The organism is Pseudonocardia sp. DxW (assembly GCF_058448985.1).
Map to the genome: position 1 here is coordinate 1 of NZ_JBZFLK010000012.1, position 53,233 is coordinate 53,233.

Annotated in this window: 59 protein-coding genes and 3 pseudogenes (1 of these 62 cut by a window edge); 30 read left to right on the plus strand and 32 right to left on the minus strand. The window is 74.3% G+C overall.

What is annotated here, in order from left to right; all coding sequences use genetic code 11:
• Positions 1 to 91, minus strand: a pseudogene (locus ACVJO7_RS19200) (transposase family protein); the annotation flags it as partial.
• Positions 92 to 155: 64 nt separating this feature from the next.
• On the opposite strand from ACVJO7_RS19200, the pseudogene ACVJO7_RS19205 reads away from it, so the two are divergent.
• Both ACVJO7_RS19205 and ACVJO7_RS19210 read left to right on the plus strand, forming a co-directional pair.
• Positions 156 to 230: pseudogene (locus tag ACVJO7_RS19205) on the plus strand (hypothetical protein); the annotation flags it as partial.
• Positions 231 to 272: 42 nt separating this feature from the next.
• Positions 273 to 497: an IS3 family transposase gene (locus ACVJO7_RS19210; protein WP_491674185.1), complete on the plus strand. Its 225-nt coding sequence runs from the start codon at positions 273 to 275 to the stop codon at positions 495 to 497.
• 191 nt (positions 498 to 688) lie between these two features.
• On the opposite strand, the gene ACVJO7_RS19215 is transcribed toward ACVJO7_RS19210, so the two are convergent.
• The 4 genes from ACVJO7_RS19215 to ACVJO7_RS19230 form a co-directional block, all read right to left on the minus strand.
• Positions 689 to 880, minus strand: coding sequence for a three-helix bundle dimerization domain-containing protein (locus tag ACVJO7_RS19215; RefSeq protein WP_344022153.1), 192 nt, complete (start codon positions 878 to 880; stop codon positions 689 to 691).
• Positions 881 to 1,039: 159 nt separating this feature from the next.
• Positions 1,040 to 2,188, minus strand: a complete 1,149-nt coding sequence (locus ACVJO7_RS19220) for a DUF418 domain-containing protein (RefSeq protein ID WP_491674027.1) — start codon at positions 2,186 to 2,188, stop codon at positions 1,040 to 1,042.
• Positions 2,185 to 2,859 carry a response regulator gene (locus tag ACVJO7_RS19225; RefSeq protein ID WP_491674028.1) on the minus strand — a complete coding sequence of 225 codons (675 nt, stop codon included), beginning with the start codon at positions 2,857 to 2,859 and terminating at the stop codon, positions 2,185 to 2,187. Before ACVJO7_RS19225 ends, ACVJO7_RS19220 begins: the two co-directional genes overlap by 4 nt.
• Positions 2,856 to 3,986 (minus strand): sensor histidine kinase, encoded by a 1,131-nt coding sequence (locus ACVJO7_RS19230; protein WP_491674029.1) that lies wholly within the window; start codon positions 3,984 to 3,986, stop codon positions 2,856 to 2,858. The genes ACVJO7_RS19225 and ACVJO7_RS19230 overlap by 4 nt, the downstream gene beginning before the upstream one ends.
• A gap of 113 nt (positions 3,987 to 4,099) precedes the next feature.
• Here ACVJO7_RS19230 and ACVJO7_RS19235 point away from each other — a divergent pair, with 113 nt between their 5' ends.
• From ACVJO7_RS19235 to ACVJO7_RS19255, 5 genes are all read left to right on the plus strand, one after another.
• A complete protein-coding gene (locus tag ACVJO7_RS19235) occupies positions 4,100 to 5,032 on the plus strand; it encodes an ABC transporter ATP-binding protein (RefSeq protein WP_491674030.1) in 933 nt (310 codons plus the stop codon).
• Entirely contained in the window at positions 5,029 to 5,817 is a 789-nt protein-coding gene (locus tag ACVJO7_RS19240) for an ABC transporter permease (protein WP_491674031.1), read from the plus strand. Before ACVJO7_RS19235 ends, ACVJO7_RS19240 begins: the two co-directional genes overlap by 4 nt.
• 164 nt (positions 5,818 to 5,981) lie before the next feature.
• Positions 5,982 to 7,394 carry a fatty acid desaturase gene (locus ACVJO7_RS19245; RefSeq protein ID WP_491674032.1) on the plus strand — a complete coding sequence of 471 codons (1,413 nt, stop codon included), beginning with the start codon at positions 5,982 to 5,984 and terminating at the stop codon, positions 7,392 to 7,394.
• A 1-nt stretch (position 7,395) separates the two neighbouring features.
• Entirely contained in the window at positions 7,396 to 7,587 is a 192-nt protein-coding gene (locus ACVJO7_RS19250; RefSeq protein WP_491674033.1) for a ferredoxin, read from the plus strand.
• 43 nt (positions 7,588 to 7,630) lie between these two features.
• A complete protein-coding gene (locus ACVJO7_RS19255) occupies positions 7,631 to 8,845 on the plus strand; it encodes a PucR family transcriptional regulator (RefSeq protein ID WP_491674034.1) in 1,215 nt (404 codons plus the stop codon).
• A 9-nt stretch (positions 8,846 to 8,854) separates the two neighbouring features.
• Here ACVJO7_RS19255 and ACVJO7_RS19260 read toward each other — a convergent pair whose 3' ends face one another.
• Entirely contained in the window at positions 8,855 to 9,040 is a 186-nt protein-coding gene (locus tag ACVJO7_RS19260) for a hypothetical protein (protein WP_344022171.1), read from the minus strand.
• Positions 9,041 to 9,173: 133 nt separating this feature from the next.
• Between ACVJO7_RS19260 and ACVJO7_RS19265 the strand changes: the two genes are divergently transcribed.
• The gene (locus ACVJO7_RS19265) at positions 9,174 to 9,338 is read left to right on the plus strand and encodes a hypothetical protein (RefSeq protein ID WP_344022173.1); all 165 of its coding nucleotides are present in this window, start codon (positions 9,174 to 9,176) and stop codon (positions 9,336 to 9,338) included.
• Here ACVJO7_RS19265 and ACVJO7_RS19270 read toward each other — a convergent pair.
• The 6 genes from ACVJO7_RS19270 to ACVJO7_RS19295 all read right to left on the minus strand — a co-directional run bounded on the left by ACVJO7_RS19270 (position 9,307) and on the right by ACVJO7_RS19295 (position 15,328).
• Positions 9,307 to 10,422 carry an MSMEG_0565 family glycosyltransferase gene (locus ACVJO7_RS19270; RefSeq protein WP_491674035.1) on the minus strand — a complete coding sequence of 372 codons (1,116 nt, stop codon included), beginning with the start codon at positions 10,420 to 10,422 and terminating at the stop codon, positions 9,307 to 9,309. The genes ACVJO7_RS19265 and ACVJO7_RS19270 overlap by 32 nt on opposite strands.
• The gene (locus ACVJO7_RS19275) at positions 10,415 to 11,251 is read right to left on the minus strand and encodes a carbon-nitrogen hydrolase family protein (protein ID WP_491674036.1); all 837 of its coding nucleotides are present in this window, start codon (positions 11,249 to 11,251) and stop codon (positions 10,415 to 10,417) included. Before ACVJO7_RS19275 ends, ACVJO7_RS19270 begins: the two co-directional genes overlap by 8 nt.
• 3 nt (positions 11,252 to 11,254) lie before the next feature.
• Complete coding sequence (locus ACVJO7_RS19280; protein WP_344022179.1) at positions 11,255 to 12,112, minus strand: carbon-nitrogen hydrolase family protein; 858 nt, start codon at positions 12,110 to 12,112, stop codon at positions 11,255 to 11,257.
• Positions 12,109 to 13,575: an MSMEG_0567/sll0787 family protein gene (locus tag ACVJO7_RS19285; protein ID WP_491674037.1), complete on the minus strand. Its 1,467-nt coding sequence runs from the start codon at positions 13,573 to 13,575 to the stop codon at positions 12,109 to 12,111. The genes ACVJO7_RS19280 and ACVJO7_RS19285 overlap by 4 nt, the downstream gene beginning before the upstream one ends.
• Before the next feature lie 3 nt (positions 13,576 to 13,578).
• On the minus strand, positions 13,579 to 14,727 hold the full coding sequence (locus ACVJO7_RS19290; RefSeq protein WP_491674038.1) for an MSMEG_0568 family radical SAM protein: 1,149 nt from the start codon (positions 14,725 to 14,727) through the stop codon (positions 13,579 to 13,581).
• Between the two features lie 82 nt (positions 14,728 to 14,809).
• Positions 14,810 to 15,328 (minus strand): MSMEG_0572/Sll0783 family nitrogen starvation response protein, encoded by a 519-nt coding sequence (locus ACVJO7_RS19295; protein WP_344022184.1) that lies wholly within the window; start codon positions 15,326 to 15,328, stop codon positions 14,810 to 14,812.
• A gap of 258 nt (positions 15,329 to 15,586) precedes the next feature.
• On the opposite strand from ACVJO7_RS19295, the gene ACVJO7_RS19300 reads away from it, so the two are divergent.
• From ACVJO7_RS19300 to ACVJO7_RS19320, 5 genes are all read left to right on the plus strand, one after another.
• Positions 15,587 to 16,939 (plus strand): MSMEG_0569 family flavin-dependent oxidoreductase, encoded by a 1,353-nt coding sequence (locus tag ACVJO7_RS19300; protein ID WP_491674039.1) that lies wholly within the window; start codon positions 15,587 to 15,589, stop codon positions 16,937 to 16,939.
• On the plus strand, positions 16,940 to 17,617 hold the full coding sequence (locus tag ACVJO7_RS19305) for an SH3-like domain-containing protein (RefSeq protein ID WP_491674040.1): 678 nt from the start codon (positions 16,940 to 16,942) through the stop codon (positions 17,615 to 17,617).
• On the plus strand, positions 17,614 to 18,213 hold the full coding sequence (nthA, locus tag ACVJO7_RS19310) for a nitrile hydratase subunit alpha (protein ID WP_491674041.1): 600 nt from the start codon (positions 17,614 to 17,616) through the stop codon (positions 18,211 to 18,213). Before ACVJO7_RS19305 ends, nthA begins: the two co-directional genes overlap by 4 nt.
• Positions 18,210 to 18,605, plus strand: a complete 396-nt coding sequence (locus tag ACVJO7_RS19315) for a nitrile hydratase accessory protein (RefSeq protein ID WP_491674042.1) — start codon at positions 18,210 to 18,212, stop codon at positions 18,603 to 18,605. Before nthA ends, ACVJO7_RS19315 begins: the two co-directional genes overlap by 4 nt.
• A 137-nt stretch (positions 18,606 to 18,742) precedes the next feature.
• Positions 18,743 to 19,333, plus strand: a complete 591-nt coding sequence (locus ACVJO7_RS19320; RefSeq protein ID WP_491674043.1) for a hypothetical protein — start codon at positions 18,743 to 18,745, stop codon at positions 19,331 to 19,333.
• Between the two features lie 27 nt (positions 19,334 to 19,360).
• On the opposite strand, the gene ACVJO7_RS19325 is transcribed toward ACVJO7_RS19320, so the two are convergent.
• The 3 genes from ACVJO7_RS19325 to ACVJO7_RS19335 all read right to left on the minus strand — a co-directional run bounded on the left by ACVJO7_RS19325 (position 19,361) and on the right by ACVJO7_RS19335 (position 20,722).
• Positions 19,361 to 19,885, minus strand: a complete 525-nt coding sequence (locus ACVJO7_RS19325) for a PaaI family thioesterase (protein WP_491674044.1) — start codon at positions 19,883 to 19,885, stop codon at positions 19,361 to 19,363.
• Complete coding sequence (locus tag ACVJO7_RS19330; protein ID WP_491674045.1) at positions 19,882 to 20,376, minus strand: winged helix-turn-helix transcriptional regulator; 495 nt, start codon at positions 20,374 to 20,376, stop codon at positions 19,882 to 19,884. Before ACVJO7_RS19330 ends, ACVJO7_RS19325 begins: the two co-directional genes overlap by 4 nt.
• 76 nt (positions 20,377 to 20,452) lie before the next feature.
• Positions 20,453 to 20,722: a DUF6343 family protein gene (locus ACVJO7_RS19335; protein WP_491674046.1), complete on the minus strand. Its 270-nt coding sequence runs from the start codon at positions 20,720 to 20,722 to the stop codon at positions 20,453 to 20,455.
• Positions 20,723 to 20,872: 150 nt separating this feature from the next.
• Here ACVJO7_RS19335 and ACVJO7_RS19340 point away from each other — a divergent pair, with 150 nt between their 5' ends.
• Positions 20,873 to 21,451 carry a type 1 glutamine amidotransferase domain-containing protein gene (locus ACVJO7_RS19340; protein WP_491674047.1) on the plus strand — a complete coding sequence of 193 codons (579 nt, stop codon included), beginning with the start codon at positions 20,873 to 20,875 and terminating at the stop codon, positions 21,449 to 21,451.
• Positions 21,452 to 21,573: 122 nt separating this feature from the next.
• Here ACVJO7_RS19340 and ACVJO7_RS19345 read toward each other — a convergent pair whose 3' ends face one another.
• The gene (locus ACVJO7_RS19345) at positions 21,574 to 21,930 is read right to left on the minus strand and encodes a TraR/DksA family transcriptional regulator (protein ID WP_491674048.1); all 357 of its coding nucleotides are present in this window, start codon (positions 21,928 to 21,930) and stop codon (positions 21,574 to 21,576) included.
• 213 nt (positions 21,931 to 22,143) lie between these two features.
• Between ACVJO7_RS19345 and ACVJO7_RS19350 the strand changes: the two genes are divergently transcribed.
• The gene (locus ACVJO7_RS19350; RefSeq protein ID WP_491674186.1) at positions 22,144 to 22,941 is read left to right on the plus strand and encodes an SDR family oxidoreductase; all 798 of its coding nucleotides are present in this window, start codon (positions 22,144 to 22,146) and stop codon (positions 22,939 to 22,941) included.
• A 36-nt stretch (positions 22,942 to 22,977) separates the two neighbouring features.
• On the opposite strand, the gene ACVJO7_RS19355 is transcribed toward ACVJO7_RS19350, so the two are convergent.
• A complete protein-coding gene (locus ACVJO7_RS19355) occupies positions 22,978 to 23,808 on the minus strand; it encodes a sigma-70 family RNA polymerase sigma factor (protein WP_491674049.1) in 831 nt (276 codons plus the stop codon).
• Between the two features lie 309 nt (positions 23,809 to 24,117).
• On the opposite strand from ACVJO7_RS19355, the gene ACVJO7_RS19360 reads away from it, so the two are divergent.
• Positions 24,118 to 25,146, plus strand: coding sequence for an SDR family NAD(P)-dependent oxidoreductase (locus tag ACVJO7_RS19360; RefSeq protein WP_491674050.1), 1,029 nt, complete (start codon positions 24,118 to 24,120; stop codon positions 25,144 to 25,146).
• A 274-nt stretch (positions 25,147 to 25,420) separates the two neighbouring features.
• On the plus strand, positions 25,421 to 26,566 hold the full coding sequence (locus ACVJO7_RS19365) for a TerC family protein (RefSeq protein WP_491674051.1): 1,146 nt from the start codon (positions 25,421 to 25,423) through the stop codon (positions 26,564 to 26,566).
• Here ACVJO7_RS19365 and mgtE read toward each other — a convergent pair.
• Positions 26,530 to 27,855, minus strand: a complete 1,326-nt coding sequence (gene mgtE, locus ACVJO7_RS19370; RefSeq protein ID WP_491674052.1) for a magnesium transporter — start codon at positions 27,853 to 27,855, stop codon at positions 26,530 to 26,532. The genes ACVJO7_RS19365 and mgtE overlap by 37 nt on opposite strands.
• A gap of 176 nt (positions 27,856 to 28,031) precedes the next feature.
• Between mgtE and ACVJO7_RS19375 the strand changes: the two genes are divergently transcribed.
• Positions 28,032 to 28,439, plus strand: a complete 408-nt coding sequence (locus ACVJO7_RS19375) for a DUF3040 domain-containing protein (RefSeq protein ID WP_491674053.1) — start codon at positions 28,032 to 28,034, stop codon at positions 28,437 to 28,439.
• A 7-nt stretch (positions 28,440 to 28,446) separates the two neighbouring features.
• Here the strand turns inward: ACVJO7_RS19375 and ACVJO7_RS19380 are convergent, their stop codons facing one another.
• The 3 genes and pseudogenes from ACVJO7_RS19380 to ACVJO7_RS19390 form a co-directional block, all read right to left on the minus strand.
• Positions 28,447 to 29,793 (minus strand): NtaA/DmoA family FMN-dependent monooxygenase, encoded by a 1,347-nt coding sequence (locus ACVJO7_RS19380; RefSeq protein WP_491674054.1) that lies wholly within the window; start codon positions 29,791 to 29,793, stop codon positions 28,447 to 28,449.
• A gap of 110 nt (positions 29,794 to 29,903) precedes the next feature.
• Positions 29,904 to 30,299 (minus strand): ABC transporter permease subunit, encoded by a 396-nt coding sequence (locus tag ACVJO7_RS19385; protein WP_491674055.1) that lies wholly within the window; start codon positions 30,297 to 30,299, stop codon positions 29,904 to 29,906.
• Between the two features lie 82 nt (positions 30,300 to 30,381).
• A pseudogene (locus ACVJO7_RS19390) lies at positions 30,382 to 30,657 on the minus strand (acetamidase/formamidase family protein); the annotation flags it as partial.
• 142 nt (positions 30,658 to 30,799) lie between these two features.
• On the opposite strand from ACVJO7_RS19390, the gene ACVJO7_RS19395 reads away from it, so the two are divergent.
• The gene (locus tag ACVJO7_RS19395; protein ID WP_491674056.1) at positions 30,800 to 31,741 is read left to right on the plus strand and encodes an MFS transporter; all 942 of its coding nucleotides are present in this window, start codon (positions 30,800 to 30,802) and stop codon (positions 31,739 to 31,741) included.
• A 132-nt stretch (positions 31,742 to 31,873) separates the two neighbouring features.
• Here the strand turns inward: ACVJO7_RS19395 and ACVJO7_RS19400 are convergent, their stop codons facing one another.
• Genes ACVJO7_RS19400 through ACVJO7_RS19410 form a run of 3 tightly spaced genes read right to left on the minus strand, consistent with a single transcriptional unit; the run spans position 31,874 to position 34,911 of the window.
• Positions 31,874 to 33,379, minus strand: coding sequence for a tripartite tricarboxylate transporter permease (locus tag ACVJO7_RS19400; RefSeq protein WP_491674057.1), 1,506 nt, complete (start codon positions 33,377 to 33,379; stop codon positions 31,874 to 31,876).
• 3 nt (positions 33,380 to 33,382) lie between these two features.
• Positions 33,383 to 33,916: a tripartite tricarboxylate transporter TctB family protein gene (locus tag ACVJO7_RS19405; RefSeq protein ID WP_491674058.1), complete on the minus strand. Its 534-nt coding sequence runs from the start codon at positions 33,914 to 33,916 to the stop codon at positions 33,383 to 33,385.
• Positions 33,913 to 34,911: a Bug family tripartite tricarboxylate transporter substrate binding protein gene (locus tag ACVJO7_RS19410; protein WP_344022294.1), complete on the minus strand. Its 999-nt coding sequence runs from the start codon at positions 34,909 to 34,911 to the stop codon at positions 33,913 to 33,915. The genes ACVJO7_RS19405 and ACVJO7_RS19410 overlap by 4 nt, the downstream gene beginning before the upstream one ends.
• 149 nt (positions 34,912 to 35,060) lie before the next feature.
• On the opposite strand from ACVJO7_RS19410, the gene ACVJO7_RS19415 reads away from it, so the two are divergent.
• On the plus strand, positions 35,061 to 35,474 hold the full coding sequence (locus ACVJO7_RS19415) for a universal stress protein (protein WP_344022296.1): 414 nt from the start codon (positions 35,061 to 35,063) through the stop codon (positions 35,472 to 35,474).
• Between the two features lie 173 nt (positions 35,475 to 35,647).
• Complete coding sequence (locus ACVJO7_RS19420; protein ID WP_344022298.1) at positions 35,648 to 36,139, plus strand: Dps family protein; 492 nt, start codon at positions 35,648 to 35,650, stop codon at positions 36,137 to 36,139.
• A gap of 60 nt (positions 36,140 to 36,199) precedes the next feature.
• Here ACVJO7_RS19420 and ACVJO7_RS19425 read toward each other — a convergent pair whose 3' ends face one another.
• On the minus strand, positions 36,200 to 36,748 hold the full coding sequence (locus ACVJO7_RS19425; RefSeq protein WP_491674059.1) for a hypothetical protein: 549 nt from the start codon (positions 36,746 to 36,748) through the stop codon (positions 36,200 to 36,202).
• Positions 36,749 to 36,819: 71 nt separating this feature from the next.
• On the opposite strand from ACVJO7_RS19425, the gene ACVJO7_RS19430 reads away from it, so the two are divergent.
• The 3 genes from ACVJO7_RS19430 (at position 36,820) to ACVJO7_RS19440 (ending at position 39,078) form a co-directional block, all read left to right on the plus strand.
• Positions 36,820 to 38,037, plus strand: a complete 1,218-nt coding sequence (locus ACVJO7_RS19430; protein WP_491674060.1) for an MFS transporter — start codon at positions 36,820 to 36,822, stop codon at positions 38,035 to 38,037.
• A 196-nt stretch (positions 38,038 to 38,233) separates the two neighbouring features.
• Positions 38,234 to 38,626: a transglycosylase family protein gene (locus ACVJO7_RS19435; RefSeq protein ID WP_344022304.1), complete on the plus strand. Its 393-nt coding sequence runs from the start codon at positions 38,234 to 38,236 to the stop codon at positions 38,624 to 38,626.
• 17 nt (positions 38,627 to 38,643) lie between these two features.
• Positions 38,644 to 39,078, plus strand: coding sequence for a TIGR03618 family F420-dependent PPOX class oxidoreductase (locus ACVJO7_RS19440; RefSeq protein ID WP_491674061.1), 435 nt, complete (start codon positions 38,644 to 38,646; stop codon positions 39,076 to 39,078).
• Positions 39,079 to 39,097: 19 nt separating this feature from the next.
• Here ACVJO7_RS19440 and ACVJO7_RS19445 read toward each other — a convergent pair whose 3' ends face one another.
• Complete coding sequence (locus ACVJO7_RS19445; protein ID WP_491674062.1) at positions 39,098 to 39,256, minus strand: hypothetical protein; 159 nt, start codon at positions 39,254 to 39,256, stop codon at positions 39,098 to 39,100.
• A gap of 148 nt (positions 39,257 to 39,404) precedes the next feature.
• On the opposite strand from ACVJO7_RS19445, the gene ACVJO7_RS19450 reads away from it, so the two are divergent.
• Both ACVJO7_RS19450 and ACVJO7_RS19455 read left to right on the plus strand, forming a co-directional pair.
• Entirely contained in the window at positions 39,405 to 40,403 is a 999-nt protein-coding gene (locus ACVJO7_RS19450; RefSeq protein WP_491674063.1) for a hypothetical protein, read from the plus strand.
• Between the two features lie 55 nt (positions 40,404 to 40,458).
• Positions 40,459 to 41,706 (plus strand): DUF418 domain-containing protein, encoded by a 1,248-nt coding sequence (locus ACVJO7_RS19455; protein WP_491674064.1) that lies wholly within the window; start codon positions 40,459 to 40,461, stop codon positions 41,704 to 41,706.
• On the opposite strand, the gene ACVJO7_RS19460 is transcribed toward ACVJO7_RS19455, so the two are convergent.
• Positions 41,688 to 42,638 (minus strand): AraC-like ligand-binding domain-containing protein, encoded by a 951-nt coding sequence (locus ACVJO7_RS19460; RefSeq protein WP_491674065.1) that lies wholly within the window; start codon positions 42,636 to 42,638, stop codon positions 41,688 to 41,690. The two genes, ACVJO7_RS19455 and ACVJO7_RS19460, sit on opposite strands and share 19 nt — an antisense overlap.
• A gap of 159 nt (positions 42,639 to 42,797) precedes the next feature.
• On the opposite strand from ACVJO7_RS19460, the gene ACVJO7_RS19465 reads away from it, so the two are divergent.
• Complete coding sequence (locus ACVJO7_RS19465; RefSeq protein WP_491674066.1) at positions 42,798 to 44,933, plus strand: molybdopterin-containing oxidoreductase family protein; 2,136 nt, start codon at positions 42,798 to 42,800, stop codon at positions 44,931 to 44,933.
• Here ACVJO7_RS19465 and ACVJO7_RS19470 read toward each other — a convergent pair.
• Positions 44,915 to 46,228 (minus strand): MFS transporter, encoded by a 1,314-nt coding sequence (locus tag ACVJO7_RS19470; RefSeq protein WP_491674067.1) that lies wholly within the window; start codon positions 46,226 to 46,228, stop codon positions 44,915 to 44,917. The genes ACVJO7_RS19465 and ACVJO7_RS19470 overlap by 19 nt on opposite strands.
• 61 nt (positions 46,229 to 46,289) lie before the next feature.
• On the opposite strand from ACVJO7_RS19470, the gene ACVJO7_RS19475 reads away from it, so the two are divergent.
• Together ACVJO7_RS19475 and ACVJO7_RS19480 are read left to right on the plus strand one after the other, a co-directional pair.
• Positions 46,290 to 46,811 (plus strand): GNAT family N-acetyltransferase, encoded by a 522-nt coding sequence (locus ACVJO7_RS19475; RefSeq protein ID WP_491674068.1) that lies wholly within the window; start codon positions 46,290 to 46,292, stop codon positions 46,809 to 46,811.
• A 104-nt stretch (positions 46,812 to 46,915) separates the two neighbouring features.
• Complete coding sequence (locus ACVJO7_RS19480) at positions 46,916 to 48,343, plus strand: HNH endonuclease (RefSeq protein WP_491674069.1); 1,428 nt, start codon at positions 46,916 to 46,918, stop codon at positions 48,341 to 48,343.
• Here the strand turns inward: ACVJO7_RS19480 and ACVJO7_RS19485 are convergent.
• Both ACVJO7_RS19485 and ACVJO7_RS19490 read right to left on the minus strand, forming a co-directional pair.
• On the minus strand, positions 48,312 to 48,530 hold the full coding sequence (locus tag ACVJO7_RS19485) for a hypervirulence associated TUDOR domain-containing protein (RefSeq protein ID WP_491674070.1): 219 nt from the start codon (positions 48,528 to 48,530) through the stop codon (positions 48,312 to 48,314). The two genes, ACVJO7_RS19480 and ACVJO7_RS19485, sit on opposite strands and share 32 nt — an antisense overlap.
• 45 nt (positions 48,531 to 48,575) lie before the next feature.
• Complete coding sequence (locus ACVJO7_RS19490) at positions 48,576 to 50,561, minus strand: M13 family metallopeptidase (protein WP_491674071.1); 1,986 nt, start codon at positions 50,559 to 50,561, stop codon at positions 48,576 to 48,578.
• Positions 50,562 to 50,763: 202 nt separating this feature from the next.
• Between ACVJO7_RS19490 and ACVJO7_RS19495 the strand changes: the two genes are divergently transcribed.
• Complete coding sequence (locus tag ACVJO7_RS19495; protein WP_491674072.1) at positions 50,764 to 51,687, plus strand: TauD/TfdA dioxygenase family protein; 924 nt, start codon at positions 50,764 to 50,766, stop codon at positions 51,685 to 51,687.
• A gap of 19 nt (positions 51,688 to 51,706) precedes the next feature.
• Here the strand turns inward: ACVJO7_RS19495 and ACVJO7_RS19500 are convergent, their stop codons facing one another.
• On the minus strand, positions 51,707 to 52,189 hold the full coding sequence (locus tag ACVJO7_RS19500) for a hypothetical protein (protein ID WP_344022327.1): 483 nt from the start codon (positions 52,187 to 52,189) through the stop codon (positions 51,707 to 51,709).
• Between the two features lie 55 nt (positions 52,190 to 52,244).
• Positions 52,245 to 53,233 carry the 3' portion of a threonine synthase gene (locus tag ACVJO7_RS19505; protein ID WP_491674073.1) on the minus strand. Its footprint extends 232 nt past the window's final position, so only the last 989 of its 1,221 coding nucleotides appear in the window; its start codon lies beyond the right edge, outside the window; the stop codon is at positions 52,245 to 52,247.

A 53,233-nucleotide genomic window follows, 5' to 3' on the forward strand; every position in this document is an offset into this window, starting at 1 on the left:
CCGCGAGCAGGGCGAGTGCCTCCCGCACGTACCGGTAGACCGTCGACGTGCCGATCTCGAACCCACAGGCGAGGTCGGCATAGGTCTCGCCCTTGGGGGTCGGCTGGTCGATCGACGCCTCGCCGACCGCGGCGCTGGTCACCAACGCGCTCGGGATGGCGATCGAGTCCCGGACCCCGCCGGCCGGGGCGGTGATCCACTCCGACCGCGGGACCCAGTTCGGGTCCTGGGCGTTCACCGACCGGGCCAAAACCTCCGGGCTGGTGCCGTCGATGGGCAGCATCGCGGACTGCTTCGACAACGCCGTCATCGAGTCGTTCTGGTCACGCATGCAGGTCGAGCTGCTCGACCGGCGACGGTGGAAGACCCGCATCGAGCTGGCCAACGCGATCTTCGAGTACCTCGAGATCTGGCACAACCGGCGCCGGCGGCACAGCGCCCTGGGCTGGCTGTCACCGCTAGAGTTCGAGACGCAGAACAAGATCGTCGTGGCCTAGATTCCAGTCATCTGACTCCGCTGAACCCGGGGCGCCCCAGAAGCGGCACCGAACCCGGGACGGTTCAAACCAACCTCAGCTATACCGGAAAGTTGACAGTCCCCCACCCACATCACGCCGCTCGCCCCGACCACCCCGGATCACGCCGGCCGTGCGCGCCGGCGACCGGAACGCCGCTGCGACGGGCGCCGTCAGGCGTCCGCGGTCAACCGTGCCCTGGCCAGCCGCTCGACCAGCTCGGGCAGCGCACCGACCGGGCTGCCCCGCAGGTCCTCGCACGCCTCACGAACCGCCGCGCGGACCGCGTCCGGCGACGTGCCGGGCCCCAGCTCGGCCAGCAGCCGGGCGATCGCGTCGGTGGCCCGGGCGAGGTCCGGGTTCACCGGCGGGCCCGATCGACGACCCGCCCGGTGCCTGCGCCACACGCCCCTGTGAACCGCCCGATCACCCGCATGGCCGCCTCCGCCCGTCCGTCCCGGTCGTGCACGACACCGGAATACCCGGCCCGCGGCGGATCATGCGCGGGTTCGCGACGGGGTGGCTCAGCCGGGCGTGCGCACGGCCGGGCCGGGATCGGGCAGCCCCCGGCGGACCAGTCTGCGCAGCAGCGCGTCCACCGGCCCGGGCCGGTCGAACCGTTCCAGGACGGTCGCGACCAGCACCGACGCCGACCAGGCGAGCACCGCCGCCAGCGCCGCCCCGGCCTCCCCGGTCCCGGCGCCGAACCCGAGGAACGTCTGCGACAGCAGGCCGACCAGCAGGAACGACTGCAGCAGGTAGCAGGTCAGGGAGCGCCGTCCGGCCGCCGCGAGCGGGCGCAGCAGGACCGGCGGCCCCGCCCCCTGCAGGCGCGCACCGAGCAGGCCGAACGCCGCCGCGTAGCCCAGTCCGCCGGCCAGGCCGGACAGGATCTGCAGCAGCGTCGCCGCCGGTGCGAGCCCGGCCGGCAGCACGTCCTGCTCGACCAGGACCAGCGGCACCGCGGCCAGCACCGCCACCGGGATGCCCACCCACGCCAGCCTGCGCAGCAGCCCGGCGTACCGGCCGGCGTCCGCCAGCACCCGGTGCCGTCCGGCGAGCACCCCGATCAGCAGCGCGACCAGCACCGGCCACACCACGACGTTGGACAGCACCGCCACCAGCCAGACGATCAGCCGGACGACCAGCCCCTCGACGTCGTGCCCGAGCATGCCGGGCGCGTACGGGCCGCTCGCGCCGTCGTCGACCGCGCCCAGGCTGAACAGCACGATCGCGACGCTGTTCACCGCGAGCAGCAGGTACCCGGCCCGGCGCACCGTCGCGTCCGGCCGGAACACCAGCCCGGCGACCAGCAGCAGCGCCAGCCCGTAGGCGCCGAGGATCTCGATCGGCGCCACCAGCAGCGCGTGCACCAGGCCGAACACCAGCAGCCAGCGTCCGCGGCGGCGGATCGAGCGGCGCGCGTCCCGCTCGGACACCCCGGCGGCCCGCAGCCGGGTCACGCTCAGCACCAGGCCGTAGCCGAGCAGCGCGGCGAACATCGGGTACGCCCGGCTGTCCACCAGCAGCGTCGACCCGACCGCGACCACGGTGTCCGCGACCGACGGGACCGGCGGCGTGCCGGTCAGGTAGAGCGGGGCGTGCGCGAGCACGATCAGCAGCAGCATCGCGCCGCGGGCCAGATCGGGCGCGACCATCCTGGGGGCGCTCATCGGTTCCCCTCCGATCCGTGCGGCGGGTCGAGCAGGCCGTGGTGCAGCGCCCGCAGCACGGCCCGGGTGCGGTCCCGGGTGCCGAGCTTGAGCAGCACGCTGGACACGTGGTTCTTGACCGTCCCCTCGGCCAGGAACAGCACCTGCGCGATCTCCCGGTTCGCGTAGCCGCCGGCGAGCAGCCGCAGCACCTCCAGCTCGCGCTCGGAGAGCTCTTGGACCGGGGTGCCGTCGTCGATCGGGTTGGGGCTGTCGCGCACCGTGCGCAGCAGCCGCTCGGTGATCGCCGGGCTGATCAGGGTGCCGCCGCCGGCGAGCGTGCGGACGGCGCCGACCAGCTGCTCCAGGGTGACGTCCTTGAGCAGGTAGCCGCGGGCGCCGGCGCGCAGCGCACGCAGGACCAGCTCGTCGTCGTCGAAGGTGGTAAGGACCAGGACCGGCACGTCGAGACCGCGGGTGCGCAGCTCGTCGAGCGCCCACAGCCCGTCGTGGCGGGGCATCCGCAGATCCAGCAGGACGACGTCGGGGGCATGCTCGACGACGGCCGCGACCCCTTCCGCACCGTCCGACGCCTCGGCGACCACTTCGATGTCGCCCGGGATGTCGAGCAGCCCGCGGATCCCGTGCCGGACCAGCGTCTGGTCGTCGACCAGGCAGACCCGCAGGCTCACGGCAGCACCGCCGTCACCGTGAAGCCGCCGCGCGGCGTGGCGGCGCCGAAGTCGACGGTCCCGCCGAACGCGCCGGTCCGCTCGGCGAGCCCGCGCAGGCCGTTGCCGGGGACGATCTCGCCGGTCGCGCCCCGGCCGTCGTCGCGGGCGTGCAGCCGCAGCCCGCTCCCCGGCGCGGGGTCGATCTCGATCCAGACGTTCGTCGCGTCCGCGTGCCGGATCGCGTTGGTGAGGATCTCCTGCACGCAGCGGACCACGGCGACGGTGTGCTCCTCGTCGGCCTCGACGCCGTCGGCGACGCTCAGGTGCACCGCGGGCCGCGGGAGCTCCCGGGTGATGCGCTGCAGCGTCCCGGCCAGGTCGGGGGCCCGCCTGCGCAGCTCACCCACCGTCGAGCGGACGTCGGCGAGCAGGTCCCGGGCGATGCCGCGGGCCCGCTCGACGTGCTCGGTGTTGTCCGCGCGGTGGGTGGCGATCTCCAGCTCCAGGGTGAGCGCGGTGAGCTGGTGCCCGACGAGGTCGTGCAGCTCCCGGGAGATCCGCAGCCGCTCCTCGGCGCGGCTGGTCTCGGCGAGCACGGCGCCGGCCGCGGCCAGCTCCGCGTGCGCCTCGGCGAGCTGGGCCCGGGACCGCTCCTCCCGGTGCAGCGCCACCAGCAGCAGCACCGACGACAGCTGCAGCATCAGGTAGATCGCGCCCGCGGTCAGCGCTCCGGCGAGGCCCTGGTTGCCGGCGAGCATCCCGACCAGGACGACCACGCCGCAGTTGAACGCCACGATCGCGGCGGTCACCCGGAACGGCACCTGGAAGACCGACAGCGCGGCGGTGAACACCAGCAGGATCGGCAGCCAGCCGAACGTCGGCGCGAGCAGCACCAGTGCGGCGGCGGCCAGCACCAGCACGAGCAGCAGCCAGCGGCTCACGACCGGCCCGACCCACTCGTCCAGCCAGCCGCCGAGCACCAGCGCGGCCAGGAAGACCGCGTACAGCACCCACCACAGCCAGGTCGGTCCCAGCGGCCTGCCGCCGTCCGGGTCGAGCTGTTCGAGGGCCATCGGCACGGCCAGGAGCAGGCAGAGCGCCGTCATGATCGCGCCGGCCACGACGTTCGGGTCGATCCTGCGCATACCGGGCACAGTAGACGGGCGGACAAGCCGCCCCGGAGTGCCGGAAGTCATGGGTGCCGGTCACGACGTCCGGCACTCACCGCGGGGCCCGGCCGCCGGACAGGGTGTGTGCCATGGATGCGATCGAGGTGCACGACCTGCACAAGCGCTACGGGGACCGGGTGGCCGTCGACGAGGTCGGGTTCACCGTCCGGGCCGGATCGGTGACCGGGGTGCTCGGCCCGAACGGGGCCGGGAAGACCACCACCGTCGAGTGCGTCGCCGGACTGCGCCGGCCGGACCGCGGCATCGTCCGGGTGCTCGGTCTCGACCCGTGGCGCGACCGGCGCGCGGTCCGCGCGGTGCTCGGCGTGCAGCTGCAGGAGGCGGCGCTGCACGACATGCTCACCGCCGGCGAGCTGGTCCGGCTGCACCGCGCGCTGCACCGCACCGGCCGCGATCCCGGCGAGCTGCTCGACGCGGTCGGCCTGGCCGGGCAGGCCGGCACCCGGTTCGACCGGCTCTCCGGCGGCCAGCAGCAGCGGCTGTCGGTGGCCGTCGCGCTGGTCGGGGCGCCCCGGGTGGTGATCCTCGACGAGGTCACCACCGGGCTCGATCCGCGCTCCCGGGACGGGATCCTGGACGTGGTGCGCGACCTGGCCGCGAACGGCGTCACGGTGCTGCTGGTGACCCACCGGACCGACGAGATCGAGCGGCTCTGCGACCGGGTGCTGCTGTTCGACGCCGGCCGGGTGATCGCCGACGCGACGCCGGCCGGGCTGGTCGAGGAGGCCGGCCTGGCGCAGCAGGTGCGGTTCCGGACGGCCGGCGGGTTCGACCGGGCCGCGCTGCTCGCGCTGCCCGGGGTCGGCGAGGCGCAGCGGGTGGGGGAGGAGGTCACCGTCGCCGGGACCGGCGACCTGCTCGGGCCGGTCGGGGCCGAGCTGGTGCGCCAGGGCGTCGTCGCGAACGGGTTGCGGGAGGAACGGCCGAGTCTCGACGACGCCTTCCTGGAACTGACCGGACGCCGGCTGGGGGCCGGCCAGGACACGGAGGTGCCGGCATGACCACGACAGAAACGACCCGCACGGCCCGCCCGGCCGGGACGCCGCTCGCCGGCTGGACCGCGCTGATCGCTGCCGAGGCGCGGATGGTCGCCCGGGACACCGCCGGGCTGATCGTCCCGTTCGCGCTGCCGCTGCTGATCCTGGCGATGATCGGGCTGACCATGCCGGATGTCCCGCCGCAGGCCCTGGACGGGCGGACCCCGCTGGAGGCGGTGGGCATCCCGATCGCCGCGGCGACCGTGCTGGGGCTGGTCGGCGTGGTCAACGTGCCGAGCTTCCTGGCGACCTACCGGCGCAGCGGGGTGCTGCGCAGGCTCGGCGTCACCCCGGCCGGCCCGGCGCCGGTGCTGGTGGCCCAGGCCGTCGTCGGGCTCGCCCAGGCCATGGCCGGGATCGGGCTGGCGCTGCTGGTCGCGGTGCTCGGTTTCGGCGCCGGGATGCCCGCGTCGCCGTGGGCCGCGTTGGGCGGACTGCTGCTGGCGACGGCGGCGTTCTTCGCGCTCGGCGCGCTGGTCGCCGCACTGGCACCGACGACGAACGCGGTGATCGCGGTCGGCCTGGTGATCTTCCTGGGCACCGGGGCGGTCGGCGGGATGTTCGGGGACCCGTCCGCGCTGCCCGGCCCGCTCGCCGAGATCGGGCGGGTGCTGCCGTTCGGTGCGACGGTGGAGGTGCTCGGGACCGCCTGGCGGGGGGTGCCGCCGGACCTCGGCGCGGTGGCCGGCCTCGCCGTCACCGCGGTCGTCGCGGCGGCCGGGGCGGCCCGCTGGTTCCGCTGGGGATGAGCCCGGAGCCGGGTCCGGCCGTCACGAGGGGGACGGCCGGACCCGGTCTTTGTGCACCGGGACCGAACGCGGCGCGCAGCTTCGTTCCCGGGACCGAAGGAACGTGACGGCGATCTCCCTACCGTTCCCCACGTCCGTCAGAGCCGACGCGAGGGAGAGCCGCCGTGAAGACCTACCCGCTGGCAGAACCGGTGGACGGGAAGGACACCTGGCAGGACGGCAAGCGCTACGCCTGGCTGCTGGGCCTGGTCGTCCCGGTCCTGCCGTTCCTCGCGATCGGGCTGCACCAGCTCACCGGACTGTCGGTGATGCTGTGGCTGGGCCCGATCGTCGTACTGATGATCGTCCCGGCGATCGACCTGTTCGCCGGCGAGGACCCGACGAACCCGCCGGACGAGATCATGGCCGACCTGGAGGAGGACCGGTACTACCGCTGGGTCACCTACGCCTACCTGCCGATCCAGTATGCGGGCCTGGTCACCGGCATCTGGTACATCGCCTCGGCCGGGGCGCCGACGATCGGCAACATCGGGCTCGCGATCACCCTCGGCACCGTGTCCGGGATCGCCATCAACACCGCGCACGAGCTGGGCCACAAGCGGGAGGACGTCGAGCGCTGGGCCGCGAAGATCGCGCTCGCGCCGTGCTTCTACGGCCACTTCTACGTCGAGCACAACCGCGGCCACCACGTCCGCGTGTCCACCCCGGAGGACCCGGCGTCGGCCCGGATGGGGGAGAACTTCTACCGGTTCTGGCCGCGCACCGTGTTCGGCTCGCTGGCCAGCGCCTGGCGGCTGGAGCGCAAGCGCTACGCCCGCCGCGACCGGCACCCGTTCCGGATCGGGAACGACGTGCTCAACGCCTGGCTGATGTCGGTGGTGCTGTGGGGCGCGCTGATCGCGCTGTTCGGCTGGGGCGTGCTGCCCTACCTGCTGGTCCAGGCCGTTTTCGGGCTGACCCTGCTGGAGCTGGTCAACTACATGGAGCACTACGGGATGCTGCGGCAGAAGGTCGGCCCTCCGGACCGCCGCCGCTTCGAGCGGGTCACCCCGGCGCACTCGTGGAACTCCAACAACATCGCCACCAACGTGCTGCTCTACCACCTGCAGCGGCACTCCGACCACCACGCGAACCCGACCCGCCGGTTCCAGGCGCTGCGCGACTTCCCGGACGCCCCGGTGCTGCCGACCGGCTACGCCGGGATGATGCTGGTCGCCCTGCTGCCGCCGGTGTTCCGCCGGATGATGGATCCGCTGGTGATCGCGCACTACCGCGGCGACCTGCGGCTGGCGAACCTGTACCCGGCGAAGCGGGAGAAGCTGCTCGCCGCGTACCCGCCGCCCGCCGACGAGATCCCGCAGGAGCAGGCCGACACCGCCCGCCGGAAGCAGGCCGACGGCGTGAGCGCGACCCGCTGCCCGGGCTGCGGCTACGTCTACGAGGTCGCCGCCGGCAACGAGGCCGAGGGGTTCCCGGCGGGCACCGCCTGGTCGGAGATCCCGGACGACTGGACCTGCCCCGACTGCGGGGTCCGCGACAAGGTCGACTTCGTCGCCCTGGACCGAGAGGGCGTGTGAGATGCGGATCGTCGCCGACGTCGGTGCCTGCGAGGGCTACGGGATGTGCGAGGCCATGGCCGACGGGTACTTCGAGATCGGCACCGACGACGTGGTGGTGGTGCACGACGAGCACCCGCCGGAGGCCGACCGGGAGCACGTGCACGCCGCGGTGGCGGCATGCCCGGCCCGGGCGCTGCGCCTGGAGGGGTGAGCGCGCACCGCCCACGGCCGCCGCCCGCGCTACTGTGCCGCCCGTGACACCGGTCACCGACACCCTGGCCCGGCTCGCGGGCACCGTCCGCGACGACGTCGGCGCGCTCGCCGCGCACGTCCTCACCGAGATCGACGCCGGGCTGCCCGACCTCGGCCGGGACCCGCGGTCCCGGGAGCTGCTGGTCGGCACGATCGAGGGTTCGCTGGAGGGGGCGCTGGCGGTCATCGCCGACGGCGGCGACCCGGACGACGCGCCGGTCCCGCCGGCCGCCACCGAGTTCGCCCGCCGGCTGGCCCAGCAGGGCGTCCCGGTGACGGTGGTGCTGCGCGCCTACCGGCTCGGGCAGGCCGCGTTCCAGCGGGTGCTGATCTCCCGGATCGAGGACGCCGGGCTCGGCGCCGGGGAGATCGCGGCCGCCGTCGGGGAGCTGTCGACGGTGGCGTTCGGCTACGTCGACCGGATCTCCGAGTCGATGGTCGCGGTGCACCAGGCCGAGCGGGACGGCTGGGTGCGCCGCCGGGACGCCGCCCGCCTCGCCATGGTCGACGCCGTGCTGGCCGGGCGGGGCGGGACCGCCGCCGAGGTGGAGCGGGTGCTCGGGCACCCGGTCACCGGCGAGCACCTCGCCGCCGTCTTCTGGTCCGACGCGGCCGATCCCGGCCGGGCGCTGGAACGGGCGGTCGCGGTCGTCGGGGAGACGCTGGGCGGCGGGCGGGCGCCGCTGGTGGTCGCACCGGACGGGGCCACCCTGTGGGCGTGGTACCCGGGCCCGGTCGGTCCGGCCGACCCGGTGCCGGACCCGGGCGAGGTGTTCGTGGCGCTCGGCACCCCGGAACACGGCCTGGACGGGTTCCGCCGCTCGCACCGCCGGGCCCGGCAGGCGCAGGCGGTCGCCGCGGCCGCCGACCCGGCGGACCGCCGCCCGGTCACCCCGGCCGCCGCGCTCGGGCCGCTGGTGCTGCTCGGCGGCGACGTCGAGCTGCTGGCGTCGTGGGTGCGGGAGGTGCTGGGGGATCTCGCGATCGACGACGATGCGCACGAGCGGCTCCGCGCCACCGTCGACGCCTACCTGCGCTCCGGCGGCAGCCTGGCCGGCGCGGCCGCGGAGCTGCACCTGCACCGCAACTCCGTGCAGTACCGGCTGCGGCGGGCCGAGGAGGTGCGGGGGCGGCCGCTCGCCGAGGGCCGGACGGACGTCGAGGTGGCGCTGCTGGCCTGCCGGTTCCTGGGCCGGGTGGTGTTGCGGGAGGGGTGAGGAGCCCGCTCAGAGCTCCCCGGCGAGCAGGTCGTCGTCGCTGATCAGGCAGTCCACCGGCAGGGTGAGGACGACGGCGGGCCCGCGCCGTGGATCGGGCGCGGCGCAGTGCGGGCAGTGCACCCCCGGGAGGTCGTCGCGGCGGATCGCCCGGCACAGCGGGACGACGGTGGCGGACGGCGTCGGCTCGGACATCGGGCGGCACCTCCGGAACGCGGCTCGTGTTACGTGCACGTTACCGGATAGGTGTGGTCCGGCTCACGTCCGAGTCGCGGGGGACCCCGGCCCGGGCGGCGATCATGCACCACAACCCGTAGCGTTGTCCGGTATGTGGAAGATCGTCGGATTTCTCGTCGCCGTGTACCTGGTGTTCGCCGTGCTCGGCGTGATCATCGAGGGTCTGGTGTGGCTGACCGTCCTGGCCGGGGTGGCGTTCCTCGGGACGGTGGCCTACGGCGCGATCAAGGGGCGCTCGGACAAGCAGATCCGGTAGCGGCGAACTCCCGGTACAGCCGGACGTGCCGGTCGGCCGCCGCCGTCCAGGAGTGGCGGGCGGCGAGCTCCCGGCCGGCGCGTTCCCGGGCCGGGTCCGGCCCGGCGACGGCCGCGGCGAGCCCGGCCGCGAAGCCGGCCGGATCGGCGGCGAACCGGGCGGCCGGGCCGAACACCTCGCGCAGCACCGGCAGGTCGCGGGTCACCAGCGGCACCCCGGCGGCGAGCGCCTCCATCGCGGCGAGGCCGAACCCCTCCTTGACCGACGGGAACGCGAACGCGGCGGCGCCCGCCATCAGGCCGGGCAGGTCGTCGTCGTCGACCGGGCCGAGGATCTCCGGGGTCACACCCAGCTCGGCGGCCCGCGCGAGCACCGACGCCCGGTAGTCGCGGTAGTCGAACAGCGTCTCGCCGCCGCCGACGACCAGCCGCAGCCCGGGCAGCAGCGCCATCGCCTCGACCAGGTCGGCGGTGCCCTTGCGCGGCTCGATCCCGCCGACCGAGAGCACGTAGCGGCCGAACCGCTCCCGCCACGGACCGCCGTCGGCGCGGGCGAAGCGGGCCGCGTCGACGCCGTTGCCGATCACGGTGGCGTCCCGGCCCCAGCCGTCCCGGACCTCCGCGCCGACCGCCCGGGACACGCACACCAGCGCGGCCGGGGAGGCGATCGCGCGCTCGTGGCAGGCGACCAGCTCGGGGGTGCTGAACTCGTCGACGTGGTGCACGGTCCGCAGCAGCGTCCGGTAGCCGTGCGCGCGGCCCTCGGCGTTGGCGGACAGGCAGTCCTGCGCGTGCCGGATGCCGGCGCCGGGCGCCCGGCCGAGCGCGTCGGCGAGCAGGTCGATCGAGCGCAGGATGCGGGCGCCGACCGGCTCGCCGTCGAGATCGGGCACCGGGACCAGATGCACCCGCACCCGGGGGTCGACCGGCCGGAAGAAGCCGGTGTCGCCGCCGCGGGCCAGCGAGTACACGGCGACGTCGTGCCCGGCGGCGGCCAGCGCCTCGGCCAGCGCCAGGGTGTGCACCACCCCGCCGCGCGGCTTCGTCGAGTACGTCGAGAGCCGGATCCGCAGCCGGTCAGCCACGGTAGAGGTCCGGCCGGCGTTCCTTGAGGTGGTGCAGCACCGCCCGGGCCGCGCCGATCATGCCGTCCGGGTCGACGTCGGCGACCGCCAGGCCGCCCTTCGACCACGTCCTGGCCAGGATCTCGCCGCCCGGCCCGACCACCTTCGCCCGGCCCAGGAAGTGCAGCGAGCCGTTGCGCCCGCTCTGGTTCGCCGACAGCAGCAGCACCTGGTTCTCCGCGGCCCGCGCCTGGTCGTAGAGGTCGAACAGCCGGGCCTGCCGGTCCTGCGCCATCCGCGGGGCCCGGTTGGTCAGCGACGTCGGCCACGCGGACAGGCAGGCGACCAGCTCGGCCCCGTCCAGGGCCAGCGAGCGGGCCGACTCCGGGAACGTCTTGTCGTGGTCGATCAGCATGCCCATCCGGCCCGCCGGGGTGTCGAACGCGGTGAACCCGTCACCGGGGGTGAACAGCGCGGCGACGCCCGCCGGATGGTGCACCTTTCGGTGCCGGCCGAGCACGCCGTCGCCGGTCAGGCAGACGGCCGCGTTGTAGCGCCCGCCGTCCGGCCCGGCCTCGCAGAACCCGAGGCACACCACCATGTCCCCGGCCAGCTCCACGACCGCGCGCACCTCGGGGCCGTCCGGGTCGAGCGCGGGCGGCAGCGCGGTGCCGTCGGCCCGGGCCGGATCGGGGACGCGCAGGTCGTCCAGGTAGCCGCCGAGCGCCCCGTCCGGCAGCGCCAGCACCGAGACGCCCGCCTCCCGCGCGTGCGCGACGATCACCCCGATGCGTTCGAGATCGAACGCGACGTCCCGGGTGAAGTTCGCCGCGGCCGCGGCGACCCGCACCGCTCACACCCCCGCGGCGACGGGCCGGGGGCCGTAGGCGTCCGGCCGGCGGTCGCGCAGGTGGCTCATGTAGCGGCGGGCGGCGTCGACGGCCGCGTCGACGTCGACCGACGCCACGGCCAGCCCGGCCTCCGGCCCGGTGGTGGCGAGGATCTCGCCGCCCGGGTCGACGACCTTCGCCGCGCCGACGAGCTGCATGTCGCCGAACGTACCGGCCTGGTTCGCCGAGACCCAGACGATCTGGTTCTCCAGGGCGCGGGCCCGGTCGTGCAGGTCGAACCGGCGCGCCCAGCGGTCCTCGGCGAGCACCGGCGCCCGGTCGGTGCGCGACGCCGGCCAGGCAGACATGCACACGACGGTGCGGGCACCGTCCACGGCCAGCGCCCGGGCCGCCTCCGGGAACGCCTTGTCGTAGCAGATCATCATGCCGATCCGGCCGACCGGTGTGTCGAACGCGGCGAACCGGTCACCGGCCGCGTACGAGGCGTTCTCGTTCAGCGGCTGGTGCACCTTGCGGTGCCGGCCCAGCACGCCGTCGCCGGTGACGGCGACGCAGCTGTTGTACGGCAGCCCGCCGGACCCGGCGTCCCCGGCCTCGCAGTACCCGGCGGTGACGACCATGTCCCCGGCGAGCGCGGCGAGCCGCCGGATCTCCGGCCCGTCCGGGTCGAGCCGGGGCGGGCCGTCGGCGACGTCGCCGTGCAACGACGACAGGTAGCCGCCGAGCGCGGCCTCCGGCAGCGCGAGCAGCTGCACACCCCGCGACCGCGCCTCGGCGACGGTCGCGGCGACCCGGACGAAGTCCTCCTCCAGGTCGCGCACGAAGCCCTGGGCGGCGGCGGCGAACGTCGTCGCGGTCACCGGGCCACCCCCGCCGGACCCATCCCGGTGACCGGGCCGGGTGCGGCGTCGGTCAGCTCGCCGTCCGGCCAGCGCAACCGGACCCCGGCGCCGTCGACCAGCTCGCCGCAGACGGCGGACACGGCCGGACCGGCCTGTGGCGCCGGCGCGCCCGGGGCGTCCGCGGTGAGCATGCCGAACCCGGGGAAGCAGGTGAACCAGTCGCCGACGCTCGCGCCGTCCGGGCGGGGGACGGCGGCGACGTCGAGCAGCGCGCCGGTGCCGGACGCCTCGGCGAGCATGCCGAGGGTCCCGGTGATGCCGGCCATCGAGACGTCCTTCGCGGCGGCCGGGCGGTGTGCCGCGGCGGGCCCGATCGCCCCGACCATCGCGGACAGCTCGGCGCGGGAGCGGGTCGTCGTCGAGTCCCACTGCCGGCCGCCGTAGCCGGGCCGCCAGCCGCCGCCGAGATCGGTGGTCAGCCGGACCCGGTGCCCGGGGCGTCCGCCGCCGCCGGGGACCGGATGCGCGGTGCGGCCGAGCGCGGTCAGCGACAGCGCGGCGGGCACGTCGAGCTGGGTGTGCCCGCCGAGCAGCGGGACGCCGTAGGCGTCGGCGGCGGCCCGCACCCCGGACAGCACCCGGTGCGCGAACGACGCGTCCCGGGCGCCGAGCGCGTCGAGCAGCCCGATCGGGGTGGCGCCCATCGCGGCGAGATCGTTGACGTTGACCAGGACGCCGGCCCAGCCCGCCCACTCCGGGTCGCGCTCGACCATCGCCGGGACGATCGCGTCGCAGCAGGCGACCAGGTCGGTGCCGGGCACCGGGGCGCCGTCGTCGCCGACGAACCCGGCCGGGCCGAGCGCGCCGAGCAGCGCCCCGAGCGGGGCCTTGGTCGCGGTCGCGAGCGCCCGGACCCGGGTGATCGGCCAGCGCATCCGCAGGTGTGCGACGCCGGCGACCTCGGTGTGCCGCACCTGCTCCCAGCCGAGCCGGGTGAACAGGGCTGCGTTGCGGGTCTGCACGTCGGCGTCGAACCGCAGCGCGCCCGCGGTCTCGGCGCGGGCGCAGGCGGCGCGGACCAGCGCGGCGCCCACCCGGGCGCCGGCCCGGCTCCGCGCACCCGGCGCGACGACCAGCCGGCTGCCGGTCCACCAGCCGATGTCCGGGCCGTCCGGGGCCGCCGGCCCGAGCCGGACACCGCCGAGCAGCTCGCCGGCGCCGTCGTGGGCGAGCAGGACGACCGCCCGCGGATCGGCGTCGTGGTCGTCGAGATCGGCGGCGGCCGAGTCGGCGAACAGGCCCTGCTCGCGGCAGAACACAGCGCGCCGCAGCCGCCGGTACTCCGCGACCAGCCGGTCGTCGCCGTCGGTCGCGCGCGCCTCGGTGACGTGCAGGTCGGCGGTGCCGGCCCGGCTCGCCGGGCGGCCGCCGAGCAGCTCGTCGGCGATCCAGCGGGAGGTGCGGGTGAGGTGGGTCTCCACGGTTCAGCCCCCCGCCGCGGACAGCGCGCTGCACGCCCCGCAGGCGGCGCAGCCCGCGGCCTGGTCGGAGCCGCGCATCCCGGAGCCGCGCAGCTCGGCGGCGACCCGGGCGGTGACGTCGGCGAGCAGCGCCGGATCGGGACCGGGCACGCCGTCGTCGAACGCCAGGGTGCCGGGGATCGGACGGTAGGGGACGACGAACGGGTACACCCCGCCGGCGATCAGGCCGGCCGCACCGGCGACCAGCTCGTCCGGGTCCTCGCCGAGCCCGACGATCAGGTAGGTGGAGACGGTGTTCGGGCCGAACACCCGCACCGCCTCGTCCCAGGCCAGCCGGTACTGCGCCAGCGGGACCGTCGCCTTGCCGGGCATCCAGCGCCGCCGCACCTCGTCGTCGAGGGACTCGACGTGGATCCCGATCGCGTCCGCGCCGGCCTCGTGCAGCTCGGTGAGCACGGCGAGATCGTCGGGTGCCGGTGGCTCGCACTGCACCTGCACCGGGAGCCCGGGCACCGCCGCCTTGATCGCGCGCACGCAGCGCACCAGGTGCCGGGCGCCGCGGTCGCGGCCGTTGGAGGTGCCGGTGGTGAGCACCATCTGGCGGACCCCGTCGAGCCGGACGGCGGCCTCGGCGACCTCGGCGAGCTGCTCCGGGGTCTTCACGGCGGTGGTGGCGCCGGTGCGCAGCGACTGCTCGATCGCGCAGAACCGGCAGCGGTCGGCCTCACCGTAGCGCACGCAGGTCTGGACGACGGTGGAGGCGAGCACGTCGTTGCCGTGCAGCCGGGCGATCTGCTCGTAGGAGACGCCGTCGGCGGTCCGCAGGTCGTAGAAGGCGGGCCGGTCGACGGTCTCGACGGCGACGCCCATGTCGGTGATCCCGCCCCCGGGATCGTTGCGGACGAGCCTGCCGCCGCGCAGCCGGAACGGCGAGTCCGCGACGATCGGGACGGTGGTCTTCAGGCCGTCGACGAGCACGTGCCCGTCGGCCGACGGGCCGGCGCCGCCGGGGCGGCGCAGCGGGATCGACGACCCGAGATCGGTGACGCGCCCGGCGGGTGCCGGCTCGGGATCGATCGCGACCCCGCGGACGGCCATCTCGGCGCGGGCCTGCAGGCCGAGATCGGTGTCGTGGGACGACGGAGCGGACATGCGGCGGACCTCCAGGGGCGGGCGGTGTGCGCTCGGGAGCGGTTGTCGCGGCCGATCCGGCCGCGACAACCACCCGCGATCCTCAGAGCTGGTAGGTCGAGTTGATGATCGCGCCCTTGCGGGCGTAGTGGATGAGCGCGTCCTGGACGTCGAGCGGGTGGGTCGGGATGACGCCCTCGATGAGGTCCTCCTCGCGGGCGCCGTGCAGCGAGAGCCCGAACCGGCAGCAGTAGACCTTGCCGCCCTCCCCGAGGAACGTCTTCAGCTGGTCGTTGATGTTGTGCTCGCCGGGGAACGCGGACGTGCCGGTGGTCGGGAACCCGCGGGTCGCCAGGCAGTTCAGCGAGCCCGGCCCGTAGAAGTACATGGCGGACTCGAATCCCTTGCGCAGCGCGCGGGTCGCCTGCAGCACGGCCACGAAGCTCACCGACGACTCGTGCGCGATGCCGTGCACCAGGGTGAAGTAGGTCTCGCCGTCCTCGGCCTGCAGGTCGGGGAAGACCTTGGTGCCGCCGTAGATGCTGGAACCCTCGGGCAGCGAGGGGTGCGGGATCTCCTCGAGGCTCTTCTTCTCGACGTCGGACAGCTCGGCGCTGGTCATGTTCTCGGCTCCTCGATGATGTGACGGGTTTTCCGTACGGTTCGCGGGAAAGCCGGGAGTAGCGATTCCGGCTCCGGCACCGACAACGACACCAGTGCCGCGTTTCGGAAATGTTGTCGGCGGACTACGTCGGCAATTCCGGATCGGCGATGTGTGACGGTCGCGTTGCGTAACACCGGGAAATGTTCCGGTAGTCCGGCCGACACGATTCCGCAATAGAACGGGTCGACCGTGGTGTCCCGGCAGGAGTGCGACGACGTGAGCGAGGGAGTGCCGATGACCGCGGTGGTGCACAGGGACGCGCGACCGGCACCGGTGTCCGATCTGGACGGTGAGCACCGGCCGGTGGTGGTCGTCGGCGGCGGTCAGTCCGGGCTGGCGATGAGCCGCTGCCTGGGCGTGCGCGGCATCGACCATCTCGTGCTGGAGCGCGACGTCGTCGCCTCCTCCTGGAAGCGGTACCGCTGGGACACGTTCTGCCTGGTCACCCCGAACTGGCAGTGCGACCTGCCGGACTTCCCGTACGCCGGCGACGACCCGCACGGGTTCATGGTGCGCGAGGAGATCATCGGCTACCTGGAGGCATACCGGGAGTTCGTCGATCCGCCGCTGCGCGAGGGCGTCACGGTCACCCGGCTGACCCGCGACGAGCGCGGCACCTTCACCCTGGAGACGACCGCGGGGACCTGCACCGCCGACCAGGTCGTCGTCGCCACCGGCGGCTACCACACGCCGGTCGTCCCGTCGCTGACCGAGCCGCTGCCGACGGGGATCACCCAGGTGCAGTCCCAGGACTACCGCAGCGGCGCGCAGCTGCCGCCCGGCGAGGTGCTCGTCGTCGGATCGGGGCAGTCCGGCGCGCAGATCGCCGAGGACCTGCACCTGGAGGGCAGGCGGGTGCACCTGGCGGTCGGCAGCGCGCCGCGGGTGGCCCGCTTCCACCGGGGCCGGGACGTCACCGACTGGCTCGACGAGATGGGCTACTACCGGATGCCGGTCACCGAGCACCCGCGCCGGGAGGCCGTCCGCGCCCAGGCGAACCACTACGTCACCGGCCGCGACGGCGGCCGCGACATCGACCTGCGCCGGTTCGCCGCCGAGGGGATGCGGCTCTACGGCTCGCTCGCCGACCACGCCGGCGGCGCGCTGCGCTTCCGGCCGGACCTGGCGGCCGCGCTGGACCATGCCGACGAGGTCTGCGAGTCCATCAAGGACACCATCGACGCGCACATCGAGCGGAACGGCATCGACGCGCCGCCGGGGGAGCGCTACACCCCGGTCTGGTGCCCGGAGCAGGAGACCACCGAGCTGGCGCTGGACGGCAGCGGGATCACCTCGGTGGTCTGGTGCGTCGGGTTCCGGCAGGACTTCGGCTGGATCGACGTGCCGGTGTTCACCGGCCGCGGGACGCCCGTGCACATCCGCGGCGCCACCTCCGTGCCCGGGCTGTTCTTCCTCGGCCTGCCCTGGCAGTGGACCTGGGGCTCGGGCCGGTTCTCCGGCGTCGGGCAGGACGCCGGGTACCTCGCCGAGCGGATCCGCTCGCAGCGCGGGCTGGTCACCACCGGCGGCCGCGGGGACGTCTGCAACGTGCTGGCGCTGGGATCCTGAGTGGACCCGTCCGATCTCGGCGGGCGGCCCGGGCTCGGTCCGGTGCTGCCGCCGTCGCGGGTGGAGCCGGAGCCGCCGTTCGGCCGGCCCTGGGAGGGCCGGGCGTTCGCGCTGGCCGTGCTCACGATGGGCCGGATCTCCGGGCGCAACCTCGACGCGTTCCGGTACGCGCTGTCCCGGCTGGACCGGGCGGCCTACTTCGACGACGGCTACTACGGCCGCTGGCTCAACGCCGCCGAGCTGATGCTCACCGACTCGGCGCTGCTGGCCCCCGGCGCGGTGGACGCGCGGGCCCGACGGCGGCGCGGGGAGGACGTCACCGAGCCGCCGGTGCCGGAACCGGCGCGGCCGGACTACGCGCCGACCGGGCCGGGATCGCTGCGTGCGCTGGACCGCCCGCCCCGGTTCGGCCCGGGTGACCCGGTCCGGGTGCTGACCCGGCGACCCTGCGCCGGGACCGGGCCGTTCAAGGTGCCCGGCTACCTGCGCGGCCGGGCCGGGACGGTGGTCGCGGTGCGGCCGCCGCACGTGCTCCCGGACACGCACGCCGTGTTCGCCGGGGAGCACCCGCAGCACGTGCACACCGTCGCGTTCGGCTCCGCCGAGCTGTGGGGTCCCGGCGCGGAGGAGGCCACCGTGCACGCCGACCTGTTCGAGATCCACCTGGAGCCGCGATGACCGACGACCGGATCCCGCCCGCGCTGCGCACCGAGGCCCTCGAGGAGCTGCTCGTCGAGCGCGGGCTGGTCGATCCGGCGGTGATGGACGGGTTCGTCCGGACCTACGAGAACGACGTCGGCCCGCTCAACGGCGCCCGGGTCGTCGCCCGCGCCTGGACCGATCCGGAGTTCCGGGGGTGGCTGCTGCGCGACGGCACCGCCGCGATCGCCTCGCTCGGGTTCACCGGGCCGCAGGGCGAGCACATGGTGGTGCTGGAACAGACCGGACAGGTGCACCACGTGGTGGTCTGCACGCTGTGCTCCTGCTACCCGTGGCCGGTGCTCGGCCTGCCGCCGAGCTGGTACAAGGACCCGTCCTACCGGGCCCGGGTGGTACGCGAGCCGCGCACGGTGCTCGCCGAGATGGGGCTCGACGTCCCCGCCGGGCGGCGGATCGAGGTGTGGGACTCCTCGGCGGAGGTCCGCTACCTGACGCTGCCGCGGCGCCCGGCGGGCACCGCGGGCATGACCGAGGACGAGCTGGCGGCGCTGGTCACCCGGGACGCCATGGTCGGGGTCGCCGAGATCGGCCCGGCCGGGGCGGCCGCATCGTGACCGGCCGGGCCGGCCGCACCGGGACCGCCGGGGCCCCTGGGGCCCCTGGGACCACACTGGACACCAGCGGGCCGGCCGCGCCGCCGCGGTCCAACGGCGAGCTGGTGTTCGCCGAGCCGTGGGAGGGGCGTGCCTTCGGGATGGCGGTGACGCTCGCCGAGAGCGGGCTGATCGGCTGGGACGGCTTCCGCGACCGGCTGGTCGCCCGGATCGCCGAGGCCCCGCAGCGGGCCTACTACGTGAGCTGGCTGGCCGCGCTGGAGGACGTGCTCGTCGGGGCCGGGCGGATCGGCTCCGACGACCTCGGCGTCCGCGCGGCGCGGCTCGCCGACCGTCCGGCCGGGCACGACCACGGCCAGGCTCACGCCCACAGCCACAGCCGTCCGGCATGATCCTTTAGCCGGTGCGACGCACGGTGGCAAAGCCTCATCCCCGACCGGGTGCACGAATCACCCCCGCGGTGTCACCGCCGGGTAACCGTTTGCCTTCCGTACCGCCGGAGGCCCCGGGAGCGGTTAACGTGCAGGCCATGGGTGGATCCGGGTCACTGGTCCTGAGGACCGTGGCCTGGTGCGCGGGCGTGCTGCTGGCCGGTGCCGGACTGCTCACCGCGCTCGTCGTCGGGGTCGGTGCTCTGGTCGGCCCCGAGGAGGCGCACTCCGACGACCGCCCGGACACCGCGCTGCAGGAGTTCACCCGGCTCGCCGCCGACGACCCCGGTGCGGCGCTGCGCGCGTGCACCCCTGCCCGCGGTACCGACTTCGACGCCCTCGCCGCCGCGCTGTCGCCCGGTGCCGTGCCGGGGGAGCAGCGCTTCGCCGTGACCGAGGGGCCACTGCTGTTCCTGTCCGCCCCGGTGGACGGCGACGATCTCGTCGAGCGCGACGGCGACCGGACCGTGTGGGTCTACGGCGGGCAGGGGTTCGCCGCCGTCACCGACGACGCCCGCAGCCTCTCGCCGGACCTGCCCGGTCCGGCGTTCTACGGGGTGGACGCCGAGGCGTCCGGCGTGGTCCGGGTCGCCACCTGCGTCGAGGCCGCGCTGCGGGCAGAGGCCGGCGGGGTCGCGGCCGAGCAGGGACCGGCCCTGCCGGTCGGCGGCGGCGCGGACGGTCGCTGAGGTGCGGGGTCGCCGAGCTGCGGCCGGTCAGCCGCCGGGCAGGATCATGCAGCTCGACGTGGCCTCGCCCAGCAGCTTCCCGCCGGCGTCGGTCAGCTCGGCCCTGGCGAGCGCCGTCCGCCGCCCGGAATGCACGACGTGCCCGGTGCAGGTCACGGTGCCGGTGTCGACGGTGATCCGGCGCAGGAAGCGCACCGACAGGTCCAGGCTGGTGTAGCCGGTCCCGGCGGGCAGCGTGGAGTGCACCGCGCAGCCGCACGCCGAGTCGAGCAGGGTGGCGTAGACGCCGCCGTGCACCGAGCCGATCGGGTTGTACTGGTGCTCGGCCGGCTCGAACTCGAAGACCACCCGGCCCGGCTCCGCGGACACCGGCCGGAACCCGACCAGGCTGCCGATCGGGGCGCCGGGCAGCCGGCCGTCGGCGATCCGGCGCAGGAACTCCAGGCCGTCGAGCTCGGTGGCGGCGGCGGCCAGCGCGGCCGGATCGGACCACTCGTGCTCGCGCCTCCGGGTGGCGCCGGCTGCAGAGCCGGCGGAGGTGTCGGCGGTCATGGTTCCTCCGGGTCGGGTGCGGGGGAGCCCGGCGTGGCGCCGGCGCCGGGTTCGAGCAGCACGCGATCGCCCGCGCCGAGCCGGTGGCCGTCGGCGCAGACGCTCACCAGTCGCACCGGGGCGCCGCAGCCGGCGTGCCTGCGCACCACCGGCGGCCCCTCCGGGCCGGCCAGGTGCCGGTCGCCGAAGTCCATCATCGCGGCGAGCACGACGCCGAGATCCCGGCCGCGCCGGGTCAGGTGGTACTCCGGGCGGGTACGCGAACCGGGCTCGCGGTACTCCGACCGCTCGACGATCCCGGATCCGACCAGTGTGGACAGTCGCCGGCTGAGGACGGTGCGGGCGATGCCGAGGCCGCGGGCCAGGTCGTCGAACCGGTGGATGCCGCGGCCCAGGTCCCGCACGACGAGCACCGCCCACGGGTCGGACAGCAGCGTCATCGTGCGTGCCACCGAGCAGGCCGGGCCGGTGGCCGTCCGCCGGGTTTCCATCGCGACTCCTGGGTATTGACGAGCTACTCAGGTGGGACGATAGCCCCCACCGAGCCGCCGGAGAAGCGGATGTGACTCAGCCCGGTTCGCCGCGGCCCTTGCGGTAGCCGATCCAGAGCAGGTCCAGCAGGGCGATCACCGCGACCACCGCGAGAACGACGCCGAACCAGCGGAGCCCGGCGGCCACCGCCAGCACGGTGCCGCCCGCGGCCACGACGAGCCCGAAACCTGCGAGCAGCGCCCGCAGGGTGAGCGCGCTGCGCGCCGGGGACGCGCCGCCGATCCCGGCCGTCGGATCGTGGTGGTCGGGCAGCCCGCGGCGGTAGTGCGTCCGGTCGTCGGTCATCGATGGCACCTCCCTCGTGACGGACGTGTCGGGTACCCGCGACGGCGCCGTCCACACCCGGGTGGACCGGACCGGCATCGGGTGATTGAGCCGTCGCGCAACGGGAAGCCGGGGAGGGCACACACCGACGCGAACGAGGAGGAGAACACCGTGACCAACGAACTCGACGGCCGGACGGTCGCGATCCTGGCCACCGACGGCGTGGAGCTGGTCGAGCTCGTCCGGCCCCGCGACGAGCTGCGCCGGGCCGGGGCTCGGGTGGACGTCGTGTCGCTGTCCACGGACCCGATCCGGTCCATGAACGCCGACATCAACCCGGCCGAGAAGGTCGACGTCGACCGGGCCGTCGCGGACGTGTCCGCCGACGACTACGACGCGCTGGTGCTGCCCGGCGGCACGGTCAACCCGGACAACCTGCGCGCCGACCCGGCCGCGGTCGCGTTCGTGCAGGCGTTCTTCGTCGCCGGCAAGCCGGTCGGCGCGATCTGTCACGGCCCGTGGACGCTGATCGAGGCCGACGTCGTCCGCGGCCGGACGCTTACCTCGTACCCGAGCATCCGGACCGACCTGCGCAACGCCGGCGCCACCGTCGTCGACGAGCAGGTGGTCTGCGACGAGGGCCTGGTCACCAGCCGCAACCCGGACGATCTCGACGCGTTCTGCGCGAAGCTGATCGAGGAGTTCGAGGAGGGGCGCCACCCGGTGCACCCGGCCGGCGCCACCGCTTGATCCGCGCGCGCCGACGGGCCCGGACCTCCCGTGGGTGCCGGGCCCCGTCGTGCGTCCGCCGATCAGCCCCCGACCCCGTCGATCAGCCCCCGACCCCGTCGATCAGCCCCCGACTCCGTCGATCAGTCCTCGACCGGGCCGGGCAGGCTGCGCTCGTCCTCCGGGTGCGCCCGGCACCGGTCGGTATCCGGGCGGATCTCGAGGCGCTCGTCGTCGATCGTGGCGTCGCAGACCGCGCACCGGCCGTACTCGCCCCGGTCGAGCCGGGCCAGCGCCGCGCGGACCCGCTGCCGCCGGTTGTGCCGGGTGCCGACGGCCAGATCGTGCTCCATCGACCCGGTCGCGCGGGCCCCGGCGTCGCCGAAGTCCATGCCCTCGGCGCTCCGGTCCTCGCCGGGCGCCGGTCGCTCGGTGGTGACGTCGCCGCCGAGACGGTGGAGCTCGTCCTGCAGCAGTGTCCGTGCCCGCTCCGGCTCCATCGGATCTCCTCTCGCGCTGGTGCGCCCGGCCGGCCGGCCGGGCACGCCGGGGGCTACCCGCGTGCCGGCCCGGCACACCCGCCCCGGCGGCCGTTTGCCACCCCCGGCCCCGGGTAGCCGCCGCGTGGCCGGAACACGACCTAGCAGGAGGAGGCATCCGTGCCCGACAGCCCACCCGCCCAGCAGCAGAGCCCGCCCGGGGACACCGGGTCGATGGATCCCGGTCCGCGCGACGAGATGCGCGGCTACCGCGGCCGTGACCTGCTCGACGGCACCGTCGCGCTGGTCACCGGCGGCGACTCCGGGATCGGCCGCGCGGTGGCCGTCGCGTTCGCCAAGGAGGGGGCCGACGTCGCGCTCGCCTACCTGTCCGAGGACACCGACGCCGAGCACACCGCGGCGCTGGTCCGGGCGCAGGGCAGGCGCTGCCTGCTGCTCCCCGGCGACCTCGGCGACGCGGAGCACTGCGCGGCGATCGTGGCGCGGACGGTGGACGAGCTCGGCCGGCTGGACACCGTCGTCAACAACGTCGCCACCCAGCAGCCCTACGACTCGCTGACCGACATCACCGACGAGCAGTGGCTGCGTACCTTCGAGGTGAACGTGCACAGCTTCTTCCGGGTCACCGCCGCGGCCCTGGAGCACCTGCCCGACGGCGGCTCGATCATCAACACCGGATCGGTGAACGGGTTGCGCGGCAACAAGTCGCTCATCGACTACTCGGCCACGAAGGGGGCCGTCCAGTCGCTGACCTACTCGCTCGCGCAGTCGCTGGCGGACCGGCGGATACGGGTCAACTGCGTCGCACCCGGGCCGGTGTGGACACCGCTGATCCCGGCGACGATGCCGCCGGACAAGGTCGAGGGGTTCGGCGAGCAGACCCCGATGGGCCGGCCCGCCGATCCCGACGAGATCGCGCCGTCGTACGTGTTCCTCGCCGCGCCGGCGCTGTCGTCGTACTACTCCGGTGAGGTGCTGGCGCCGGTCGGCGGCGAGACGATGCCGGGCTGAACCGGGCCGGACCGGGCCGGGCGGGATCCCGCCCGGTCAGTCCTGCTCGGCCAGCCCCTCGCGGAGCCGGGCCAGGGTCCGGCTCAGCAGCCGGGACACGTGCATCTGCGAGATGCCCATCTCGGCGGCGATCGAGGACTGGGTGCGGTCGCCGTAGAAGCGCATCATCAGGATCGTCCGCTCCCGCTCGGGCAGCCCGCGGATCAGCGCGTTCATTTCCCCGCGGTGCGCGGCCAGGTGCAGGGCCGGGTCCTCGCTGCCCATATGCTCGCCGAGCGGGATGCCGTCGCCGGACTCCGCGCCGTCCCCGGTGGGGGCGTCCAGCGAGCGGGCCCGGTGCGAGTCGAGCGCGCCCAGCGCGTCGACGATCTGGTCCACCCCGACGTTAAGCTCCCGGGCCAGCTCGGACGGGCGCGGTGCCCGGCCCAGCTCCTGGCCCAGGTTGTCGGCGGTGCGCTGCACCGTGACGGCGAGCTCCTTCAGGTCCCGCGGCACCCGCACCGACCACGAGTGGTCACGCAGGTAGCGCTTCATCTCGCCGCGGATGCTGGGCACGAAGAACCCGAGCGGGCCGCCGGTCGCGGACGCCGGGTCGTACCGGTCGACCGCCTTGACCAGGCCTAGCATCCCGGCCTGCTCGACGTCCTCGATGCCGCGCCCGCCCGGCGCGAACCGCCGGGACAGGTTGCGGACCAGCGGCCGGAGCTCGCGGATCACGTGGTCGCGCAGGTCGCTCCGGGTGGTCGAACTCTCGTCCGCCCCGGCGAGCTGCTCGAGGTGGGGGATCAGATGGTCGTAGCCGGTGCGGCCCTCGCGGGCTGTGCTGCCGGTGCCTGGGCTTGTGGTCGGTCTCGTTGCAGTGCGCATCTGGGTCCCTCGCGTTCGCCGATGGCTGGTGCGGGGTCCGCTGCGTGGTTGAACGGATCGCTGTTGACGGTAGCCGCACGATGTCCGCGATGAGAAGCGGCTTGCGATGCGACCGGTCCGCGACCGTATCCGGAACGGGGCCGCCGTCGCAACGCCGGAGGGTCCGCGACGCCCGCCCGCCGGGTGCCGGAGGTGCTGCGCACGCGATCGGGAGAAGCCGGTGATGATCATGGTCACCGGCCGGTCAGTGATCGTTCCCGGTGATCGTTCTCAGTGGCCCCACAGCGGCTGCGCTCTACCGTCTCGGGCATGCCGACAGCACTGATCACCGGGGGAAGCCGCGGCCTCGGCGAGACCTACGCCCGCGAGCTCGCCGAGCGCGGGTACTCGGTGGTGCTGGTCGCCCGGGATCACGACCGGCTGGCGGCCACCGCCGAGCGGATCGGCCGGGCGACCGGCGCCATCGTCGAGATCCTGGCGGCCGACCTGACCGACCTGACCGGACCCGCCGGTCTGGCCGCCGTCGAGCGCAGGATCGCCGACCCGGACCTGCCGGTGCGGCTGCTGGTGCAGGCCGCCCGGTGCGCGCCCGGCGGCCCGGTCACCGGGCCGGACCCGTACCCGGAGGTCGTGCTGCGGCTGGTCCACGCGGCCGTCACGGCGATGACCGGCCCCGCGCCCGTGCCCGCGACGGCGGCCGGTCGGCGGCGCCCCGGGATCCTGCTCGTCGACGGCGGGAACGGCGGCCGGGGCGGCCCGCTGCCCGATCTCGCGGTGCTGCGGTCGGCCGGCGTACCGGTCACCGCGGTGGCGGTGGGGCCGGAGTCACCCGATCCGCGGACAGTCGTCCGGCGCTCGCTCGCCGATGCCGGCCGCGGCCGGGCGCGGTCGGTGCCCGGCCGGGCCCGCCGGATGCTGGCCGGCTGCCGGGAGCCCCGGCGGACGGCGCTGTGGCTGGCCGCCCGGGTCCTGCCGGCGGGCGGCAGGCAGCCGGGTGGTCCGGCAGCCACAGCCACAGCCACAGCCACGGTCGGGCGGAGGGTCGCGGAGCGCAGTCGGCGGGACGTCCCGGGGCGCAGCGGGCGTGCCACCCCGGCCACCCCCCGGTACACTCGGCCGTCGCCGGTGCCGACGCCGTTCCGGGGCGCACCGCCCGCGGTCCGGTCGCTGCCCGAGGGCGCCCCCGCCGTCCTGCCCGAGTGCCCGGTCCGGCCGGTGCTCGCCCCGGTGGACCGGCCGGCCCGCCGCCGGCCCGCGACCCCGGTCGCGCCCGCCGTCCCGCGCCCGCTGCCGACGACCGCCCGGGAAGCGGTCACGGTCCGGCTCGCGACCGGCTGAGCCATCCCGGTGCGCCACCCGGACGAGTGACACCTGGGTCGTCCGGTCCTGCCAACCGCCCTGCGAATCGGGCAGGAGTGACCAAGGTCGCGACGGCCACGACTGTCGGGAACCGGACGGCGTGCCCTACCGTTCGCCGGAGAAGGGGAGTACTCCCGAACACGGCGTCGCCGTCATCACGGAACCAGGACGAGCTGGATCCCGGTGGCGCCGGTCCGCGATCAGCGGGCGGAGGAGACCTTCAGCGCCCCAACCTGCGCTGGAGGTCCTTGCAGTGAACGTCCCTCTCTGGGTATGGCTCGCCACGTGTGCGTTCGTGGTCGGCATGCTGGTGTTCGACTTCGTCGGGCACGTCCGCACCCCGCACGAACCCACGTTGCGCGAGTCCGCCATCTGGTCGGCCGGCTACGTGGCGATCGCGCTGCTGTTCGGTGTCGGTGTCGGTGTCTTCTCCGGCTGGCAGTACGGCGGCGAGTACATGGCCGGCTGGATGACCGAGAAGGCGCTGTCGGTCGACAACCTGTTCGTCTTCCTGCTGATCATGACGGCGTTCTCCGTGCCGCGGATCCACCAGCAGAAGGTGCTGCTGGTCGGCATCGCGATAGCGATCCTGATGCGCGGCGGCTTCATCGCGGTCGGCGCGGTGATCATCGAGCGGTTCGCCGCCGTGTTCTACATCTTCGCGATCATCCTGTTCTGGCTGGCCTACTCGCAGATCAAGGAGGCGCTCTCGAAGGACGAGGGCGACCACGGCGACGCGGCCGACAGCAGGCTGATCCGGATGGTCCGCAGGGTGCTGCCGACCTCCAGCGAGTACGACGGCGCGAAGCTCACCACGAAGATCGACGGCAAGCGGCTGCTGACCCCGATGGCGCTGGTCATCGTGGCGATCGGCCTCACCGACCTGCTGTTCGCGTTCGACTCGATCCCGGCGATCTTCGGCCTGACCCAGGAGCCGTACCTGGTCTTCACCGCGAACGCGTTCGCGCTGCTCGGCCTGCGCCAGCTGTACTTCCTGATCGGCGGCCTGCTGGAGCGCCTGATCTTCCTCGCGCACGGCCTGTCGGTCATCCTGGCCTTCATCGGCGTGAAGCTCACCCTGCACGCGCTGCACGAGAACAACGTGCCGTTCATCAACGGCGGGCAGCCGGTGCCGGTGCCCGAGGTGCCGATCTGGCTGTCGCTGCTGTTCATCTCGGGCACGATCGCGGTCGCCGCGGTCGCCAGCCTGATGGTGTCCCGGCGGCGGGCCGCAGCCGGTGCCGGGAAGCCCGGCGGACCGGACGCCGGCCCCGACGCACGCGATGGGGAAGGTGACGGCCCGGACGCCACCGGCCCGGACGGTGCGGGCACTGCGGCCGCCGGGTCCGCCGAGGAGCTCGCTCAGACCCCGAGCAGCAGCCGGGCGACCGAGAAGTAGATCAGCAGGCCGGTCGCGTCGACCAGGGTCGTGACCATCGGCGCGGACACCACGGCCGGGTCGATCCCGAGCCTGCGGGCGAGCAACGGCATGGTCGCCCCAACCGTGGCTGCCCAGCCGCAGATCGCCACCAGGGTCACCGCGACCACGGTGGCGATCTGCACGCCCACCAGCACCGAAGCGACGACCAGCCCGAGCCCGCCGAGCAAAGTGCCGAGCAGCAGGCCGACCCGCAGCTCCCGCCAGACGACGGCGGGCAGGTCGGCGAGGCGCACCTCGCCGACCGCGATCGCCCGCACCGCCGCCGACGCGGCCTGGGCGCCGGCGTTCCCGCCGGTCCCCACCAGCAGCGGGATGAACAGGGCGAGCGCGGTGACCTGCTCCAGGGAGTCCTCGAAGATCTGCAGCACGTTCACCGTGAGCACCGCGGCGAGCAGCAGCACCGCCAGCCACATCGCGCGGGTACGGGCCAGCCGGGTGACCTTCACGTACATGTAGTGCCCGGACCACGGGGCGGCGCCGGACTGGCGGGCCGCGTCCTCGGTGTCGGCGGCCACCAGGATCTCGACGGCGTCGTCGATCGTCAGTAGGCCGAGCAGCCGGTCCTCGGAGTCGACGACGAGCAGCGCCAGCAGGTTAGCCTCGCCCATCAGGCGGGCCGCGCCCTCGGCGTCGTCGGTGGCGCGCACCCGCGGCGCGCCGCGGTCGACGAGATCGGCGACCGGGGTGTCCGGCCGGGCCAGCACCAGGTCGCGCAGCGACACGGTGCCCAGCACCCGCCGTCCGGCGTCGGTGACCGGCAGAGTGTAGACGGTCTCGGCGTCGGCACCCTTGCGGCGCACCACGGCCAGCGCCTCGGTGACCGAGCTGTGCACCGGCACCGCGACCGTCTCCGGGGTCATGATCCGGCCGACCGAGCCGTCCGGGTAGCCGAGCAGCGCCGCGGTCATGGTCCGTTCCCCGGCGGACAGCCCGGCGAGCACCCGGGTGGCGACCTTCGCCGGTGCCTCGCCGAGCATCCGGGCCCGGTCGTCCGGATCCATCTCCTCGACCAGCGCGACCACCGCGTCGTCGCGCAGCCCGGCGAGCAGCTCCTGCTGGTCGACCGGATCGAGCTCCTCGAACACCTCGAGCGCACGGTCCTTGTCCAGCAGCCGGAACGCCCAGCCCGCGTCGACGGGATCGAGCCGGGCCAGCTCGTCGGCCACCTCGTGCGCGGGCCGGTCGTCGAGCAGTGCGAGCACGCCGCCCGGGTCGTGCCGGTGGACGAGGTCGTGCAGCCTTTCCATGACCGCGATTCTGCCCGCCCCGGGCGGTGGCGGCCGGATGGGCCGGTGAGATCGACACGACACCACGACGGTGTTGCGTCGGCGCACGACCGGGCGGAGCTATGTCCGTTTCGCTAGGATGAGCGGGGTCCACCGGAACGCTCGGATCGCCGGCAGCTCGGCACCGAGGAGGAACAATGCCTGCCACACCGCCACCCCTGCCGCCACCGCCGCCCTCGGAGCCCGCCGGTGCGGCGCCGGATCCCGAACCGCGCCCCTTCGCGTCGCCGCTGAACCGCGACGAGGAGCGGTCGCTGGCCCACCTGGAGGGGGAGCTGCGCCGCTCCGACCCGGATCTGGAGTCGGAGATGTCGTCGCTGGCCCGCGACGAACGGTTCTCCCTGGACCGGGTGCTCCAGGCCGTCGCGATCGCGGTGATCGTGCTGGTCCTGGTGCCGACCGACTGGCTCGTCGGGATCCTGTCGTTCGGCCTCCTGCTGGGCATCCCGTTCGCGATGGCCATGATCGCGGCCCGGGCTAAGCGGGAGGGCGGCACCGGCGAGGGCGGCGAGCAGCGCCACGACGGCGACGACCGCCGCTCCTGAGCCTGCCCTACCGCCCGGCGCCCGGTGCCGCCGTCGCCGCCTCGGTCGGGTCGGTCGTCGTCGCGACGACCGGCAGGCCGAGGTGCTCGCGCAGGGTGGTGCCGGTGTACTCGGTGCGGAACGAGCCGCGCTCCTGGAGCAGCGGCACCACCCGGTCGGCGAACTCGTCGAGCCCGGCCGGGGTGACGTGCGGGACGAGCACGTAGCCGTCGGCGGCGTCGGTCTGCACGGCGTCGTCGATCGCGGCCGCGACGGTCTGCGGGCTGCCGACGAAGGTGTGCCGCCCGGCGACCTCGATGACGGTCTCGCGCAGCGTCAGGTTCTTCTCCGCGGCGATCGCCCGCCACTCGTCGGCGACCGCCTTCGGGTCGCGGTACTGCCGCACGCTGGCCCGGCCCTTCGACACCAGCTCGCCCTCCACCGGGTCGAACTCGGGCAGCGGGCCGTCCGGGTCCCGGCCGGACAGGTCGGTGTTCCACAGCTGCTCGGCGAACACGATCGCGGTCTGCGGGCTCACCTGCTGGTGCCGGATCACCTCGGCCCGCTCGGCGGCCTCGGCGTCGGTGTCGCCCAGCACGAACGTCGCCGCGGGCATGATCTTGAGGTCGTTCCATCCGCGGCCGTAGCGGGCCAGCCTGCCCTTCACGTCGGCCAGGAAAGCCCGGCCGGCGGCCGGCTCGGAGTGCCGGGAGAAGATCGCGTCGGCCGACGCCGCGGCGAACTCGCGGCCCTCCTCGGAGTCACCCGCCTGCAGGATCACCGGGCGGCCCTGTGGGCTGCGCGGCAGCGCGAAGCGGCCGCGCACGTCGAACTGGCCGGAGGTGTAGGAGAACGTGGACCGGTCGTCGGGGCCGCTGCGCGAGTCCCAGATCGCGGCGGTCGCGGCGAGCTGCTCCTTGGCCCGCGCGTAGCGTTGCTCCTTCGGGAGAAATCCGCCGCGCCGGAAGTTCTCGCCGGTGAACGCGTCCCACGAGGTGACGACGTTCCAGGCGGCCCGGCCGCCGGAGAGGTGGTCGAGCGTGGCGAACTGGCGGGCCACGTCGTACGGCTCGGTGAACGTCGAGTTGATCGTCCCGGCGAGCCCGAGCCGGTCGGTGACGGCGGCCAGCGCGTGCAGCACGGTGAAGGTGTCCGGGCGGCCCATCACGTCGAGGTCGTAGATCTCGCCGCGGTGCTCGCGCAGCCGCAGCCCCTCGGCGAGGAACAGGAAGTCGAACTTCGCCCGCTCCGCGGTCCGCGCGAAGTGCGCGAACGACTCGAACTCGACGTGGCTGCCGGACGCCGGGTCGCTCCACACCGTGGTGTTGTTGACGCCCGGGAAGTGCGCGGCGAGGTGGATCTGCTTGCGCGGCATAAGTGTCCTCCCGACATGCTCCTACCGGTGCAACACCCTGCGGGCGATCGTGTTCCCGAGCAGCTGTGCCACCTGCACGATGATGACGATGATCGCGACGGTCAACAGCGTCACCGGCCAGTTGACTGCTGGTAGCCGTAGGAGATCGCGAAGTCGCCCAGCCCGCCGCCGCCGACGTAGCCGGCCATCGCCGACATGTCGACGACCGCGATGAAGGTGAACGTGTAGCCCAGCACCATCGGTGCGAGGGCCTCCGGGATCAGCACGCTCCAGACGATCCGGAAGCGGCTCGCGCCCATCGCCCGGGCCGCCTCGACGACGGCCGGGTCCAACGGCACGTCCTGCGGGACGCCGTGCACGAACCGGGCGGTCGCCGGGTGCGACGGGCCCGTGCGCAGCACCAGGAGTTCGACGGCCTGGTCGGCACAGCGGCGCATCGCGTCGTCCAGGTCGGTGCCCAGCCCGGTGACGATCCACTGCCGCGGGGTCTGCGCCCACGGCGCCATCGGTGGCGGCGCCGGTTCGCGGGACAGCGACAGTCGCAGGGGTCACCTGCAGCGAGCCCTCCAGCGCGGTGAGCGCGATCTCCCCGTTGCCCAGGGCAAGATGCGTGTCGCCGAGGAAGAATCCCGCGCCGGGCGTCTGGACCGGGAGGAACAGAGACGTACCGGCCACGGGTTCGCGCAGGTCGATGTTGCCACCGAACGGGCCCGGCGGGATCGAGCTGCTCGCGTCGACCCGGCGGAGGTCGCGCCGCACAGCCCCAGGAACGGCCGGACGTCGATCAGCGCGCTGCCGCCGCGGTGGGTGAACCGGGCGCGGGTGCCGCTGCCCGGGTCCTGTTCGAAACGGCAGAACGCGCACTGCACACGCTGCCCGCCCGGTTCCGGGAAGCGGTCGGGCAGCGCTCCGCGGCCGTGCCGGGTGGAGATCACGCCGTAGGCCACCCGCGGCCGGAACTCGGGGAAGCCGACCGCAGCCAGTCCTCGGGGCGGGCGCCCGCCACGTGCACCGGGCCGAGGACGACGTGCGGCCCGGCCGTCGGCGGGCGGCGCAGGTCCGAGCGGGCCAGGGCCACCGCGTCGTCGAGGACGGGATCGGTGGGGACGCCGTGGCCGCCGAAGTAGCGGACCGGATCGCGGCCCTGGTCCTGATGGGCGTCGCGACCGCGCTGATCGGGCTGCTGCCGCCGTACGCCGCGATCGGCGTCGCTGCGCCGCTGGTGCTGGTGCTGGTGCGCATCCTGCAGGGCGTCGCGGTCGGCGGCGAGTGGGACGGCGCGGTGCTGCTCGCGATCGAGAACACGCCGCCCGGGAATCACGGCCTCCACGGCAGCGTCCCGCAGATCGGCCTGGGCCTCGGGCTCGCGCTGGGCACCGGGGCGTTCGTGCTGCTCGCCGAGTTCCTCGACGACGAGACCTTCCTGGCCTACGGCTGGCGGGCCGCGTTCCTGGTGTCGGTGCGGCTGGTCGTCGTCGGGCTCGCGGTGCGGCTGACGATCCTGGAGACCCCGGAGTTCCGGAAGCTGCAGGAGACCGGGATGACGACGAAGGTCCCCACCGTCGAGCTGCTCCGCACCCGGGTGCACCGCCGTGGGCTCGGCACCGGGATGCTCGCCCGCTGGGCCGAGGGCGCCGCGTTCAACACCTGGGGCGTCTTCGTCATCACCTACGCGCTGATGACCGGCACCCAGTCGGCGCTCTACGCGGAGCTGTTCGAGGCCGACGTGCGCTACACCGGACTGTCGCTGGTCTACCAGGTGTCCGGGATCTACGCCTCCGGCCTGACGCCGGCGATCCTGACCGCGCTGCTCGCCGCCGGGGCCGGGAGCCCCTGGATCGCCGGCGGCTACCTGGTCCTGACCGCGGTGATCAGCGTGGTGACGGTGTGGGTGATGCCGCGCTACATCGGCTGGCGTCCGGAATGGACACGCTCGGAACCCTGGTGAGCGCAGGACCCGGAACGCCACGAGCGGACCCCTCGTGGCCGGGGGGACGGCCACGGGAGGTCCGCTCGTGAGGGAGGGGGCGGCGGCACCCCGTGGGGAGCGCGGGGTGCGGCCCCAGGGTCGGGGCGGTGCTCAGACGTCGGCGGCCTGCTTCTCGGCGAACCGGCGCCACGCCGTCCACGCCACACCGGCGAAGAGCAGCAGGTAGAGCACCACGGTGATCGGGCTCGACACCAGCACGGCCGGGTCGTTGTCCGAGTTGCCCATCGCGTCGCGCAGCGAGTACTCGGCGAGCGGGCCGAGGATCACCGCGATCAGCACCGGCGCGACCGGGATGTCGTAGAGCCGCATCGCCAGCCCCAGCACGCCGAGCACCAGCATGATCACCAGGTCGACGGTGCTCGCGCCGGCCGCGTACACGCCGAACGCGGCGAACACCGCGATGCCCGCGTACAGGTAGGACTTCGGCACCCGCAGCAGCTGCGCCCAGAGCGGCGCGAACGGCAGGTTCAGGATCAGCAGCACGATCATCGCCAGGAAGAAGCCGGCGAGCAGCGCCCACACGATGTCCCCGGAGCGCTCCAGCAGCAGCGGGCCGGGCTGCAGGCCGTACTGCTGGAACGCGGCGAGCAGGATCGCCGCGGTCGCCGAGGTCGGCAGGCCGAGCGCGAGCAGCGCGCCCATCGCGGTGCCGGCGGTGGCGTTGCCCGCCGCCTCCGGCGCGGCGACACCCTCGATGGCGCCCTTGCCGAACGTCGGCTCCGGCTTGCGCCGGTCCAGGCGGCGCTCGGTGCCGTAGGCGAGGAACGTCGGCACCTCGGCGCCACCGGCCGGGATGACGCCGAACGGGACGCCGATCGCGGTGCCGCGCAGCCAGGCGGGCAGCGCCTGCCGGAACTCGGCGCGGGACAGCCACCAGCGTCCGGTCGGCATGACGGCCTTGGTCTCCTGGGCCCGGCCGACCTTCGCGGCCTGGCTGAACACCTCGCCCAGCGCGAGCAGCGACACCGTGATGACGACGATCGAGATGCCGTCGAGCAGCGGGGAGAAGCCGAACGAGAACCGCGGGCTCCCGGACGGCTGGTCGATCCCGATCAGCGCCAGGGTGAGGCCGATGGCGAGCGCGGCGACACCGCGGATCGCGGAGTCGGCGACCACCGCGGAGATCGCGACGAACGCGAACACGGCCAGTGCCAGGAACTCGGCCGGGCCGAACCCGGTGGCGAGCTGCGCGAGGGTGGGCGCGAAGAACACGACCAGCGCGGAGGCGACCATGCCGCCGATGAACGCGCCGATCGCGCCGGTGGCGAGCGCCTGTGCGGCCTTGCCGCGCAGGGCCATCCGGTGGCCCTCGAAGGTGCTGGCGATCGCCGTGGAGTTGCCGGGCGTGTTCATCAGGAAGCCGGCGATCGAGTCGCCGAACAGCCCGCCGAAGTAGATCCCGGTGAACATGATCAGCGCGCTGGTCGGGTCCAGGACGAAGGTCAGCGGCAGCAGCAGCGCCACCGCCATCGCCGAGCCGAGGCCGGGGAGCACACCGACCGCGGTGCCCATCAGGGCGCCGAGGAACACGAACAGCAGCGCGGACGGGCTCAGGATGTCGGCGAAACCGCCGAGCAGGTTGGACAGCTGTTCCATCGCTCAGAACCCCCCGACGAACCCGCTGGGCAGCGAGATCCCCAGCAGGGCGCTGAACACGACCTGAACCGCGGAGGAGACCGCCAGGCCACCGAGCACGATGCCCGGCCAGCGGCGGTTGCCCAGCGCCACCGCAACCGCGGTGAACAGGCCGGTGGCGGACAGGATCCAACCGAGGAACGGCAGGACGATGATGAACCCGGCGACACCGCCGACCGCGGTGAGCACGGCGGGCACGTTGACGCCCTCGGGCGCGGCCGGACCGGCCTCGCCGGAGTCCCCGGCGGAACCGTCGGCGGTGCCGGCGGCGGGGGGGTCGTACTCGGGTCGCGGGCGGAGGATGTCGAACGCGAGCAGCGCGGCGACGACGAAGCAGAGCACCGCCACGATCCACGGCATGGTGGTCGGGCCGAACAGGCCGCCGTCGCCGACGACCTCCATCGTCACGGTGCCGTAGACCAGGAAGATCCCCAGTCCGGCGAGGATGGCGGGGACGACCAGGGCGCCCCTCGACAGATGTGCAGGACGGCCGCTCATGCCAATCCCAGCTCCTTCAGAAGGTCGTCGATCCGGGTCTGCTCGGTCACGAGGAACTTCTCGAAGTCCTCGCCGTAGATCTCGCTGCGCACCCACCGGTTGCGTTCGACGGCCTCCGACCAGGACTCGGTGGCGACCATCTCGCGGGCGATCGCCTCGAGCTCGGCCCGCTCGTCCGGGGTGATCCCGGCCGGGGCGACCAGGCCGCGCCAGTTCACGAGATCGACCTGCGGGAACCCGAGCTCGTCCATGGTGGGGGCGTCGACCCCGGTCAGCCGCTCGGGCGAGACGACCGCCAGCACCCGCAGCTGGCCGGACTCGACCAGGTCGCGGAAGTCGTTGTAGCCGGAGACGCCGACGCCGACGGTGCCGGCGGCGGTGGACAGCAGGCTGAGCGTGAGCTCACCGCCGCCCGGGTGCGGGGTGTAGACCATGTTCTCGACCGGGATGCCGCGGGCCTGCGCGAGCTGCGCGGCGACCATGTGGTCGATGCCGCCGGCGGATCCGCCGCCGATCGGCAGTGCGGCCGGGTTCGACTCCCACGCCACGAGCATGTCCTCGAGCGTGCGGAACGGTGACGCCGCGGGGACGGCGATCACCTCGAAGTCCTCGGCGAGCCGGGCGATCGGCGTGGTGTCGGCCAGGCTCAGCGGGCTGCCGGACTGGCTGATCCCGCCGAGCATCACGGTGCCGGTGACCATCATGGTGGTCTCCTCGCCGGCGAGCCCGGCCAGCTGGTTCAGGCCGATGGTGCCGCCGGCGCCCGGGATGTTGACCACCTGGACGGTGTTCACGATGTTCCCGGTGCGCATGGCCTGCTGGGACTCGCGGGCGACGAGATCCCAGCCGCCGCCCGCCGCTGCGGGGGCGATCATGGTGAGGTTGGAGCGCGCCGCCTGACCCTCCCCGGACCGGGCGGCGTCGGCGAAGGCGGTCACCGCGAGTGCGGCGACGAGTACGATTCCCAGGGCTGCGATGACCTGCCGTCGTGGCATGGCGGGAACGGTAATCACAGGTATGGGCCGTTACCAATGTCCGGCTTCGATAACTCTATGTCCGCTGCGAACACAATGAACTTTTCCGGGTTTCTCCCCATTCCGTGGTTAGGGTCGGCGCCGTCCGCACGCGCTTGATGGGGAGCGACATGACGATCTGTGTGGCCTACGGCCCGACGCCCGAGGGGACCGCCGCGCTGGACCTCGCGGTCCGCGAGTCCCGGCTGCGGGGTGCGAGGCTGGTCGCGCTCGCGACCGAGCACCAGGAGCGGTTCGAGAACGACACCGAGCCCGACGACGGCGGGCCGCTGCGGGACCGGGTGGAGTCCCGGCTCGCCGCGCTGCGCGCCGACGGCGACCCGGAGACCGACGTCCAGGTGATCGACGACGGCGGCGACGCGGCCGAGGCGATCCTGGACCTGGCCGCGGCGGCGGGGGCGTCGCTGCTCGTCGTCGGGGTCCGGCGGCGCAGCCCGGTCGGCAAGCTGCTCACCGGCAGCGTCGCGCAGCGCATCATCCTCGAGTCGCCGGTGCCGGTACTGGTCACGCACGCCGCCCGATAGGCCGGCCTTTCGCAGGTCAGGCATACCTCACCGGATGTCTGACGGGTCACGGAACGGCATGCGGGCGGGCGGTTCGGGGCATACCGGAACCGAGACCGGCGTTGCACCCCGTGTAGGCGGGAGACCCCCGCCGGTGCTCGTTCCGGACCGACGCGAAAGGAGCCGTGCGAACCATGGCCACCCCGATCACCAGCCCGCTCGACGACGGTGCCCGCGACATCACCGGTCGCGTGCTGCAGGAGACCCTGGTCGATCTCGTCGACCTCTCCCTGGTCGCCAAGCAGGCGCACTGGAACCTCGTCGGCAAGCAGTTCCGCGACATCCACCTGCACCTCGACGAGCTCGTCGACCTGGCCCGCGAGCACGGCGACAACGTCGCCGAGCGCTCCGCCGCCATCGGCGTCGCCCCGGACGGCCGGGTGCGGACCGTCGGCCGTGACACCGGCCTCCCGGAGTACCCGGAGGGCTACGTGTCCGACGCCGACACCGTGCTGGCCGTCTCGGCGACCGTCGACGTCGCCGTCGACCGGCTCCGCCCGCGCATCGAGCAGGCCGGCAAGGCCGACCCGCTCACCGAGGACCTGCTCATCGAGCTGGGCCGCGCGCTGGAGGAGGCCCGCTGGATGTGGCAGGCGCAGGCCGCCGGGTACCGCGGCGAGGCCTGATCCCGATCACCGGCCCCGGACACCGCACGGTGTCCGGGGCCGATCGGTGTCCGGGGCCGGTCAGCGGGCGACCGCGGCGGTGGCGGCGGCGACGCTGGCCCGCCAGATCGCCATCGCCGACCACAGCACGAACACCTGCACCGGCAGCGCCAGCGCGGCGGGCAGCTGCGCGGCGTAGGAGGGGCGCAGCGCGCCGGTCCGCCACACCCGGCCGGCCTCGTTCGCCGCGTCCGCGGTGGTGAGCAGCGCGAACCGGCGGCCGATCCCGGAGCCGGCCATCCGATAGGTGAGGTCGCCGACCTCGACGTTCCAGTGCGGCGTCGACAGCGGGCCGTACGGGTGGTCGACGGTGCGCAGGATGTGCGCGCGGATGTCGCCCTCCAGCGCGAACCGGGCGACACCCTCCGAGCGCAGCGCGTAGGGATGGCCGTCGATGACCAGGTCGCGATGCGGTTGCCAGGTCCGGGCGGTCCAGCCGGTGACCGGTCGGCCGTCCTGGGTGACCTCGTAGCGGACGCTGAACAGCCGCACCCGGGTGGACGACGCACGCAGCACCTCCTCAGCCTGCCACCACCCGGCCGGTTCCGGCAGGACCGGATCGACGCTCACCCGGCCGGGAATGCCGCGGCCGCCGGATTCCGTTGGCACTGCTCAGTACCTGAGTGAACCCGAGGAGCGTCGTGCACCGGATCCGCCTGTCCCCGCCGGTCGCCTTCGCCGTGGTCGCGGCGACCTTCCTGTGGTTCCTGGCCGCGTCGTCGGCACCGTCCCCGCTCTACGTCGTCTACCAGGAGCGGTTCGCTTTCACCGAGTTCACCCTGACCGCGGTGTTCGCGGTCTACGTGCTCGCGCTGATCGCCGCGCTGCTCGTCGTCGGCGCGCTGTCCGACCACGTCGGCCGCACGCCGGTGCTGCTCGGCGCGATCGCGCTGGAGATCGTCGCGCTGGTGCTGTTCCTGCTGGCCGACGGGGTCGGCTGGCTGCTGGCGGCCCGGATCGTGCAGGGGATCGCGACCGGTGCGGCGACCGCGACCCTGCCGGCGACCATCGTCGATCTCGCGCCGCGACCCGAGCGGGCCGGCCTGGTCAACGGCACCGCGCCGCTCGCCGGGCTCGGGCTCGGCGGGCTCGCGACCGGCGCGCTCGTCGAGTTCGCCCCCGCCCCGACCCGGCTGGTCTGGGTGCTGCTGCTCGGCGGCCTGCTGGTGGCCGCGCTGCTGATCGCGCTGATCCCGGAGACGGTCACCCGCCGGCCCGGCGCGCTCGCGTCGCTGCGCCCCCGGCTCGCGGTGCCGAAGCGGGTCCGGCCCGGGTTCGTGGCGATCGTCCCGACCCTGGTCGCGAGCTGGTCGCTGGGCGGGCTGTACCTGTCACTCGGCCCGTCGGTGGTGATCGGGCTGTTCGGGGTGCGGAACCACCTCGTCGGTGGGCTGGTGGTCGCGGCGCTGTGCCTGACCGGCGCGGCGAGCGCCTACGTGCTGCGGCACCGGGCGCCGGCCCGGGTGCTGGCACCGGCCGCGCTGCTGCTCGGGCTCGGCACGCTGGTCACCCTGGCCGGGACGCTCGCCGGGCTGCTCCCGGTCGCGACCGCCGGGACCCTGGTGGCCGGCGTCGGGTTCGGGTCGGCGGCCTACGCGACGTTCGGGACGCTGGCCGCGCTGGCCACCCCGCACGAGCGCGGCGAGCTGTTCGCCGCCACCTACAGCCTGGCCTACCTGGCGTTCAGCGTGCCCGCGATGCTCGCCGGGGTGGCGGCGACGGCCGTCGGGCTGCGGCCGACCGCGCTGGTCTACGGCGGCGTGGTCGTCGGCCTGGCGGTGGTCGCGGCGGTGCTCGCCCGGCGTGTCCCCGCGTCCGCCACCGGGGAACGGGTTCCCGCGACGACCCGCACCGGGTGATCGGCGGGTGGCGGCGCCGCGGACGCTGAGCTGTTCGTCTGAATTGCGTTACTCCCTTCGACGGTCGACGCGCACGGTGGACCACTCGTCGTTCCACGGACGGTGAGCGTGTGTCACGGGTTGTGAGTGGGATGTCCGGCGTGATTACCGTGTCGGCCCGTTCGAACCGCTCCCCGACGCACGGAGGTACGACCCCATGGCAGGACGCCACCGGAAACCCACCCCGACCGGCCGGCGCGCCGCCCGGATCGGCGCGCTGACCGCGATGGCGGCCGCCCCGCTGGGCTTCGTCGGCACCGCGGTCGCGGCCCCGTCGTCGCCGTCGGCCCCGTCGGTCGAGCAGACCGACACCTGGGACCAGCTGGCGCACTGCGAGAGCACCGGGAACTGGGACGCCGACACCGGCAACGGCTTCACCGGTGGGCTGCAGTTCACGCCGTCCACCTGGGAGGAGTTCGGCGGCACCCAGTACGCGGCGAGCGCCGATGAGGCGTCGAAGTCCCAGCAGATCGCCGTCGCCAAGAAGGTCCAGGACCAGCAGGGCTGGAAGGCGTGGCCCGCCTGCACGAAGAAGCTCGGCTGGCGCTGAGCGGGCAGACTCGGGGGATGAGCGTCGATCTCGACATCGTCCGCCGGATCGTGGCGGCGGACAGCGGACTGTGCACCGTCGCCGTCGTCCGGCCCGACGGCAGCCCGCACACCTCGCTGGTGAACGCCGGCGTCCTCGACCATCCCGTCTCCGGTGACCCGGTGGCGGCCTACGTGACCTACGGCCCCGTCAAGCTGCGGGCGTTGCGTGCGCGACCCGCGACGTCGCTGCACTGGCGGGCCGGCTGGAAGTGGGCCGCCGTCGAGGGGACCTCGGAGATCGTCGGGCCGGACGACCCGGTCGAGGGCGTCGACGTCCCGCGGCTGCTGCGGGACGTGTTCACCGCCTGCGGCGGGATCCACGGGGACTGGGCGGAGTACGACCGGGTGATGGCCGAGCAGCGGCGGGCCGCGGTGCTGGTCACCCCGGTGCGGGTGCTGGGGAACTTCTGAGCGGGGGGCCGTTCGTCGGTCAGCCCGGACGCAGGTGGAGCCTGCTCGACAGGCCGGTCAGGGCGGCGACCTCGTCGGAACGTCGCTCGCGCGCTCCCGGCGGGTGATCGGGGACCGCGGCGTGGATCAGGACGTCGGCGTTGGACACCAGCTCGTCGGCCCGCCCGGGGGAGAGCATCGGCTCCGTGAGCCGGCGCGACCGGGCGGCAGAACTGGGTCGGACACCGCCCGCCCCGCGGCTCCCGGTGCCCGACCGCGACCCCACCGGAACCGCCCGCACACGGGCGTCGTCCAAGCCGTATGACTCCCAACGGGGACGGTCCGTGATGACCTCCTACGCCCACGACCCGACCGCGTCCGTGATCGTCGCGACCTGGCCCACCGGCGACGGCACCGTCGCCGCCCGGATCGCCCGCGTCCCCCGCAGCTGGGACGCCGTGCACGCGCGCCGCGCCGCCGGACTGCTCACCCGGCTCTCCGAGCTGCTCTGGTCGGCCTACGCCGAGGACGAGGCGATCTCGATCCAGCCGTTCGGGCTGGTCGAGGCGGTCCGCTTCCCGGAGTTCCCGCCCGTCGACCCGGCCCGCATCCCGGAGGAGCGCGACCGGATCGCGCACACCCTGGGTCGCGTCGTGGCCGTGGCACCGGGCCGCGCCTTCGCCGACGCGGTCGTCGACGAGGTCCGGGCCGAGATCGAGGCCGTCCTCGACGCCGACGCGGGCGACCTCACCGGGCGTTCCGCCCAGGCCGTCACGCACGTCCGGATCGGGGTGCCCGCCGAGCAGCTGACGCTCGCCCACCGCATCCTGCACGAGGATCCGCTGGGGGCGTGGCGGCTGCTGAGCGAGGTCGAACCGACCGCGGCGGCGATTGCCGCGCTGCGCTGGCTGCGCGCCGCGGCCGCGCAGGTGTCGGCCGTCGTCGGGCATCCGGTCGCCGACGTCGTCGCGCTGGCCGAGGCGATCGACCACGAGGATCTGACGGTCACCCGGCACGTCCTGCAACCCGGTCACGGGGAACCGGTGGACGACACCGAGCTCGTCCGGGACCTGCTGCAGGAGGCGGTCCTGGCGGGCCGGGGCCTGTTCGTCGTCTGCCCGGACGCGGCCACCGGCGACGGCACCGGGCACCGGATGCTGCGGACCGTGTTGGATCCGGCCGAGCCGGGGCCGTTCCTGGTCGAGGGGTTGCTGCGCGGCATCCACGGCTGCTTCCGGGTGTACGCCGACGAACTCACCACCCGGGCGTCCCCGGGGCCGCCGCCCGGGCCGGAGCTGCGGCTGCGGTTCACCGCCGAGCTCCGGCGGGCGGTGTTTCCTGCTTGACGATCCCCGTTTCGTCCCGCTCTGCTGGTGTTCGGGGGATTCACGAGGGGGAGACATGACTGTCGAGGGGGGACGCCCACGCCTGACCGGCCCGGTCGGGCTGACCGGGCGGGCACCGGCGCCGGACCTGGCGCGGGGCTTCATGCTGTTGCTGATCGCGCTCGCGAACACGCCGTTCTACCTGTACGGCCGCGCGCACTCGCTCACCGGCTTCCATCCGGTGGACGGCTCGGTCGCGGACCGGATCGTGCAGGCGGTGCTGATCACGGGCGTCGACATGCGGGTGTACCCGATGTTCGCGTTCCTGTTCGGCTACGGCCTGGCCGTGATCTACCGGCGGCAGGGCGAGAACGGGGTGCCGGAGCGGGAGGCGTTCCGGCTGCTGCAGCGGCGCAACCTGTGGCTGCTGGTGTTCGGGTTCGTGCACGCGCTGCTGCTGTGGGGCGGTGACGTGCTCGGCGCCTACGGCCTGTGCGGGCTGGTGCTGGTGTGGCTGTTCGTCCGGCGGGCGGACCGGACGCTGCTGGTGTGGGCCGGGATCGGCACCGCCGTGCTGTTGCTGCTCGCGATGCTGTCGGTGCTCGGCGCCCTGGCCACGCTGTCCGCCGGGACGGCGGCGCAGGCCACCGGCGGGATCCCGGACTTCGTGACCGCCTCCGCGTCGTCGGAGGGCGTGCTCGCCGCGATGGGGGCGCGGATGCTGCTGTGGCCGTTCATCGTGCTGGTGCAGGGACTGCTGGGGCTCGCGGTGCCGGTGGCGATCCTGCTCGGCTTCTGGGCGGCCCGGCGCCGGATCCTGGAGCGGCCGGGGGAGCACCGCCGGCTGCTGTGGATAACCGCGGTCGGCGGGATCGCGATCGGCTGGCTCGGCGGGCTCCCGCACGCGCTGGCGCACGTCGGCGTGCTCGGCGGTCTGGACCAGGTCATGTGGGTGTTCTCCACCACCCAGATGGTCACCGGGCTGGCCTGCGGGATCGGCTACGTGGCGCTGTTCGGGCTGATCGGGGACCGGCTCTCCGGGCGCGAGCCCGGGCCGGTCGGCTTCGCGATCAGCGCGGTCGGGAAGCGGTCGCTGACCTGCTACCTGGGTCAGTCGGTGCTGTGCGCCCCGCTGCTCGCGGCCTGGGGGCTCGGGCTGGGCGCGGTGCTCGGCAGCGCGACGACGGCGCTGTTCGCGACCGGGGTCTGGCTGGTCACGCTGGCCTACGCGGTCGTGCTGGAGCGGCGGGGGAGCCCGGGCCCGGCCGAGGCGCTGCTGCGCAGGCTGGTCTACCGCACCCCGGCTCAGGGACGCGGCCGGTAGGCGCTCGGCGGCACCCCGTACGCGGCCCGGAACGCCCGGCTGAACCCGGCCAGGTCGGTGAAGCCGTTGCGCCGGGCGACCTGCCCGACCGGCGTCGCGGCGAGCCGCGGATCGGCGAGATCGCGGCGGGCCCGGTCCAGCCGGGCCCGCCGGATCCGCCGGGTCACCGACTCGCCGGAACCGGCGAACAACCGGTGCAGCTGCCGGGTGGAGACGAAGTGCGCCGCGGCGATCGACGCCGGGCCCAGGTCGGGATCGGCGAGGTGCTCGTCGAGGTAGCGCTCGACCCGGACCCGCAGGTCGGCGTGCGCCCGCTCACCGACGGCGGGCGGGGCCAGCTCACCGGCCAGCGTCCCGACCAGCCCGCCGACCTCGTCGGCGACCCGCACCGCGCCGGGGGCACTGAGCGACGGCGGATCGCGGACCAGGCCGCGCAGCACCCCGGCGACGACCGCCCCCAGGCCGGCCCGGGTGTCGAAGCGCCGCGCGGTGGCGGCCGCCGACTCGCCGCCGGTCAGGTCGATCGCGTCCCGCGGCCAGGTGAAGACCAGCAGCTCCCAGTCCCCGCCCAGCTGCCAGGCGAACGGCCGGTCCGTCTCGTAGAGGGTGAGCTGACCGGGATGCAGGACGGCCCGTCTGCCGTCCTGGTCGAGCACCGCGGTCCCCCGGGCCAGCATCCCGACCTGCAGGAACCGCCGGTCGTCCCGGTGGGCCAGCTGCGGGGTCCGCCGGCAGGTCTGCGGCACCGACGACACCCGGGAGACCTGCAGGTGGGCCAGCGTCGCGCTGTCCACGGCACCGGCGAACGATCCGCCGCGCCGCCGATCCGGGGCCACGTCGAGGGCGACGAAGTCGTGCCGCAGCGCCTCCCGCCACTCGTCGCAGCGCCGGGTCCGGGACGCGACCGGCGCCGCACCGGGGGACAGGACCACGGGCACCTCCGGATCGCTCGGCCGTCGACCCGAGTCCACCGCCCGGACGCCGCCGGGTCAATGCCTGTCGCCCAGTGGCAACAAACCGGCGCGCTGCGCGAAACGGGACACCGCCGCCGGGGCCGACGCTGGCGTCACCACCACCGGAGGAGTCCCGCGATGACCACCACCCCCGAGCTGCCGCTGATCGACCTGCACGGATCCGGAACCCGGCGCGCCATCTGCCCGCACGACTGTCCGGACGGCTGCGCGATGACGGTGACCGTCGAGGACGGCCGGGCCACCGCCGTCCGCGGCGACAAGGAGCACCCCTTCACCCGGGGCGGGCTCTGCGTGAAGGTCAACAACTACGTCGACCGGGTGTACAGCCCGGACCGGGTGACGACGCCGCTGCGGCGCACCGGGCCGAAGGGATCCGGCCGGTTCGAGCCGATCACCTGGGACGAGGCGCTGGGGACGATCTCGTCGACCTGGAAGCAGGTGATCGACGAGCACGGGCCCGAGGCCGTCATGCCGGTCAGCTACCTCGGCACCCAGGGCACGCTGAACGGGCTCAACGTCGGCGACCCGTTCTTCAACCGGATGGGCGCCACCGTCAGCGAGCGCACCTACTGCGACTCCGGCGCGTCCACCGCGTACGTGATGAGCGTCGGCCCCACCGCGGGCGTCGACCCGGAGAGCCTCGTGCACTCCCGCTACATCGTCATCTGGGCGTGCAACATGGTGTCCACCAACCTGCACCTGTGGCCGTTCGTGGCGCAGGCGCAGCGCAACGGCGCGAAGGTCGTCGTGATCGACCCGGTCAAGCACCGCACCGCCGCCCGCGCCGACTGGCACATCCCGATCCGCCCCGGCACCGACGGCGCGCTCGCGATGGCGCTGATCCACGTGATCGTCACCGAGGGGCTGACCGACCGGGACTACGTGGAGCAGCACACCCTCGGCGTCGACGAGCTGACCGAGCGGGTCCGCGACTGCACCCCGGAGTGGGCCGAGGCGGAGACCGGGATCCCGGCCGACGACATCCGCACGCTGGCCCGCGAGTACGCGGCCGGGCAGCCGTCGATGATCCGGATCGGGGTGGCGATCGAGCGGCACCCCGGCGGCGGCTCCACCGTCCGGGCGATCTCCTGCCTGCCCGGGCTGGTCGGGGCGTGGCGCAAGCCGGGCGGCGGGCTGCTCGCGCTGCCGCTGTGGGCGTTCCCGGTGAACTGGGACGCGCTGTCCCGGCCCGAGCTGCGGCCCGAGGGCACCCGGATCGTCAACCAGTTCCATCTGGGACGGGCGCTGGCCGGGGAGATCGACGGGCCGCCGGTGCAGGCGCTGATGGTCTACAACTCGAACCCGGTCGTCGTCTGCCCGGACCAGGAGAAGGTGCTCGCCGGGCTGGCCCGCGACGACCTGTTCACCGTCGTCTCCGAGCAGTTCCTCACCGACACCGCGCTGTACGCCGACATCGTGCTGCCCGCGACGACCCAGCTGGAACAGACCGACATCATGTTCTCCTGGGGGCACTTCTACATCGGGCTGAACCGGCCGTCGATCCCGCCGGTCGGCGAGGCGATCAGCAACGTCGAGCTGTTCCGGCGGCTGGCCGCCGCGATGGGCTACGACGACGACTGCTTCCGGATGACCGACGACGAGCTGATCGCCGCCGCCTACGACTGGTCGGCGCCGGCACTCGAGGGCATCACGCCCGCGTCGCTCGCCGAGACCGGCTGGGCCCGGCTGAACCTGCCCGGCCCGGACACCTACGCCCCGCACGCCGAGGGCGGGTTCCCGACGCCGTCCGGCCGGCACGAGTTCCTGTCCGGCGCCGCCGCCGGCGGCGACTTCGTCCTCCCGCTGTTCCGGCAGGGCTCGAACGAGTTCCAGCCCGGCGGCGTCGTCGATCCGCTGCCCCGCTACGTGCCGCCGGTCGGCACCGACGGCGTGCACCCGCTGTCGCTGATCTCGCCGAAGTCACACGCCTACATCAACTCCAGCTTCGCGAACCTGCCCGCCCAGCAGCGGGCGCAGGGCGAGCCGTCCGGCTGGCTGCACCCGGACGACGCCGCCGACCGCGGGCTGGCCGACGGCGACCTGATGCGGGTGTTCAACGACCGCGGCGAGATCCTGGTCCGGGCCGTCGTCACCGCCGACGTCACCCGCGGCGTGGTGATGGCGAACATGGGCGCCTGGCGCGCGCAGACCAAGGGGCAGGCGACGGTGAACGCGATCAACCCGACCGGGTTCGCCGATCTCGGCCACGCACCCACCTTCTCCGACACCAAGGTTCAGGTGGAACGCGCGTAGCCGGCGACGGCGCTCATCAGCAGCGACGCCGCCGCGAGCAGCGCGAGCGCCACCGGCAGGCCGACCACCGGGGCGAACCCGCCGATCGTGGCGGCGCCGACGCCGGCACCGGTCAGGAAGCACAGCGTCGCGACCCCGATCGCGCCGCTGCGCCGGTCGTCGGGCACGGCGTCGCCGACGGCGGCGATCATCGCGGGCTGGCCGGTGCCGAACGCCAGCGTCACCAGCATCGGCGCCACCGCCAGCAGCCACGGCAGGTGCCAGGTGACGCCGGCGACGGCGACGAGCAGGCCGACCGTCGTCGTCGCGCAGGCCGCGGTGAGCGTGCGCCGGGCGCCGATCCGGGACTGCAGCACGGCCGACAGCGCCGGGCAGGCCAGCGCGACGACCGCCGCGGGGACCAGCACCAGGCCGGTGACCAGCGGCGTCCAGCCGCGCTCGGCCAGCTCCAGCGGGATGCCCAGCAGCAGCGCGAACCAGGCGGCCGGGACGACCGCGGCGCACACCGCGCTGCGCACCACCGCCGGGTTCCGGATCACCGCGCGGGGCAGGAACCCGTCGGGCCGGCGGCGCACCCAGGCCGCGGTCGCCGGGACGCCGAGGGCGAGCAGCGCCGCGCCGACCACCGCGGCGGCCGTCCCGGCGCTCGGCGACTGGACGAGTAGCACCAGCCCGGTCACCGCGGTCGCCACGATCACCGCGCCGACCAGGTCCGGCCGCACCCCGTCGCCGCGGACGGCCGAGCGCCGCCACAGGTAGGGCACGGTGAGCAGGCCGATCGCCGGCAGTGCGACGGCCGCCCGCCAGCCGCCCGCCGTGGTCAGCGCGCCGCCGATCAGCGGGCCGAGCGCGGACAGCAGCGCCGAGGTGCCGGCCAGCCTGCCCAGCGCGCCGCCCCGCCGGTCCGCCGGCAGCCGGGCGCTGAGCAGCGCCGCCGCGAGGACCGGGACCGACGCCGCCCCGAGGCCCTGCACCACCCGGGCGGCCATGAGCACCCCGAAGTTCGGGGCCAGCGCCGCCGTCAGCGCTCCGAGCCCGAGCAGTGCGATGCCGGCGCAGAGCGGGCCGCGGATGCCGACGGCGTCGGCGAGGCGCCCGTGCACCGGGGTCGCCACGGCCAGCGCGACCGTGTACCCGGTGACCATCCAGGTCGAGGCCGCCGTCGTCACGTCCAGTTCGGCGGCCAGCTGCGGCAGCGCCACCGTCACGCCGGAGGTGGACATGCCGGCCAGGCCGAACAGCAGCCCCAGCACCACCGCGAGCAGTCCGGTGCGGGCCGGGGAGGTCGTCGTCACCGACCGATCCTCATCCACGCCCCCGACAGTTGCATGCCGGTTCCGGTGTTGGATGTTCGGGATGACGATCAGGGATGCCACAGCCGAGGACGCCGACTCCTGCGCGACGATCTACGCGCCGTACGTCCGGGACACCACGATCAGCTTCGAGACCGAGCCGCCCGGGCCGGTCGAGATGGCCGAGCGGATCGCCGACGCGCAGCAACGACACGCCTGGCTGGTCGCCACCGACGACGAGGGCCGGATCGTCGGCTACGCCTACGGGGCACCGTTCAAGGCCCGCGCGGCCTACCGCTGGACCTGCGAGGTCAGCGTGTACCTGGAGCCCGGCGCCCGCGGCCGGGGCACCGGGCGGGCGCTGTACGAGGCGCTGCTCGCCCGGCTCGCCGAGCGGGGCCTGGCCGTCGCCGTCGCGGTGATGACGCTGCCGAACGAGGCGAGCGAGGCGTTGCACCGCGGCCTCGGGTTCACCGAGGTGGGAGTGTTCGAGGGGGTGGGGTGGAAGCACGACGGCTGGCGGGACGTCGTGTGGTACCGGCGGTCGCTGGGTGGGGAGCCGGGTAGGGGTCCGGGCGGGGGCTGAGCGGGCCGGGCGGGCCGGGTCGCCGGCACATCGCCGCAGGTCAGGGCTTTGCGATTGCGAACGATTGCTCGACATCGAATGTATGTTCGAGTAGTCTCGGTTCCATGACCGCGGTCCACGACCCTCCACTCCCGACCGACATCCCCGATGTCGACGAGCCCGGATTCCCACGGATCGATCTCGCCCTCATCCAGCTCGTGATCGAGCACGCCGCCCGCGCCACCGAGCCGTCCGGAAACGCCGAGCCGTCCGGAAACGCCGGGCCGTCGCGCTGCACCGAGGCGGAGCTGATCGACCAGATCCAGCAGATCGAGTCCCTGCAGAACTGTGTCGCCGCGCTGCAGGCGTCCCGGATCCGCGCGTTCGCCCGCGAGCACGTCGGCAACGGCATCGCCGCCGGGCGCACCGATCCGGAGCGCCTGGAACGGGGCGCGGTCGCGCAGGTCGCGCTGGCCTGCCACACCTCGCCGGCCGAGGCGCGGACGCGGATACGGGCCGCCCGCGACCTGCGGGCGGGGCTCGACCACGTCCGGGAGGCGTTCACCTCGGGGCGGCTGAGCGCCACCAAGGTCGCGACGGTGGTGGCCGCGTGCTCCGATCTCGATCCCGCCGAGCGCGCCCGGGTCGACGCCCGGCTCGCGCTGCACGACCTGGGCCGCCTCGGCATCGGGCGGCTGCGTGATCTCGCCCGCCGGCTCGCCGCCGAGATCGCACCGGAGAAGTTCCGGGCCCGGGTCGAGGCCGCCCGCGCGGAGCGCCGCGTCACGCTGCGCCCGGCACCGGATGCGATGGTCTACCTGACCGGGTACCTCCCCGTCGAGCAGGGGGCGGCCTGCCTGGCCGCCCTGCAGAAGGCGTTCGTGCAGGTCTCGGCCGATCCCGCGCCGCTGACCCGCAGCCGGGGGCAGGTGCTGGCCGGCACCCTGGTCGAACGGCTCACCGGCCGGTCCACCGCCACCGAGGTCGACGTCGAGGTCCAGGTCGTGGTGCCCGTCGAGGCCCTGCTCGATCCCGGCTCGCCGCTGCCCGCCGAGATCCCCGGCCACGGCCCGGTCCCGGTCGAGCTGCTCGCCACCACCACCGGCCGGAAGACCGTGCGGCGGCTGCTCACCCGGGCGGGCACGGTGATCGGCGGGGAGTCACGCCGCCGCACCTTCACCGGGCTGCTCGCCGAGCTGGTCCGGGCGAGGGACGGCAACCGGTGCACCGAGCCGTACTGCGACGCACCGATCCGGCACGTCGACCACATCCGGCGGGTCGCCGACGGTGGCCGCACCACGCTCGACAACGGGCGCGGCACCTGCGAGTTCCACAACCACGTCCGCGAGCAACCCGGGTGGCGGGTCGTGGGGGGGCCCCCCCCCCGGCGGCCCCCCCCCCCCCCCCCCCCCCCCCCCCCCCCCCCCCCCCCCCCCCCCCCGCGCGCCCGGGGGGCCCGCCCCCCCCCCCCCCCCCCCCCCCCCCCCCCCCCCCCCCCCACGCCGACCGGGCACACCTACCTCACGCCTTCTCGAGCTCCGAATGAAGCTTGAGCACGGTCTGCCCGTCGTCCTGCGCCAGGACGTAGGCGGGATTGTCCTCGGTGCCGTTGCGGGACTGGACACTGCCGTTGATCGTGCGCTCGATGCGGTCGGTGGCCCAGTCGGCGACGGTGCCCTCCGGCCGGCCGTTGCCCCAGTTCCACGCGACCCGGGTGCCCTTGGCGAACTTCCTCGTCATGGCGGCGGATACCCGGCTCGCGGACAGCTACACCCAGGGGCGTCGTCACCAGATCCGGACGCGCCGGCCCGGCTCGGTGAACAGGGCGTCGTCCTCGGTGACCCCGAACGCCTCGTGGAAGGTGTCCAGGTTCGTCACGACCGCGTTGCAGCGCAGGTCCGGCGGCGAGTGCGGGTCGGTCGCGAGCCGGCGGATCGCCTCGGCGTGACGGGTGACGGCCCGCCACACCTGGGCCCAGCCGAACAGCACCCGCTGCTCGCCGGTCAGCCCGTCGATCACCGGCGGCTCGCCGCCCTCGTTGGCGATCGCGTAGGCCTTCAGCGCGATGGTCAGGCCGCCGAGGTCGCCGATGTTCTCGCCGACGGTGAGCGCGCCGTTGACCTTGTGGTCGGGCAGGCCCTTCGGTGACAGCGCCGAGTACTGGTCGATCAGCATCTGCGCGCGCGACTCGAACTCCTTCCGGTCGGCGGTCTCCCACCAGTCGGTCAGGTTGCCGTCGCCGTCGTAGCGGGAGCCCTGGTCGTCGAAGCCGTGGCCGATCTCGTGCCCGATCACCGCGCCGATACCGCCGTAGTTGGCGGCGTCGTCGGCGTCGGCGTCGAAGAACGGGGGCTGCAGGATCGCGGCCGGGAAGACGATCTCGTTGAGCCGCGGGTGGTAGTAGGCGTTGACCGTCTGCGGGGTCATCAGCCATTCCTGGTGGTCCACCGGCCCGCCGAGCTTCGAGTACTCGTGGTCGTGCCGCCACTCCGCGGCCCGGCCCGCGTTGCCGAGCAGGTCGGCCGGGTCGATCTGGAGGGCCGAGTAGTCCTTCCACTTCTCCGGGTAGCCGACCTTCGGGGTGAACTTGCCGAGCTTGTCCAGCGCCCGCTCGCGGGTCTCCGGGCTCATCCAGTCCAGGGTGGTGATCGACTGCCGGTAGGCCTCGACGACGTTGGCGACGAGCTCCTCGATGCGCTCCTTCGCCTTCGGCGGGAAGTGCCGCTCCACGTAGATCTGCGCGACCGCCTCGCCGAGCGCGCCCTCGACCAGCGACACGCCGCGCTTCCAGCGCTCCCGCAGCTCGGGGGTGCCGGAGAGGGTGCGGCCGTAGAACGCGAAGTCCTCCTCGACGAGCTCCGACGACAGGTGGTCGGCGCAGGCGGAGATGACGTGCAGTGCCAGCCACGCCTGCCACTGCTCGAGCGGCCGGTCGGCCCACAGCGCGCCGGCCTCGGTGACGAAGCTGGGCTGCCGGACGATCACCTCGTCGTAGGAGTGCGCCGGGACGCCGAGCGCGGCCTCCCACTCGGCCCAGTCGAAGCCGGGCGCGGTCTCGCGGAGCTGCTCGCGGGTGAGCAGCGTGTAGGTCTTCTCGGCGTCCCGGTTGGTGACGTTGTCCCAGCTCGCGGCGGCAAGCGCCGTCTCCAGCTCCATGACCTGCTCGGCGACCCGGGCGGGCTCGGCGAGCCCGACCAGCTCGGCGAGCCGCTGCAGGTGCTCGACGTAGGCGGCGCGGATCTCGGCGGAGCCGTCCTCCCGGTAGTACGCCTCGTCGGGCAGGCCCAGCCCGGACTGGTTGAGGTTCACCAGGTAGCGGGAGGAGTCCTTGAGGTCGGTGGCGATGAACTCGCCGAACAGCGCGGCCCGCCCCTCCCGCTGGCGGCGGCCCAGCACCGCGGCCAGCTCGGCCTTGCCGGTGGCGGCGTGGATCTCGTCGAGCAGCGGGCGCAGCGGCTCCACGCCGAGCTGCTCGACCCGCTCGGTGTCCATGAACGAGCGGTAGAGGTCGCCGATCCGGCGGGCGTCGGTGCCCGGCTCGGCGGAGCCCGCCGCGCATTCCTCGATGATCGCCCGCACCTGCTCCTCGGCGCGGTCGCGCAGCACCCGGAAGGCGCCGTCCTGTGCGCGGTCCTCGGGGATCTCGTGGGTCTCCAGCCACCGGCCGTTGACGTGGGCGAACAGATCGTCCTGCGGGCGCACCTCCGGGTCGACCCAGGTCAGGTCGAGGCCGGAGCGCCGGGTTCCCGGAGCGGGCTCGGTGGTCGTCATGTCCCCATCCTGCCTGCCGGGACCGACGGTTTCGAGGCGGCGGGAACCGCGCCGTGCCACGAAGATCGTGACGACCGACATGCGCGTGCGGTGTTTGGGCCGCCGGGGTCCCGTGCCGCCCCCGCCCGGGGTGACCGGACATCTCTCCGTCAGGTGGACACGAGGTTGTCCGGACCGGGGCCCCGGACGCAACATCGGGATCGTGACGATCCAGCTCGATGCGCCGGTCAGCCGGCCCCGGTCCACCCCCGCCGTCGATCTTCTGGAGGGTGAGCGGCTGCTGTGCCGCCTGCCCGGCGACGGGCCGGACCGACCGTACGAGCTGTTCACCGTCACCCCGCTCGGCCGCACCCTCGGTGCCGAGATCACCGGTGTCGACCTGCGCACGGTGCCGGACGGGGAGCTGCGCGCCGAGCTGCACCGGGCGCTGCTGGAGTGGAAGGTGCTGTTCTTCCCCGGCCAGGACCTGAGCAGCGCCCAGCAGCGCGCGTTCGGCCTGCTGTGGGGCGAGCTGGAGACCAACCCGATGCTCGACGCCGGCGACACCGCCGACGTCGTCCGCTTCGGTACCGGCGCGCGGACCTTCGAGAACATCTGGCACGCCGACACGACGTTCCGGGAGACGCCGGCGATGGGCGCGGTGCTGCGGATGGTGCAGGTCCCGCCGTTCGGCGGCGACACCCGGTGGGCCGACATGGCGGCCGCCTACGACAACCTGTCCGCCGGGGTGCGGGCCACGATTGACGACGCCGTCGCGGTGCACGACATGGTCCCGGGTTTCGCCCGTTTCCTGGACCCGGCGAAGATGGAGCGGCTGCAGGACCGGTTCCCGCCGGTCACCCATCCGGTCGTCCGGACCCATCCGGAGACCGGCCGCCGAACGCTGAACGTGAACGCGTCGTTCACCACGGAGATCGTCGGGCTGCCGCGGGCGGAGTCGGACGCGCTGCTGCGGCATCTGTTCGCGCAGGCCCACGTGCCGGAGTACCAGGTCCGGTACCGGTGGACCGAGGGCACGGTCGCGTTCTGGGACAACCGGGCCACCCAGCACTACGCGGTCGGCGACTACCACCCGCACCGGCGGGTCGCCGAGCGTGTCGCGATCGCGGGGGACCGGCCCGTCTGACCGCGGGCCGGTGGCGCCGTCAGGAGGCGGGGCGGCGCCACCGGCGGCGGCGGGGCCCCGGCTCGGGCTCCTCGGTCAGCGGCGCCGCGATCGCCAGCCGCCCGACCTGCTCGTTCAGCACGTTCAGGTGCACTCGGACGTCGTCGTGGGTGGGATCGAGGACCGCCTGCTCGGCGATCTCGGCGGCCTGGTCGACCGACTGCTTCAGCGACACCTTCGCCTTGTTCAGCCGGTTCGCGATCCGCTTCGCGGGCGGCTCGGTGATCCGGAAGCGGGCCGGTTCGATCGAGTCCCCGACGGCGGCGAGCCGGTGCACCGCCTCGAGCTCGGAGTCGAGCCGCTTGCCGATCTCGCCGAGCCAGGTCCGCACCTGCGTCGCACCGACCACGGCGGTGATCCGGTGGAAGCGGGTGACCTGCTCGGTGCAGTCGGTCACGTAGGCCTTCCAGTACCGCGACAGCGGCGCGGGCGGCGGCTCGGCCGCGGGTCGGAGCAGTGCCACGGGTACAGGGTGCCCGATGCCCGGTGCGCCCGGACACCCGCCTCGGCCCGGCCGGTCAGGGGATGCGGCCGTCCTTCGCCAGCACCGGGGCGTCGGCGACGACGGTGTCCGGATAGATCAGCCCGCTGCCGGTGTTGAGCACGACGACCTCCTCGTAGCCGTCCAGCAGGCCGGACTCGCGCATCCGGGTGGCCGCGGCGACGCAGGCCGCGCCCTCCGGGCAGATCCAGGTGCCCTCGTCCCGGGCCAGTGCGTGCTGGGCGGCCAGCAGCTCCTGGTCGGTGACGGCGACCGCGGTGCCGCCGGTGGCGTACACCGCGTCGAGCACCAGGAAGTCGCCGAGCGCCTTGGGCACGGTGATGCCGAAGGCGACCGTGTGCGGATCGGCCGGGGCCTCGGAGGTGCGCAGGCCGGCGTCGAACGCGTCGACGATCGGGGCGCACCCGGCCGCCTGCACCGCCACCAGCCGGGGCATCGGCCCGGTCAGCCAGCCCAGCTCGTGCATCTCCTGCAGCGCCTTGTGGATGGCGATGATCCCGACGCCGCCGCCGGTCGGGTAGAGGATGACGTCCGGTGCCCGCCAGCCGAGCTGCTCGGCGATCTCGTAGCCCATCGTCTTCTTGCCCTCGATCCGGTACGGCTCGCGCAGCGTCGAGGTATCCTGGTAGCCGGTGCGCCGGGCGACGGCGTCGGCGACCAGCCGGCCCGCGTCGCCGATCAGGCCGTCCACCAGGTACAGCTCCGCACCGGAGACGACGACCTCGCGGCGGGTGATCTCCGGCGCGTCGACCGGCATCGCGATCAGCGCTCCGAGCCCGGCCCGGGCGGCGTAGCAGGCCCAGGCGGCACCGGCGTTGCCGTTGGTCGGCATCGCGACCGCGCGCACGCCGAGCTCGGCGGCCCGGGAGACCCCGACCGCGGCGCCGCGCGCCTTGAAGGCCCCGGTCGGGACCAGGCCCTCGTCCTTCATCAGCAGCCGCGGCAGGCCGAGGCGGGCGCCGGCCCGGGGGAGCGGCAGCAGCGGCGTCATTCCCTCGCCCATGG

Coding starts and splice junctions, on each gene's coding strand:
- ACVJO7_RS19210 (WP_491674185.1), top strand. CDS start 273: ATGGGCAGCATCGCGGACTGCTTCGACAACGCCGTCATCGAGTCGTTC.
- ACVJO7_RS19220 (WP_491674027.1), bottom strand. CDS start 2,188: ATGAGCGCCCCCAGGATGGTCGCGCCCGATCTGGCCCGCGGCGCGATG.
- ACVJO7_RS19230 (WP_491674029.1), bottom strand. CDS start 3,986: ATGCGCAGGATCGACCCGAACGTCGTGGCCGGCGCGATCATGACGGCG.
- ACVJO7_RS19235 (WP_491674030.1), top strand. CDS start 4,100: ATGGATGCGATCGAGGTGCACGACCTGCACAAGCGCTACGGGGACCGG.
- ACVJO7_RS19240 (WP_491674031.1), top strand. CDS start 5,029: ATGACCACGACAGAAACGACCCGCACGGCCCGCCCGGCCGGGACGCCG.
- ACVJO7_RS19250 (WP_491674033.1), top strand. CDS start 7,396: ATGCGGATCGTCGCCGACGTCGGTGCCTGCGAGGGCTACGGGATGTGC.
- ACVJO7_RS19260 (WP_344022171.1), bottom strand. CDS start 9,040: ATGTCCGAGCCGACGCCGTCCGCCACCGTCGTCCCGCTGTGCCGGGCG.
- ACVJO7_RS19265 (WP_344022173.1), top strand. CDS start 9,174: ATGTGGAAGATCGTCGGATTTCTCGTCGCCGTGTACCTGGTGTTCGCC.
- ACVJO7_RS19290 (WP_491674038.1), bottom strand. CDS start 14,727: ATGTCCGCTCCGTCGTCCCACGACACCGATCTCGGCCTGCAGGCCCGC.
- ACVJO7_RS19295 (WP_344022184.1), bottom strand. CDS start 15,328: ATGACCAGCGCCGAGCTGTCCGACGTCGAGAAGAAGAGCCTCGAGGAG.
- nthA (WP_491674041.1), top strand. CDS start 17,614: ATGACCGACGACCGGATCCCGCCCGCGCTGCGCACCGAGGCCCTCGAG.
- ACVJO7_RS19320 (WP_491674043.1), top strand. CDS start 18,743: ATGGGTGGATCCGGGTCACTGGTCCTGAGGACCGTGGCCTGGTGCGCG.
- ACVJO7_RS19325 (WP_491674044.1), bottom strand. CDS start 19,885: ATGACCGCCGACACCTCCGCCGGCTCTGCAGCCGGCGCCACCCGGAGG.
- ACVJO7_RS19330 (WP_491674045.1), bottom strand. CDS start 20,376: ATGGAAACCCGGCGGACGGCCACCGGCCCGGCCTGCTCGGTGGCACGC.
- ACVJO7_RS19335 (WP_491674046.1), bottom strand. CDS start 20,722: ATGACCGACGACCGGACGCACTACCGCCGCGGGCTGCCCGACCACCAC.
- ACVJO7_RS19345 (WP_491674048.1), bottom strand. CDS start 21,930: ATGGAGCCGGAGCGGGCACGGACACTGCTGCAGGACGAGCTCCACCGT.
- ACVJO7_RS19350 (WP_491674186.1), top strand. CDS start 22,144: ATGGATCCCGGTCCGCGCGACGAGATGCGCGGCTACCGCGGCCGTGAC.
- ACVJO7_RS19355 (WP_491674049.1), bottom strand. CDS start 23,808: ATGCGCACTGCAACGAGACCGACCACAAGCCCAGGCACCGGCAGCACA.
- ACVJO7_RS19360 (WP_491674050.1), top strand. CDS start 24,118: ATGCCGACAGCACTGATCACCGGGGGAAGCCGCGGCCTCGGCGAGACC.
- mgtE (WP_491674052.1), bottom strand. CDS start 27,855: ATGGAAAGGCTGCACGACCTCGTCCACCGGCACGACCCGGGCGGCGTG.
- ACVJO7_RS19375 (WP_491674053.1), top strand. CDS start 28,032: ATGCCTGCCACACCGCCACCCCTGCCGCCACCGCCGCCCTCGGAGCCC.
- ACVJO7_RS19380 (WP_491674054.1), bottom strand. CDS start 29,793: ATGCCGCGCAAGCAGATCCACCTCGCCGCGCACTTCCCGGGCGTCAAC.
- ACVJO7_RS19385 (WP_491674055.1), bottom strand. CDS start 30,299: ATGGCGCCGTGGGCGCAGACCCCGCGGCAGTGGATCGTCACCGGGCTG.
- ACVJO7_RS19400 (WP_491674057.1), bottom strand. CDS start 33,379: ATGGAACAGCTGTCCAACCTGCTCGGCGGTTTCGCCGACATCCTGAGC.
- ACVJO7_RS19405 (WP_491674058.1), bottom strand. CDS start 33,916: ATGAGCGGCCGTCCTGCACATCTGTCGAGGGGCGCCCTGGTCGTCCCC.
- ACVJO7_RS19410 (WP_344022294.1), bottom strand. CDS start 34,911: ATGCCACGACGGCAGGTCATCGCAGCCCTGGGAATCGTACTCGTCGCC.
- ACVJO7_RS19415 (WP_344022296.1), top strand. CDS start 35,061: ATGACGATCTGTGTGGCCTACGGCCCGACGCCCGAGGGGACCGCCGCG.
- ACVJO7_RS19420 (WP_344022298.1), top strand. CDS start 35,648: ATGGCCACCCCGATCACCAGCCCGCTCGACGACGGTGCCCGCGACATC.
- ACVJO7_RS19435 (WP_344022304.1), top strand. CDS start 38,234: ATGGCAGGACGCCACCGGAAACCCACCCCGACCGGCCGGCGCGCCGCC.
- ACVJO7_RS19440 (WP_491674061.1), top strand. CDS start 38,644: ATGAGCGTCGATCTCGACATCGTCCGCCGGATCGTGGCGGCGGACAGC.
- ACVJO7_RS19445 (WP_491674062.1), bottom strand. CDS start 39,256: ATGCTCTCCCCCGGGCGGGCCGACGAGCTGGTGTCCAACGCCGACGTC.
- ACVJO7_RS19450 (WP_491674063.1), top strand. CDS start 39,405: ATGACCTCCTACGCCCACGACCCGACCGCGTCCGTGATCGTCGCGACC.
- ACVJO7_RS19455 (WP_491674064.1), top strand. CDS start 40,459: ATGACTGTCGAGGGGGGACGCCCACGCCTGACCGGCCCGGTCGGGCTG.
- ACVJO7_RS19465 (WP_491674066.1), top strand. CDS start 42,798: ATGACCACCACCCCCGAGCTGCCGCTGATCGACCTGCACGGATCCGGA.
- ACVJO7_RS19475 (WP_491674068.1), top strand. CDS start 46,290: ATGACGATCAGGGATGCCACAGCCGAGGACGCCGACTCCTGCGCGACG.
- ACVJO7_RS19480 (WP_491674069.1), top strand. CDS start 46,916: ATGACCGCGGTCCACGACCCTCCACTCCCGACCGACATCCCCGATGTC.
- ACVJO7_RS19485 (WP_491674070.1), bottom strand. CDS start 48,530: ATGACGAGGAAGTTCGCCAAGGGCACCCGGGTCGCGTGGAACTGGGGC.
- ACVJO7_RS19490 (WP_491674071.1), bottom strand. CDS start 50,561: ATGACGACCACCGAGCCCGCTCCGGGAACCCGGCGCTCCGGCCTCGAC.